At 72.9% G+C, this 52725-nt stretch carries 66 protein-coding genes and 1 pseudogene (1 of these 67 running past the window's edge); 33 read left to right on the top strand and 34 right to left on the bottom strand.

What is annotated here, in order from left to right:
- Positions 1 to 179, top strand: partial view of an SDR family NAD(P)-dependent oxidoreductase gene (locus ABD437_RS01875; protein ID WP_344646947.1) — the end only. Its footprint begins 577 nt before the window's first position; only the last 179 of its 756 coding nucleotides appear in the window; its start codon lies off the left edge, out of view; it ends in the stop codon at positions 177 to 179.
- The gene (locus ABD437_RS01870; RefSeq protein ID WP_344646946.1) at positions 176 to 979 is read left to right on the top strand and encodes an endonuclease/exonuclease/phosphatase family protein; all 804 of its coding nucleotides are present in this window, start codon (positions 176 to 178) and stop codon (positions 977 to 979) included. The genes ABD437_RS01875 and ABD437_RS01870 overlap by 4 nt, the downstream gene beginning before the upstream one ends.
- Here ABD437_RS01870 and ABD437_RS01865 read toward each other — a convergent pair.
- Positions 976 to 1635, bottom strand: coding sequence for a histidine phosphatase family protein (locus ABD437_RS01865; protein ID WP_344646945.1), 660 nt, complete (start codon positions 1633 to 1635; stop codon positions 976 to 978). The two genes, ABD437_RS01870 and ABD437_RS01865, sit on opposite strands and share 4 nt — an antisense overlap.
- A 155-nt stretch (positions 1636 to 1790) precedes the next feature.
- On the opposite strand from ABD437_RS01865, the gene ABD437_RS01860 reads away from it, so the two are divergent.
- The 4 genes from ABD437_RS01860 to ABD437_RS01845 all read left to right on the top strand — a co-directional run bounded on the left by ABD437_RS01860 (position 1791) and on the right by ABD437_RS01845 (position 5285).
- Positions 1791 to 3356, top strand: a complete 1566-nt coding sequence (locus ABD437_RS01860) for a methyl-accepting chemotaxis protein (protein WP_344646944.1) — start codon at positions 1791 to 1793, stop codon at positions 3354 to 3356.
- A 4-nt stretch (positions 3357 to 3360) separates the two neighbouring features.
- Positions 3361 to 3738, top strand: a complete 378-nt coding sequence (locus ABD437_RS01855; protein WP_344646943.1) for a hypothetical protein — start codon at positions 3361 to 3363, stop codon at positions 3736 to 3738.
- A 9-nt stretch (positions 3739 to 3747) separates the two neighbouring features.
- Positions 3748 to 4758: an aldo/keto reductase gene (locus ABD437_RS01850; RefSeq protein ID WP_344646942.1), complete on the top strand. Its 1011-nt coding sequence runs from the start codon at positions 3748 to 3750 to the stop codon at positions 4756 to 4758.
- A 110-nt stretch (positions 4759 to 4868) separates the two neighbouring features.
- Entirely contained in the window at positions 4869 to 5285 is a 417-nt protein-coding gene (locus tag ABD437_RS01845) for a hypothetical protein (RefSeq protein ID WP_344646941.1), read from the top strand.
- Between the two features lie 34 nt (positions 5286 to 5319).
- Here the strand turns inward: ABD437_RS01845 and ABD437_RS01840 are convergent, their stop codons facing one another.
- The 5 genes from ABD437_RS01840 to ABD437_RS01820 form a co-directional block, all read right to left on the bottom strand.
- Positions 5320 to 6225, bottom strand: coding sequence for a LysR family transcriptional regulator (locus ABD437_RS01840; protein ID WP_344646940.1), 906 nt, complete (start codon positions 6223 to 6225; stop codon positions 5320 to 5322).
- Positions 6226 to 6234: 9 nt separating this feature from the next.
- Positions 6235 to 6852 (bottom strand): NAD(P)-dependent oxidoreductase, encoded by a 618-nt coding sequence (locus ABD437_RS01835; protein ID WP_344646939.1) that lies wholly within the window; start codon positions 6850 to 6852, stop codon positions 6235 to 6237.
- Complete coding sequence (locus tag ABD437_RS01830; RefSeq protein ID WP_344646938.1) at positions 6849 to 7622, bottom strand: inositol monophosphatase family protein; 774 nt, start codon at positions 7620 to 7622, stop codon at positions 6849 to 6851. The genes ABD437_RS01835 and ABD437_RS01830 overlap by 4 nt, the downstream gene beginning before the upstream one ends.
- A 560-nt stretch (positions 7623 to 8182) precedes the next feature.
- Entirely contained in the window at positions 8183 to 8386 is a 204-nt protein-coding gene (locus ABD437_RS01825) for a hypothetical protein (RefSeq protein ID WP_344646937.1), read from the bottom strand.
- Positions 8383 to 8823: a class I SAM-dependent methyltransferase gene (locus ABD437_RS01820; protein WP_344646936.1), complete on the bottom strand. Its 441-nt coding sequence runs from the start codon at positions 8821 to 8823 to the stop codon at positions 8383 to 8385. The genes ABD437_RS01825 and ABD437_RS01820 overlap by 4 nt, the downstream gene beginning before the upstream one ends.
- 274 nt (positions 8824 to 9097) lie before the next feature.
- Here ABD437_RS01820 and ABD437_RS01815 point away from each other — a divergent pair, with 274 nt between their 5' ends.
- A complete protein-coding gene (locus ABD437_RS01815) occupies positions 9098 to 9679 on the top strand; it encodes a hypothetical protein (protein ID WP_344646956.1) in 582 nt (193 codons plus the stop codon).
- A gap of 81 nt (positions 9680 to 9760) precedes the next feature.
- Here ABD437_RS01815 and ABD437_RS01810 read toward each other — a convergent pair whose 3' ends face one another.
- On the bottom strand, positions 9761 to 10450 hold the full coding sequence (locus ABD437_RS01810; RefSeq protein WP_344646935.1) for a hypothetical protein: 690 nt from the start codon (positions 10448 to 10450) through the stop codon (positions 9761 to 9763).
- Positions 10451 to 10525: 75 nt separating this feature from the next.
- The gene (locus ABD437_RS01805; RefSeq protein ID WP_344646934.1) at positions 10526 to 11113 is read right to left on the bottom strand and encodes a hypothetical protein; all 588 of its coding nucleotides are present in this window, start codon (positions 11111 to 11113) and stop codon (positions 10526 to 10528) included.
- Between the two features lie 16 nt (positions 11114 to 11129).
- On the opposite strand from ABD437_RS01805, the gene ABD437_RS01800 reads away from it, so the two are divergent.
- Positions 11130 to 11591: a DUF6226 family protein gene (locus ABD437_RS01800; RefSeq protein ID WP_344646933.1), complete on the top strand. Its 462-nt coding sequence runs from the start codon at positions 11130 to 11132 to the stop codon at positions 11589 to 11591.
- A gap of 23 nt (positions 11592 to 11614) precedes the next feature.
- Here ABD437_RS01800 and ABD437_RS01795 read toward each other — a convergent pair whose 3' ends face one another.
- Positions 11615 to 12115: a hypothetical protein gene (locus ABD437_RS01795; RefSeq protein ID WP_344646932.1), complete on the bottom strand. Its 501-nt coding sequence runs from the start codon at positions 12113 to 12115 to the stop codon at positions 11615 to 11617.
- 79 nt (positions 12116 to 12194) lie between these two features.
- On the opposite strand from ABD437_RS01795, the gene ABD437_RS01790 reads away from it, so the two are divergent.
- On the top strand, positions 12195 to 12740 hold the full coding sequence (locus tag ABD437_RS01790) for an RNA polymerase sigma factor (protein ID WP_344646931.1): 546 nt from the start codon (positions 12195 to 12197) through the stop codon (positions 12738 to 12740).
- Positions 12737 to 13765 (top strand): CU044_5270 family protein, encoded by a 1029-nt coding sequence (locus ABD437_RS01785; RefSeq protein ID WP_344646930.1) that lies wholly within the window; start codon positions 12737 to 12739, stop codon positions 13763 to 13765. Before ABD437_RS01790 ends, ABD437_RS01785 begins: the two co-directional genes overlap by 4 nt.
- Before the next feature lie 9 nt (positions 13766 to 13774).
- Here ABD437_RS01785 and ABD437_RS01780 read toward each other — a convergent pair whose 3' ends face one another.
- The 3 genes from ABD437_RS01780 to ABD437_RS01770 all read right to left on the bottom strand — a co-directional run bounded on the left by ABD437_RS01780 (position 13775) and on the right by ABD437_RS01770 (position 15066).
- Positions 13775 to 13900, bottom strand: a complete 126-nt coding sequence (locus ABD437_RS01780) for a hypothetical protein (RefSeq protein WP_344646929.1) — start codon at positions 13898 to 13900, stop codon at positions 13775 to 13777.
- A gap of 162 nt (positions 13901 to 14062) precedes the next feature.
- A complete protein-coding gene (locus tag ABD437_RS01775) occupies positions 14063 to 14191 on the bottom strand; it encodes a hypothetical protein (protein WP_344646928.1) in 129 nt (42 codons plus the stop codon).
- Positions 14192 to 14508: 317 nt separating this feature from the next.
- Positions 14509 to 15066, bottom strand: coding sequence for a Panacea domain-containing protein (locus ABD437_RS01770; protein ID WP_344646927.1), 558 nt, complete (start codon positions 15064 to 15066; stop codon positions 14509 to 14511).
- 349 nt (positions 15067 to 15415) lie between these two features.
- On the opposite strand from ABD437_RS01770, the gene ABD437_RS01765 reads away from it, so the two are divergent.
- The 3 genes from ABD437_RS01765 to ABD437_RS01755 all read left to right on the top strand — a co-directional run bounded on the left by ABD437_RS01765 (position 15416) and on the right by ABD437_RS01755 (position 18286).
- Positions 15416 to 16309 (top strand): helix-turn-helix domain-containing protein, encoded by an 894-nt coding sequence (locus ABD437_RS01765; RefSeq protein ID WP_344646926.1) that lies wholly within the window; start codon positions 15416 to 15418, stop codon positions 16307 to 16309.
- 130 nt (positions 16310 to 16439) lie between these two features.
- Complete coding sequence (locus tag ABD437_RS01760; RefSeq protein WP_344646925.1) at positions 16440 to 17381, top strand: SMP-30/gluconolactonase/LRE family protein; 942 nt, start codon at positions 16440 to 16442, stop codon at positions 17379 to 17381.
- Positions 17382 to 17395: 14 nt separating this feature from the next.
- Positions 17396 to 18286 (top strand): MBL fold metallo-hydrolase, encoded by an 891-nt coding sequence (locus tag ABD437_RS01755; protein WP_344646924.1) that lies wholly within the window; start codon positions 17396 to 17398, stop codon positions 18284 to 18286.
- Positions 18287 to 18338: 52 nt separating this feature from the next.
- Here ABD437_RS01755 and ABD437_RS01750 read toward each other — a convergent pair whose 3' ends face one another.
- On the bottom strand, positions 18339 to 18872 hold the full coding sequence (locus ABD437_RS01750; RefSeq protein ID WP_344646923.1) for a hypothetical protein: 534 nt from the start codon (positions 18870 to 18872) through the stop codon (positions 18339 to 18341).
- Positions 18869 to 19327 (bottom strand): DUF6578 domain-containing protein, encoded by a 459-nt coding sequence (locus tag ABD437_RS01745; protein ID WP_344646922.1) that lies wholly within the window; start codon positions 19325 to 19327, stop codon positions 18869 to 18871. The genes ABD437_RS01750 and ABD437_RS01745 overlap by 4 nt, the downstream gene beginning before the upstream one ends.
- A 106-nt stretch (positions 19328 to 19433) precedes the next feature.
- Between ABD437_RS01745 and ABD437_RS01740 the strand changes: the two genes are divergently transcribed.
- The 3 genes from ABD437_RS01740 to ABD437_RS01730 are packed head-to-tail and all read left to right on the top strand — an operon-like array spanning position 19434 to position 20994.
- A complete protein-coding gene (locus tag ABD437_RS01740) occupies positions 19434 to 19910 on the top strand; it encodes a group II truncated hemoglobin (RefSeq protein ID WP_344646955.1) in 477 nt (158 codons plus the stop codon).
- Between the two features lie 46 nt (positions 19911 to 19956).
- Positions 19957 to 20367 (top strand): pyridoxamine 5'-phosphate oxidase family protein, encoded by a 411-nt coding sequence (locus ABD437_RS01735; protein WP_344646921.1) that lies wholly within the window; start codon positions 19957 to 19959, stop codon positions 20365 to 20367.
- A gap of 27 nt (positions 20368 to 20394) precedes the next feature.
- The gene (locus ABD437_RS01730; RefSeq protein ID WP_344646920.1) at positions 20395 to 20994 is read left to right on the top strand and encodes a hypothetical protein; all 600 of its coding nucleotides are present in this window, start codon (positions 20395 to 20397) and stop codon (positions 20992 to 20994) included.
- Positions 20995 to 21156: 162 nt separating this feature from the next.
- Here the strand turns inward: ABD437_RS01730 and ABD437_RS01725 are convergent, their stop codons facing one another.
- Positions 21157 to 22239, bottom strand: coding sequence for a magnesium transporter CorA family protein (locus ABD437_RS01725; protein ID WP_344646919.1), 1083 nt, complete (start codon positions 22237 to 22239; stop codon positions 21157 to 21159).
- A gap of 98 nt (positions 22240 to 22337) precedes the next feature.
- On the opposite strand from ABD437_RS01725, the gene ABD437_RS01720 reads away from it, so the two are divergent.
- The 4 genes from ABD437_RS01720 (at position 22338) to ABD437_RS01705 (ending at position 25304) form a co-directional block, all read left to right on the top strand.
- Entirely contained in the window at positions 22338 to 23315 is a 978-nt protein-coding gene (locus tag ABD437_RS01720; RefSeq protein WP_344646918.1) for an SDR family oxidoreductase, read from the top strand.
- Between the two features lie 69 nt (positions 23316 to 23384).
- Positions 23385 to 23753, top strand: a complete 369-nt coding sequence (locus tag ABD437_RS01715; RefSeq protein WP_344646917.1) for a GntR family transcriptional regulator — start codon at positions 23385 to 23387, stop codon at positions 23751 to 23753.
- On the top strand, positions 23734 to 24603 hold the full coding sequence (locus ABD437_RS01710; protein WP_344646916.1) for an ATP-binding cassette domain-containing protein: 870 nt from the start codon (positions 23734 to 23736) through the stop codon (positions 24601 to 24603). The genes ABD437_RS01715 and ABD437_RS01710 overlap by 20 nt, the downstream gene beginning before the upstream one ends.
- Positions 24600 to 25304, top strand: coding sequence for a hypothetical protein (locus tag ABD437_RS01705; protein ID WP_344646915.1), 705 nt, complete (start codon positions 24600 to 24602; stop codon positions 25302 to 25304). Before ABD437_RS01710 ends, ABD437_RS01705 begins: the two co-directional genes overlap by 4 nt.
- Here the strand turns inward: ABD437_RS01705 and ABD437_RS01700 are convergent.
- Positions 25301 to 26389, bottom strand: coding sequence for an FAD-dependent monooxygenase (locus ABD437_RS01700; RefSeq protein WP_344646914.1), 1089 nt, complete (start codon positions 26387 to 26389; stop codon positions 25301 to 25303). The two genes, ABD437_RS01705 and ABD437_RS01700, sit on opposite strands and share 4 nt — an antisense overlap.
- A 59-nt stretch (positions 26390 to 26448) precedes the next feature.
- Between ABD437_RS01700 and ABD437_RS01695 the strand changes: the two genes are divergently transcribed.
- Entirely contained in the window at positions 26449 to 26985 is a 537-nt protein-coding gene (locus ABD437_RS01695; protein WP_344646913.1) for a TetR/AcrR family transcriptional regulator, read from the top strand.
- Between the two features lie 35 nt (positions 26986 to 27020).
- Here ABD437_RS01695 and ABD437_RS01690 read toward each other — a convergent pair whose 3' ends face one another.
- The 4 genes from ABD437_RS01690 to ABD437_RS01675 form a co-directional block, all read right to left on the bottom strand.
- Positions 27021 to 27827 (bottom strand): YybH family protein, encoded by an 807-nt coding sequence (locus ABD437_RS01690; protein WP_344646912.1) that lies wholly within the window; start codon positions 27825 to 27827, stop codon positions 27021 to 27023.
- 4 nt (positions 27828 to 27831) lie between these two features.
- Entirely contained in the window at positions 27832 to 28722 is an 891-nt protein-coding gene (locus ABD437_RS01685) for an RNA polymerase subunit sigma-70 (RefSeq protein WP_344646911.1), read from the bottom strand.
- Positions 28719 to 29198 carry a GNAT family N-acetyltransferase gene (locus ABD437_RS01680; protein ID WP_344646910.1) on the bottom strand — a complete coding sequence of 160 codons (480 nt, stop codon included), beginning with the start codon at positions 29196 to 29198 and terminating at the stop codon, positions 28719 to 28721. The genes ABD437_RS01685 and ABD437_RS01680 overlap by 4 nt, the downstream gene beginning before the upstream one ends.
- A gap of 109 nt (positions 29199 to 29307) precedes the next feature.
- Positions 29308 to 30501, bottom strand: a complete 1194-nt coding sequence (locus ABD437_RS01675) for an MFS transporter (RefSeq protein WP_344646909.1) — start codon at positions 30499 to 30501, stop codon at positions 29308 to 29310.
- A gap of 48 nt (positions 30502 to 30549) precedes the next feature.
- Between ABD437_RS01675 and ABD437_RS01670 the strand changes: the two genes are divergently transcribed.
- Together ABD437_RS01670 and ABD437_RS01665 are read left to right on the top strand one after the other, a co-directional pair.
- Entirely contained in the window at positions 30550 to 31656 is a 1107-nt protein-coding gene (locus ABD437_RS01670; RefSeq protein WP_344646908.1) for an ROK family transcriptional regulator, read from the top strand.
- Between the two features lie 75 nt (positions 31657 to 31731).
- Positions 31732 to 32673: a phosphoglycerate dehydrogenase gene (locus ABD437_RS01665; protein WP_344646907.1), complete on the top strand. Its 942-nt coding sequence runs from the start codon at positions 31732 to 31734 to the stop codon at positions 32671 to 32673.
- On the opposite strand, the gene ABD437_RS42935 is transcribed toward ABD437_RS01665, so the two are convergent.
- A complete protein-coding gene (locus ABD437_RS42935) occupies positions 32670 to 32849 on the bottom strand; it encodes a dihydrofolate reductase family protein (RefSeq protein WP_425558066.1) in 180 nt (59 codons plus the stop codon). The two genes, ABD437_RS01665 and ABD437_RS42935, sit on opposite strands and share 4 nt — an antisense overlap.
- Positions 32850 to 33020: 171 nt before the next feature.
- Here ABD437_RS42935 and ABD437_RS01655 point away from each other — a divergent pair, with 171 nt between their 5' ends.
- The gene (locus tag ABD437_RS01655) at positions 33021 to 33629 is read left to right on the top strand and encodes a sigma factor-like helix-turn-helix DNA-binding protein (protein ID WP_425558068.1); all 609 of its coding nucleotides are present in this window, start codon (positions 33021 to 33023) and stop codon (positions 33627 to 33629) included.
- Here the strand turns inward: ABD437_RS01655 and ABD437_RS01650 are convergent.
- Entirely contained in the window at positions 33583 to 36456 is a 2874-nt protein-coding gene (locus tag ABD437_RS01650; protein ID WP_344646906.1) for an ATP-binding protein, read from the bottom strand. The two genes, ABD437_RS01655 and ABD437_RS01650, sit on opposite strands and share 47 nt — an antisense overlap.
- A 104-nt stretch (positions 36457 to 36560) precedes the next feature.
- Between ABD437_RS01650 and ABD437_RS01645 the strand changes: the two genes are divergently transcribed.
- Together ABD437_RS01645 and ABD437_RS01640 are read left to right on the top strand one after the other, a co-directional pair.
- Positions 36561 to 36809 carry an SCO4226 family nickel-binding protein gene (locus ABD437_RS01645; protein WP_344646905.1) on the top strand — a complete coding sequence of 83 codons (249 nt, stop codon included), beginning with the start codon at positions 36561 to 36563 and terminating at the stop codon, positions 36807 to 36809.
- 110 nt (positions 36810 to 36919) lie between these two features.
- Positions 36920 to 37900, top strand: coding sequence for a matrixin family metalloprotease (locus ABD437_RS01640; protein WP_344646904.1), 981 nt, complete (start codon positions 36920 to 36922; stop codon positions 37898 to 37900).
- Between the two features lie 213 nt (positions 37901 to 38113).
- On the opposite strand, the gene ABD437_RS01635 is transcribed toward ABD437_RS01640, so the two are convergent.
- Genes ABD437_RS01635 through ABD437_RS01625 form a run of 3 tightly spaced genes read right to left on the bottom strand, consistent with a single transcriptional unit; the run spans position 38114 to position 40578 of the window.
- Entirely contained in the window at positions 38114 to 38689 is a 576-nt protein-coding gene (locus ABD437_RS01635) for a dihydrofolate reductase family protein (RefSeq protein WP_344646903.1), read from the bottom strand.
- Between the two features lie 28 nt (positions 38690 to 38717).
- A complete protein-coding gene (locus ABD437_RS01630) occupies positions 38718 to 39290 on the bottom strand; it encodes a TetR/AcrR family transcriptional regulator (protein ID WP_344646902.1) in 573 nt (190 codons plus the stop codon).
- A gap of 13 nt (positions 39291 to 39303) precedes the next feature.
- Entirely contained in the window at positions 39304 to 40578 is a 1275-nt protein-coding gene (locus ABD437_RS01625) for a replication-associated recombination protein A (protein ID WP_344646901.1), read from the bottom strand.
- Between the two features lie 29 nt (positions 40579 to 40607).
- On the opposite strand from ABD437_RS01625, the gene ABD437_RS01620 reads away from it, so the two are divergent.
- Together ABD437_RS01620 and ABD437_RS01615 are read left to right on the top strand one after the other, a co-directional pair.
- Positions 40608 to 41312, top strand: coding sequence for a tetratricopeptide repeat protein (locus tag ABD437_RS01620; protein WP_344646900.1), 705 nt, complete (start codon positions 40608 to 40610; stop codon positions 41310 to 41312).
- Positions 41313 to 41321: 9 nt separating this feature from the next.
- A complete protein-coding gene (locus ABD437_RS01615) occupies positions 41322 to 41783 on the top strand; it encodes a YdeI/OmpD-associated family protein (protein WP_344646899.1) in 462 nt (153 codons plus the stop codon).
- Positions 41784 to 41789: 6 nt separating this feature from the next.
- On the opposite strand, the pseudogene ABD437_RS01610 reads toward ABD437_RS01615, so the two are convergent.
- The 5 genes and pseudogenes from ABD437_RS01610 to ABD437_RS01590 all read right to left on the bottom strand — a co-directional run.
- Positions 41790 to 42162: pseudogene (locus ABD437_RS01610) on the bottom strand (response regulator transcription factor); the annotation flags it as partial.
- Positions 42143 to 44182, bottom strand: coding sequence for a histidine kinase (locus ABD437_RS01605; protein WP_344646898.1), 2040 nt, complete (start codon positions 44180 to 44182; stop codon positions 42143 to 42145). The pseudogene ABD437_RS01610 and the gene ABD437_RS01605, both read right to left, overlap by 20 nt.
- Positions 44183 to 44204: 22 nt before the next feature.
- Entirely contained in the window at positions 44205 to 44429 is a 225-nt protein-coding gene (locus tag ABD437_RS01600) for a hypothetical protein (protein ID WP_344646897.1), read from the bottom strand.
- A gap of 151 nt (positions 44430 to 44580) precedes the next feature.
- Positions 44581 to 45084 (bottom strand): MarR family winged helix-turn-helix transcriptional regulator, encoded by a 504-nt coding sequence (locus tag ABD437_RS01595; RefSeq protein WP_344646896.1) that lies wholly within the window; start codon positions 45082 to 45084, stop codon positions 44581 to 44583.
- Positions 45081 to 45647, bottom strand: coding sequence for a DJ-1/PfpI family protein (locus tag ABD437_RS01590; protein ID WP_344646895.1), 567 nt, complete (start codon positions 45645 to 45647; stop codon positions 45081 to 45083). The genes ABD437_RS01595 and ABD437_RS01590 overlap by 4 nt, the downstream gene beginning before the upstream one ends.
- A 169-nt stretch (positions 45648 to 45816) precedes the next feature.
- Here ABD437_RS01590 and ABD437_RS01585 point away from each other — a divergent pair, with 169 nt between their 5' ends.
- Both ABD437_RS01585 and ABD437_RS01580 read left to right on the top strand, forming a co-directional pair.
- Positions 45817 to 47898 carry a transglycosylase domain-containing protein gene (locus ABD437_RS01585; RefSeq protein WP_344646894.1) on the top strand — a complete coding sequence of 694 codons (2082 nt, stop codon included), beginning with the start codon at positions 45817 to 45819 and terminating at the stop codon, positions 47896 to 47898.
- 88 nt (positions 47899 to 47986) lie between these two features.
- A complete protein-coding gene (locus ABD437_RS01580) occupies positions 47987 to 48394 on the top strand; it encodes an acyl-CoA thioesterase (RefSeq protein ID WP_344646893.1) in 408 nt (135 codons plus the stop codon).
- Position 48395: 1 nt separating this feature from the next.
- Here ABD437_RS01580 and ABD437_RS01575 read toward each other — a convergent pair whose 3' ends face one another.
- Entirely contained in the window at positions 48396 to 48635 is a 240-nt protein-coding gene (locus ABD437_RS01575; protein WP_344646892.1) for a hypothetical protein, read from the bottom strand.
- 103 nt (positions 48636 to 48738) lie between these two features.
- Here ABD437_RS01575 and ABD437_RS01570 point away from each other — a divergent pair, with 103 nt between their 5' ends.
- Positions 48739 to 49431 carry an acetoacetate decarboxylase family protein gene (locus ABD437_RS01570; RefSeq protein WP_344646891.1) on the top strand — a complete coding sequence of 231 codons (693 nt, stop codon included), beginning with the start codon at positions 48739 to 48741 and terminating at the stop codon, positions 49429 to 49431.
- Positions 49432 to 49440: 9 nt separating this feature from the next.
- A complete protein-coding gene (locus tag ABD437_RS01565) occupies positions 49441 to 49578 on the top strand; it encodes a hypothetical protein (protein WP_344646890.1) in 138 nt (45 codons plus the stop codon).
- Here ABD437_RS01565 and ABD437_RS01560 read toward each other — a convergent pair.
- Positions 49527 to 50108, bottom strand: coding sequence for a TetR/AcrR family transcriptional regulator (locus ABD437_RS01560; protein WP_425558065.1), 582 nt, complete (start codon positions 50106 to 50108; stop codon positions 49527 to 49529). The two genes, ABD437_RS01565 and ABD437_RS01560, sit on opposite strands and share 52 nt — an antisense overlap.
- 42 nt (positions 50109 to 50150) lie before the next feature.
- Here ABD437_RS01560 and ABD437_RS01555 point away from each other — a divergent pair, with 42 nt between their 5' ends.
- The gene (locus ABD437_RS01555) at positions 50151 to 50969 is read left to right on the top strand and encodes a Vgb family protein (protein ID WP_344646889.1); all 819 of its coding nucleotides are present in this window, start codon (positions 50151 to 50153) and stop codon (positions 50967 to 50969) included.
- A 23-nt stretch (positions 50970 to 50992) separates the two neighbouring features.
- On the opposite strand, the gene ABD437_RS01550 is transcribed toward ABD437_RS01555, so the two are convergent.
- On the bottom strand, positions 50993 to 51595 hold the full coding sequence (locus ABD437_RS01550) for a bifunctional DNA primase/polymerase (RefSeq protein WP_344646888.1): 603 nt from the start codon (positions 51593 to 51595) through the stop codon (positions 50993 to 50995).
- Positions 51596 to 51768: 173 nt separating this feature from the next.
- Positions 51769 to 52410: a class I SAM-dependent methyltransferase gene (locus tag ABD437_RS01545; RefSeq protein WP_344646887.1), complete on the bottom strand. Its 642-nt coding sequence runs from the start codon at positions 52408 to 52410 to the stop codon at positions 51769 to 51771.
- Positions 52411 to 52725 lie beyond the last annotated feature (315 nt).

Raw genomic sequence — 52725 nt, 5'->3', positions numbered from 1 at the left:
CCCCCGACGACCTGCGCCTCGGCGCCGACACCCAGGCCTGGCTCGCGGTCACCGACGACCCGGCGACCGGCGGCTACTTCTACCACCGGGAACCGCACTCCGCGGTGCCGACGACCCCGGAAGCCGAGGACGCGCTGATCGATTACTGCGCCGGCCTCAGCGGTATCCCGTTCCCGTGACCCGGATCCGCGTCCTGACCCTCAACGTCCAGCACGACGCCGGCGACCCCCGCCGCACCGCGCGGATCAACGCCGAGCTGCGGCGGCTCGCGCCGGACGTCGTCGTCCTCCAGGAGGTCCGCTACCCCGACGACACCCGGAACCAGCTCGCCGAACTGGTCGACGGCGTCGGTCTGCGCACCACGCACCAGGCCGGGATCCTCGAGCACCTGCCTCCGGACGCGGACGTGTACGGCGGCACCGCGATCGCGACCCGGTGGCCGCACCGGATCCTGGAGGTCGTCGACGGCCGCACCCCCGACGGCGTCTACTGGTACACGCTGGCCGTCTCGGTCGAGGTCCCCGACGTCGGCCCGGTCCTGCTGCTCACGCCGACGACGTTCTGGAGACTCGGCGCCGAGGCGTGGCGGGAGCGGCAGATGCGCGAACTCGTCGCGCTCGACACGCGCCACCGCACGCGGCGGCCGACGATCGTCGCCGGGGATTTCAACGCGGTGCCGGAGACCGCGAGCATCCGGTTCCTGAGCGGCCTGCAGTCACTCGAGGGCGAGAGCGCCTGCTACCACGACGCTTGGGCGGTCGCCGGCCACGGGCCGGGCGCCACCTGGACGGTCGACAACCCGCTCGCGGCCGCGGAGATCGAGCGGCTGATCGGCCAGCCGAACGTCCGCTACCGGATCGACTACGTGTTCGTCGGCACCGGCCCGGGTGCCCGCGTCCTCGACGCCGCGCTGGTCGGCGAGGACAACCCGCTCAGCGACCACCACGGCGTCGTGGCCGATCTGGAGTATTCCGTCTAATCCTCGTCCAGCGGTTGACCGGTAGGGCCGCTGTCCGCCGGGTCCTCCGGCAGGTCGACGGCCTGGCCCTCCCAGGTCACGACCTTCCAGCCGTCGGCAGGCGAGCCCTCGAGCGTCACGATGCCGGTGTTGCTCAACGCGTGCTCGGCGGCCCACTCGACCTCGACGTTCACCGCGCGGGCCGCCACCCAGGCGCGGATCGCCGCACCGTGGCTGACCACCGCCACCGTGCCCGCTCCGGTCGCGGCGGCCTCGTCGATCACCGCGTCGTAGCGGCCGAGGAACTCGGTGCCGTCCTCGCCGCCGGGCATCCGCAGCGCGGTGCGGCCGGCCGACCAGCCGAACACCGTCGTCAGGTACGTCGTCACCGACTCGTGGTCGCTGAGCATCTCCAGGTCACCGGCGACGACCTCACGCAGACCGTCACGGACGACGGGCTCCAGCCCGCGCGCGGCGGCCAGCGGCGCGGCGGTGAGGTGCGTGCGGACCAGCGTGGAGACGAACAGCACCTCGATGTTCTCGTCGGCCAGCGCCTCGGGCAGCGCGGCCGCCTGTTCGAGGCCGAGCTCGGTCAGACCGGGGCCGGGGCGGCCGGTGTCGAGCAGGTGGGCAACGTTCGAGGGAGTCTGGCCGTGGCGGATCAGGATCAGACGCACGCGTCGATTGTCGCAAACGCTCAACCCGGGCCCGACCCGGCCGATGGGACCGGATAACTGGCGGGCGGCCGGCAACGGTCACGTACACGAGGTCGAGGCAACGCATGGTATCGACGTCCGGCACGGAAAGCGGCGGTAAGCTCTCCGGTCTCGGTGTGGGGCAGAAGATCCTGATGTCGGTGGCGGTCATCGCGGTCGTCGCACTGATCACGGGCGGGCTCGCGTGGCAGCGGCTCGGCACGATCGACGGCAAGATCCAGAACCTCAAGAACGAGAACATCGCCCGGCTGAACGCCCTGGTCGACATCGAGGCGGGCATCGCGAAGCTCTACCGCGGCATCCTGAACATCTACGTCGCGCCGACCGACACCACGAGCCAGCAGCAGATCAAGGACGGTGAGGCGGCCGTCAGCGCGGCGTTCGCCGAGTTCCAGAAGCACCCGAGCGACTCGGCGGAGTGGAAGAAGCAGGTCGCCGACTTCGACGAGGCGTTCACCACGTACACCGCGCTGGCGAACAACATCCTGTTCAAAGAGCCGTTGCCGGCCAGCGTCCCCGCGCCGGCGAACACCGCCGCGATGAACGCCGAGTTCGCCCGCGTCGAGAAGGCGTTCGGCGTGACGCTCACCGCGCTGAACAACCTGGAGGCCGAGGATTCGGCGGCGTACGCGACCGACTCGCACAACGCGGTCGTCGGCGCCCGCACGATGATCGCGATCGTCCTCGTCGTCGGCCTGCTCGCGGCGATGGCCCTCGCGGTGGTCATCAGCCGCGCGATCATCAGCCGGCTCAACCACGTCCAGGAAGTGCTCGACGGCGTCGCCAACGGTGACCTCACCCGGCAGGCCCGCGTCGACTCCGGCGACGAGGTCGGCAAGATGGCCCAGGCCGTCAACCGGGCGATCGACTCGATCCGGCAGACCGTCTCGGCGCTGTCGAGTTCCGCACGCACGCTCGCGGACTCCTCGCAGCAGCTCACCGCCTCCGCCGAGGCGATCTCCGGCACGGCTGCGGACACGTCCGCGCAGACCAGCGTGCTCGCCTCGGCCGCGGAGGACGTCTCGCGCAGCGTCCAGACCGTCTCGGCCGGCACCGAGGAGATGGGCTCGGCGATCCGCGAGATCTCCCAGTCGGCGAACGACGCCGCCGGCGTCGCGTCTCGCGCGGTCGACGCCGCCGCCCAGACCAACGCGACGGTGGCCAAGCTCGGTGAGTCGTCGGTGGAGATCGGCAACGTGGTCAAGGTGATCACGTCGATCGCCGAGCAGACCAACCTGCTGGCGCTCAACGCGACGATCGAGGCGGCCCGGGCCGGTGAGGCGGGTAAGGGCTTCGCGGTGGTCGCGAACGAGGTCAAGGACCTCGCCCAGGAGACGGCGCAGGCGACCGAGAACATCTCGAAGCGGGTCGAGGCGATCCAGGCCGACACGGATTCGGCGGTGGCGGCGATCGAGCAGATCTCGGGGATCATCGCGCAGATCAACGACTACCAGATGACGATCGCGTCGGCGGTGGAGGAGCAGACCGCGACGACGAACGAGATGAGCCGCTCGATCATGGAGGCCTCCACCGGCTCGACGAGCATCGCCGACAACATCGCCAGCGTCGCGGCGGCCGCCCAGACCACCTCGACCACCGTCGGCGAGACACAGCGCTCGGCCGAGGAGCTCTCCCGGATGTCCTCGGAGCTCCAGGCGCTGGTCAGCCGCTTCCGGGTGTGACGTCATGGGCCTCGTCGAAGAGCTGGAAGCCCAGCGCGAAGCGCTGACCGAAGCCTGCGCGGTCGCGGACGCCGAAGACCGCGTCGCCCAGGCCCGGTGCGATCAGCTGCTCACGGAGTTCGCCGGCACCGCCCAGGAGCTCCAGGACCGCGCCGCCGAGTTCGCCGCCGTCACCGAGGCTGGCGGCCCGCCGTCGCAGGTGTCGGCCGCGGCCTCCGCGGTGGACGCCGCCCGCGTCGACGCGATGCGCGCCCAGCTACGTGTCGTCGACGAGTGGGCCGCGATCACCAAGGCCCGGCTGACCCGGGCCCGGCACCTGTCGCAGCAGGTCAGCAGCATTTGTGACGTCACCCTTGACCTGGAGCGCACTCCAGGCCCTTGACTGGAAGCCATGGAATACAGGTATCTCGGACGATCCGGCACGACGGTCAGCGAACTCTGCCTCGGCGCGATGACGTTCGGGCGGGAGGCCGACGAGGCCGACAGCCGCCGCATGCTCGACCTGTTCGCTGACGCCGGCGGCAACTTCATCGACACCGCCGACGTCTACGGCGAGGGGGCGTCGGAGGAGGTCACCGGTCGCTGGCTGAAGGGCCGCGACCGCGACCAGTGGGTGATCGCCACCAAGGTCCGGTTCCCCAGCGGCCCCGGCGTCAACGACGTCGGCCTCGGCCGCAAACACATCGTGGCCTCGATCGACGCCAGCCTGCGCCGCCTGGGCACCGACTACGTCGACCTCTACCAGATCCACGGCTGGGACCGGGCGACGCCGCTCGAGGAGACGCTCTCCACCCTCGACGCGCTCGTCACCGCGGGCAAGGTGCGCTACCTCGGGGCGAGCAACCTCGTCGGCTGGCAACTGCAGAAGATGCTCGACGTCAGCCGCGCCGCCGGGTACGAGCGTTTCCTGACCCTGCAGCCGCAGTACAGCCTGCTGGCCCGGCCGACCGAGTGGGAACTCATCCCGGTCTGCGAGGCCGAGGGACTCGGCGTGCTGCCGTGGTCGCCGCTGCGCGGTGGCTGGCTGTCGGGGCGCTACACCCGCGACATGGGCGGCGCGCCCGACGGCTCCCGGGTGAAGACGGCCGAGGAGCAGGGCTGGAGCGAGACCTGGGCCGCGTACGACAACGAGACCACGTGGTCGATCCTCGACGAGCTGCGCGCGATCGCCGACGCGCGGGGCGCGAGCGTCGCCCAGGTGGCGATCCGCTGGGTGCTGCAACGCCCCGGCGTGACCGCCCCGATCCTCGGCGCGTCGAAGCTCTCGCAGCTGGAGGACAACCTCGGCGTGGTGGGGTGGACGTTGTCGGGCGAGGAGATGGCGCGCTTGACCGCGGTGAGCGAGGTGACCGCCCCGTACCCGTACGACGCGTCGATGCGTGACATCGCCACCAGCCGCTGACGCTGGGTGGTGGTTCCGTCAAGCCCGGAGCGCTCGATGCGCTCCGGGCCCGCCCGGTCCAGGCCGGTTCGCGGCGGGTAGGGATGCGACCCGCCGCTAACGTCGACCGCATGGACCTGGCCGCGGCGGTTGCGCTGGCACACCACCTGCTCTCGGCGCCACTTCCGGGAAGCGGGTACCGAATCGTCGATCTCGAGATGAGCGACGACTTCTACGGCGACGACGATTACTCCGCCGCCGACGCGGCGTGGGCGAAGCTGGACGCCGAACGAGTACGACTGGTCGACGACCTGACCGAGCGCTGGGGTGCACCGGAGCGGCTCGAGCTTCAGGTCGACTGGGAGGACGAGCGCCGCACGCTGATGAACGATCTCGCCGGCTTCGTCACCGAGGTGTGGTCGTGGCGTCGGGACGGGCGGCAGGTGTGCGTCGGCGTCGGCCAGGACGACAAGGAACTGCCGGTCCGGCTCGTACTCGGGGTGGGCGACCCGACCGCCACCGGTGCGGTCGGGCGCGGAACGGGATGAGCGGTCCGTCGACGTCCAGGGACCACCTCACGGATCAGTGCACGTGCTCGGTCGCCCGGAGCGCGGCGCTGACCTCGGCGCGCAGCCACGCGTGGGCACGGTCCCGGTCGAACCGCTGATGCCAGCTGACGACGATCGGCAGCGGCGCCAGCGTCACCGGAAGCGGCCGCACCACCAGTCCGAGCGCGTCGATGAGCGGGCGGCACACGGCCTCGGGCACGGTCAGCAGATGCCGGCCCCGGCTCACCGCGTGCAGCGCGATCGCACTGCTGCCCACCGCGGCGACCACCCGGCGACGCCGACCCGACTCGGCCAGGATCTCGTCGACGGGATCGGCCAGCCGGCCGCGCCGGGACACCAGGATGTGCGTCTGCTCGGCGTACCGCTCGAGGTCGATCTCCCCGTCCGCGCAGGGATGGCCGGAACTCATCACCAGGACGAAACGGTCGTGTCCGATCGTCTCCGAACGGATCTCCGGGTGCTCCGGGCGGTCGGCCCCGATCTCCAGGTCGACGCGACCATGGCGCAGGTCGTCGGTGTCGGTGGCGCCCTCGGTGAGCAGGCGGACCCGCACCTTCGGCGCCCGCGACGCCGCGTCGGTGAGCAGCGTCGGGGCGATCGCGGTGGCGAGTGCGTCGTGACACCGCAGCGTGAACGTGCGGTCGAGCTCGCCCAGGTCGAGCGTGCGGCTGGGCACGAGCACGGCTTCGGCGTCACGCACCAGCTCGTGCACCCGTTCCCGGATCGCCAGCGCGTACGGCGTCGGCGTCATCGTGCGGCCGGTGCGCACCAGGATCTCGTCGCCGGTGAGGCGTCGGAGCCGCCCGAGCGTGCGGCTGACCGCGGGCGAGGACAGACGCAGACGCTCGGCCGCCCCCGCCACGCTGCCTTCCTCCAGCAGCGCGTCGAGGGCGGACAGCAGATTGAGATCCAGCTGCATGGGCCCAATCTAGGTCGCGAGCGGCACCAGCACCCGGCCGCCCGGCCCGGACGGACGCTCGGCCTCGTCGAGCATCGCGGCGGCCACCGTCGCCCGGCTCACCGACGCCGGGAACAGCCGGCGGGGCGCCGCCGACTCCTCGACCGCTCGGCGCCGCGAGCTGACCGGCCCATTGCTCATCGGACCGGCGTGGAACACCGTGCCGCCGGCGTCGAGGATCGCCGTGTCGGCCGCGACCTTGTCGCCCAGCTCCTTGCGCAGGAACGTGCCCAGCAGGGTCCGGGTGAGCGCGCCCGCGGCCCGCGCCGACCGGCCACTGCCGAACGCTCCCAGCCACAGCACCTGCCCGGGCGACGCGGCCAGCACCGCGCGGGCCCCCGCGGTGAGCACGCCGGGCCGGTCGGCCAGCCCGAGCACCGAGATCACGGTCGACGCGTCGCGCAACGCCGTGCCGACGGATTCCGGGTCGAACACGTCGGCGGGCACCCGGGTCAACCGCGGTGAGTCGGGAACGGCACTCCGCTCCGGATGACGCGAGATCGCCACCACGTCGTGGCCGCGCTCGAGCGCCTGGCGGGTGAGCTCCACGCCCACGCCGCCGGACGCCCCGAGGATCGTGAGCCTCACGAGAGCACCTCGAGCACGGCCTGGTAGACACCCGGAGCCGCGACCAGCACGTCGGTGCTGGCCGGGCGCCACGGGTCGCCGGCCAGGTCGGTGGCGACACCCCCGGCTTCGGTGGCCAGCAACGTCCCGGCCGCGGCGCCGGGCAGGTCGGGCTCGTACTGGAAGAACGCGTCGTACTGACCGGACGCCAGCGCCAGCAGCGGGAACGTCGTCGGAATCGTGTTGCGGACGAGCAGCGCGCGGTCGGCTAACGCGGCCCAGCGCGCGCCGAACCGTTCGTGCGTCTCCGGACTGTTCCCGGCCTGGCTGGCCGCGACGATCGCCGCGTCGAGGTCCTGTTTGGCGGAGACACGCAGCCGTTCGCCGTTCACGAACGCACCTTCGCCCCGCACCGCGACGTAGGTGAGGTCCCCGATCGGCTGCCGCGCCACGGCGAGTTGCGGCTCGCCGTCGCGGATCAGCACGATCACGACGCCGAACTCCGGCAACCCGTGCACGAGGTTGACGGCTCCCTCGGCGCCGTCGACGATCCACCACTCGCCCGGCGGCACCGGCCGGTCCGCCTCGTCGTCGAACCATCCCACGGTCGGCGCCACGCCCTCCAGCGCCGATTTCACGACGGCGAGAGACGCGGCCTCGGCCTGCATTCCGACCTCGTACATCGCTTTTCGGTCGGTCGGCCGGGAATTCGGAGAGTAGTACTTCAGTAGCGTGGATCCGGCCTGCTCAGCTGCGGAAACAACGGCCGGGAGAAGATCAGAATAAGACATCGAAACAATCCTTTGGAACGAAGATTGCCGCTCGATCCGGCGACGTGTCCAGTTAAAAGGAGCGCTCCCCGCAAATCAAATGCACAATTCTCAATCGACGATTTACTCAGACGCAATCGACCCGCTCGACGCCCGGCTCACGTCGTGCCCTGCGGCGCCTGAGCGAGGGCGCGGGGTCTGAAACCGGTCGGCCGGACATCGCGGGGGGTCGCGGGTGGCTCTGGGTCAGCAGCGCCGGTCGAGGCACCGGCAACCCACGTGCGCCCACCTTCGTTGCCGGGTGCGCCGATCCTCTGGGCCTTCTCCGGCAAGTCCGTGCTCGGCTGCGGCCGAGCCCAGCCGCCGTGGGGCTCGGCCGCCGTGGGGCTCGGCCGCCGTGGGGCTCGGCCGCCGTGGGGCTCGGCCGCCGCGGGCCTCAGCCGCCGCGGGGCTTAGCTGCAGAGGGGCCGCGTTGCCGATACAAACAGCTGCCCGCGACCTGGCGGCGGCGGGAGATCTCCGCCTTGTCGGGCGACGCCTGAGCCGGTGCCCTGCTGCGAGAGACTTATCCGACAAGCGGCCTAGCCGGGGCTGCGGCCCGATGCGCTGCGGGCCAGCGCGTCGAGCGAGAACGAACCGGTGGGCGAACCGAGCCGACGGAAAAGCTCCGCCCGCACCGCCGCGCGCTGCTCGTCGGAGAGGCTGACACAGTAGGCACCCGCCGGCCCGATCCCGGCGAGATAGCCGTTCCACAGCTCGTCGAACGAGGCGTACGTGGAGCTCACCGAGAGCACGTCTCGGTGAAGCCGGCCGCCGCCAGCCACTCGGCGATCTCCCCCTCGCGTCCGAACCTCAGCGTTCGAGCCTCGTCCGGAGCCGACGGATCGATCGTCAACGCCGCGTCCCAGAACAGCCGGAGCATCGGCATCCCCTCGGCGAAATCCCAGGCGCAGGCCGCGGCGACGCCACCGGGCCGCAGGACACGGCGCAGCTCACGGCCGAACGCGGGTGGATCGGGTACGAAGTGGATGACGAGCTGAGCCAGCGCGCCGTCGAAGCCGGCGTCGTCGAACGGGAGGGCCTTCGCGCACCCCTGACGGACGGTGACGCCCGGCAGCGCCGCCGCGCACTCGGCGACGAACGGCGGTGACGGGTCGGCGGCCGACACCCGCTCCGGCCCGAGCCGGTCGGCCAACACCCGGGTGAGCGCGCCGGGCCACACCCCACGTCGAGCACGGACCAGCCCGGCACGACTCCCGCGGAGTCGGCGAACGGTTCGCCAGCCGACGCGAATAGCGCCCCCTGTACCCGTCGTAGGCCTGCCCGGTCGTGAGGAACGATCCGGCACCGTTCGGCGTGTTCATCGACGACCTCCGTACCTGCTCGGGTGCCTCGATCCTGGCACTCGAGGGCCCGGCCGTCAGCCCTCCGCCGAAGGGTGTGGATAACGTCGGCGGGGCCGTGCGGGATCTGCCACGCTTCTGGTCATGGGCCTGATGGGCAGCCGCGAAGTCGACCACGCCGTGGCCGAAATGGTCGGGGTACTCACCGGGTTCGAGTCCGCCGACTGGCGACGACCGGCCGGCCCGCTCGACTGGAGTTGCTGGACGACCGCCGCGCACGTCGCGCACGACCTCCACGCGTACGCCATGCAGTTGGCCGCGCTACCGGACACGGGGTACCTCCCGGCGGATCTGCTCGTGCGCGACGAGGTGAGCCCCCGCGACCTGCTGCGCGTGGTCACCGGGGCCGGACGCCTGCTGAGCACCGTGTTGGCCGCATCCGCGCCCTCCGTGCGCGCCTGGCACTGGGGACCGACCGATCCGAGCGGCTTCGCCGCGCTCGGCGTCAACGAGACGCTTGTCCACACCCACGACATCACCATCGGGCTCGGCGTTCGGTGGCGCCCGCCGGAGGCGCTGTGCCGGGCCGTGCTGGCCCGGCTCTTTCCGCACGCGCCGCCCGGTGATCCGGCCGAGGTGCTGCTCTGGTGCACCGGCCGCCTCGACCTCCCCGGCCGTCCGCGCCCCACGTCATGGGTAGCAAGAGCCGCCGTCGAACCACCCGACGCGTACTAGCGATTCCCGCGGCGCCGTCGGTTCGGGGCGTGGGGCGCCGTTGGTCGAGGCGTGCGGCGCCGTCGGGCCGGGGGACGATGACTAGGTGAGGGCGGCGGCCATGGCCAGGAGGTGTTCGTCGGGTGCGCCCAGCCGGCGCGGGCTGTGATCACCCACGCAGATGCGCCGACCGTCGTGATCGACCCAGCTCTCGTCACCCCAGAACCGGCCGGACGCCCCCAACAGCTCGTCCGCGACCCGCCCGGCCTGCTCAGGCGCACCACCGACCGCGACGAACGCCGCCGCCACCCGCGCCCCAGCCGTGTCCGGCCGATCGGAGTCACCGAGCGCGGGAAGCATCAGCAGCAGGCGCCGGGCCGCGTCGCTCGTGCCGGCCGCGCTCACCAGCTCCGGCCACGACAAGCCCGGCCCCACGTAGCCCCCTTCGAGCGCGGCCAACGTCCACACCTCGCTGCGTCCGGCCGGCTCGAACAGGTAGTCCCACCCCGAGTCGTCCTCGCAATTACGGAACAGCAGGTGCAGCCGGTGCCCCTGGGCCAACCCCAGCGTGAGATAAGGCCAGTGGTCGGGGTCGTGCAACTCGTCCAGGTACTCCTCGACGTCAGCGGGTTCCACCTCGAACGCGAGCGGTGCGGTCACCGAACCACCCACGCTCCCCAGAAAAGCCGGCCAGAACGGCTCGTCCTCGCACCACGCCGTCGCGTCGACGAGCACCGACGCATCGAGGGGCGGAAGAAACTCACCCAGATACCGCTCCAGACCCACCGTCACGCCGCCATTCTGGAGCGCCCGACCGAGCCCCGACACAGTGGCTCGAGCCCTCTCGGGTGACGAAAGAACAGCCCGTCATCCTGAATCGGCACGGGCCTGACGGATTTCGGCATAGAGCTCGTCATCGACCTCCAGTTGGTGTTGGGCGTCGAGAGAGAAAGCCGACCGTGCGAAGCATTCGTTGAAGACGGCGACCATCTGGTCGATGCTTCGGAATTCCACTTTCGGCGGTCCGAACTCGGGCGTCACCGTGACTACGACCGGCTCGCCGGCTCCCGACCAGGCCGCCACGTAGAGGTCCGAGCTGCCGTCCTCGAGGAGGGGAACCCAGCTCTCGGTGAGAAGAGGGCTGCCCGCATCGCCGTGGTCGGCCTTGATCGCGACGACATCCTCGAGCGCGACCGGCCAGAAACCGGGAATCGCCCAGGAATCGCCGATCGTCTGCCCCGGCATGTACTCGACCCCGGCACACCACTGGAACCATTCGAGCACCGCGGGCGGAGTGGACGCGCCGAGCACCGCTTCGATGTCAGCTGGGTTTGCGCCCGCTTTCAGGGCTGAGGTGACCGGTGCGTCGAGGCGGACGAGCGAATCACGCCATCGCGCGAGTTCGGCGGTGAGCGTCACCAGGGCATTCTGGCGGAACTGGGTGCGCACGGCCACGGAAAATGGGTCGAGTGTGAGCAGTCTGCGGACGGACGTCGCCGAGCGGTACCACACGCTCGGTCTGCGGTCGTGGCCGGTTCCCGACCGGGACGAGCCGCGTCCGGAGGAGTACGAGCGGGTCACCGATCCGGAGCGGTACACGATCGTGTTCGCCCAGGCCCGGTTGTGGCCCGAGCGGCTCGGCGAATTGCCCGGCGTCCAGGTGGAGCCGATCGAGGTCGGTGACTTCGACCGCGGCACCTGGGTCGTCCCGGACCGGTCCGGAACCCAGCCGCTGCTGTTCCTCGAACGGGACGGCAGTCCGCCGGTGCTGCGCATCTGTCTCGCCCGGCCCGACGTCGTCCTGGAAACGCTGCCGGACTGCGGTTGCGACGCCTGCGGCCGCGGCTCGGACGGGCTGCTCGAGAACGTCGTCACCGACGTGGTGACCGGACCGTACGTGGTGCTGCAGGTCAACCAGCCGTGGCCGGCCTGACGGTCGGCTGACATCGCTGGCGGTCAGCGCAGATCGGCCGCGGCCTGGCGTCGCGCTGCCTCGGCCGGCGTGTCGTAGTACCCCGGCGCGGCCAGCAGCACGGAGTTGACGTGGTAACCCGGCCAGTCCTCCGGATCGTCATCGGCGGCGAAGGGCCGCCAGAACGCCAGCACGAGGTCCGGTGCGGTGAAGCACGCCTCGTCGTCGGGTTCGACCCGCACCGTCGTGTGCCGTCGGAGCCGTTCCGCGACGTCCAGGGCGGGCAGCCCGAACACGTCCACATCGCGGTAGCGGACGACGTCGAACTCCTGCTCCGGCGACCCGTGCAGCTCGATCGCGTCGAGCCGCCCGCTCGGTGAGAACCCCGGATTGATGCTCACCCCGCCGCGCCGATGCACCCACAGGCCGGTCGCGAGCGAGCCGCTCACCTCGCCGAACACGGACAGGGCGGCGCGTGTCCCGTCCACGCCCATCCCGAGCCGGAGCGACCCCACACCGTGCGGCGGGTCCAGATCGAACTCCATGCGTGATGATGGCACGCCGCCGGCGGGGCCCGCGGTGAGGATCCGGCCGGTGCCGGACACAGGCTGGTCAGGAGGTGTGATGACCCCCGACGAACAGACCTTCACCGTGTTCTACCGCCGTTACTACGGCGAGGTCGAGCGTTACGTCCGGCGGCGGCTGGCCGGCGACGCGGTCCGCGACACCATCGCCGAGGTCTTCCTGGTGGCGTGGCGCCGGTTCAGCGAGGTTCCGCTCGAGGCGCCCCTGCCGTGGCTGTACACGGTGGCCCGTCACACGGTGGCCAACCAGACGCGCGGTGCCCGGCGCGCCGCTTCGCTGCGAGCACGCATCGAACAACAGCCCGAAGCGCGGGCCGACGATCCGGCGGACCGGGTGGCCGGCCGGCTGGCGCTGGTCGAGGTGTTCGACGCGTTGCCGGAGATCAGCCGGGAGATCGTCCGGCTGGTGGCCTGGGAGGGGCTGACCGTCGCCGAAGCGGCCTCCGTGGCCGGCTGCAGCGTCTCCGCGGCGACGATGCGGCTGCACCGCGCCCGTCAGCAGGCTCACGAAGCCCTGGCCCGCGTGACCGCCCAGCCCGGGGACGCGCCGAGCCGGAACACCCCGACGACGGAGGTCCGCTCGTGAACCCCGGACCGGAAACCGACCTGCGACGCCTCTTCGGCCCGCTGGATCCCGGTGCCGAGAAGATCCCGCCCGCCGACCGGGACGCCGACCTTCGCACGATTCTCCGAGGCGATGCCGTACGGACCCCGACCCCCACGGCGAGCACCAGGCTGACGCGTCGCCGGGCGCTTCTCGGCGGAGCCGCCGCCGCGGCCGTGCTCGCCGGCATCACCCCGATCGTGCTCGACTCCTCGCCGGCCGCCTACGCCGCGACCCCACCGCCCCTGGCCTACCAGCAGAAGCCTTCAACCGCGGCCGCGCCGGCGCTGGAGCGGATCGCCGCGCGCACCGCGGCCCGGCCCGACGACAGCGGCCAGGGGCGGTACCGGCACATCAGCGTCGTCGGCTGGTATCTCGACAGCGCCACCCGGGCCGGCGCCACCCGGTCCGCGATCGTTCCCCGCCGGACCGAGACGTGGCTCGCCGGCGACGGCTCCGGACGATCGGTGACCACCACGCAGCCTCCCGCCTTCGGTTCGGAGGACGACCGGCACTGGTGGTCGCGTCTCGGCGACGACGACGCACGCACGGTCCGCACGTGGACGTCCGGCGAAGACGTCCGCACCTGGACGCAGCCCGCCCCGGCCGATCCCCGCCGGATGGCTCGATTCCTGCAGGTGGGGCACCCGGTCAGCAACGGACCCGCCGGCGTACTCACCGCCGCCGCCGACCTGTGCCGCGAGCAGGTGCTCGCGCCCCGGCAACGCGCGGCGCTCCTGCGTACGCTGGCGACGCTGCCGGGCCTGCGCGCCGCCGGGCCGGTCACCGACCGTAGCGGCCGATACGGCGAAGCCTTCGTGCTGGACTCCTCCTACAGCGGCCTACCGACGCGGTACACGCTGATCGTGGACGCCACCACCGGACGGTTCCTCGGGTGGGAGGAGATGCTCACCGAGGACGCCGGCCGTCTCAACGTGCGCATCCCCGCGGTCACGAGCTACGAGACCCTGGCCCGGAGCGAATACACCCGCACGGCGGGACGATGACCGGTGTCCTCAACCGCACCAGGTTCGGACGTAGAGCATCCGGCGGCCGTCGTGGTCCTCGAACTCGTAGCCCTCGTAGGTCACGTCGCCGACTCCGAAGACCGGACCGTACTGCGCGTCCGACTGCGCCTCCATCGACGCCAGCGCGCTCGTCGGAGGTTCAGGTAGCCCGGGTGCACGGGGTCGGGTCGTCGGCGCAGCGGCTGGCCGTTGCGTGGGGGATTCGGGGCTCGGAACGGCTACCGAATAGGGCGAGGCCCGGGCGCGTCACGCGCTCCGGGCCTCGGCGGGAAAGACTCAGCTGCAGGGGTTGTAGTCCCAGCAGTCGTTGTAGCGCTTCTTGTGGTGGCGGCGACGGCGCGGCTTGCACTCGTTGTAGTCCCACTCGTTGCACTCGTTGTACGAGTAGTCGTAGCAGCCGCTCATGCCGTCCAGCCTCCAAGAAGAAAGTGTGTGTGTTCCTGCTGTGCCACTACTTTCCCGCGAACTCCCGGCCGGCTCGATCAGCCGCACAACGGCGGGAATGTTCGCTTCCGAACACCGGTGACGCGTCTACAGAAATGGTTGGTCGAGTGTGGCGAACAGGTCGCAGCGCACGATCCGATCACCCTCACGCACCCAGTAGCTGCAGGTCGCCGCAGCCCAGCCACGCTCGGTCTGCGTGATTTCCGCGAACCACAGGCGGCCCCAGACGTTCGAGATCGGCTGGGGCTGCGCACCCGAGGTACCACGGTCCGGTGTGGTCAGGCACCCTGGCGCTCCGCGGCCGATCCCGCTGCGCCCTCCTCGATGTCCGTGGGCTTGCCGTAGCGCCGGTCGAAACGCTGCTGGGCGCCGGCCAGCAGCTCGGCGACCGCTGGTGAATCCAGGGGCAGGCGCCCGTCGCCGGCCAGGGGAGCGCCTTCGGTGCGGAAGTGGTCACGCATCCAGGCGTGTTCGATGGCGACGCTGCCACCGGGGCGTCGGTGGGAGTCCGCGACTTTCCAGGGCGCCTCGGCGCGAGCGAGGTTGGCCAGGTCGTTGCCGCTGAGCCCGCTGTACCGGGAGACGACATAGCCGACGATGCCGAGCTCGGATTCGGGCATGTTGTCGGAGCTGCCCACGGGCTGTTCGTCGCGCCAGAGTGCGGGGACGGTCGGTCCGTCGTCCCACGCCGCGATGGTCTCAGGGAACAGCGGGCGGTCGGCGATCGCGAGGTGGTGACCCTGGCAGTAGTAGAGCAGGGGGTGTAGCTTTCTCGTGCCGAGATGCGGGACCCGCTGACTCAGGGCAGCCGCCACATCTCTCGCTGTGGTGGTCATGCCGCGACCGTAGCGGCGCGGACCGACAGAATCCGACTCCTGGCCGGATCGCCCGCGGACCGAGGCGGGACGCCCGGCAGAGCCGCCCGGTCGTCGGATGTGCGGGCCGCCCGGGCCCGGGGTAGCGGCGCGTAGGAGTTGGAGCTGAATCGGCTTGTTCTCGGTCATGAGTGCCCTCGATTCGCCCGGACCGTTCCCACGATGGTCCCGGTTGGACAGTCGCTGCACCGGAGATCACTCAAAGTAGTTGTTCAAGTGCGTATTGTTGTTTCGGGGCGGATCCAGGAGCCGGGTTGCCTACCCGCGGCAGGGTGTGGCTAGGTCGGCGATCGGTGCTGATACTCGTCTCATGGACGGCAGACGACAGCTCGGTGAGTTCCTGCGGACCCGCCGGTCGCAGGTGCGGCCGGACGACCTCGGGCTCGTCGGGCACGGTGAGCGGCGACGCGTGCCGGGGCTCCGCCGGGAGGAGCTGGCGCTGCTGGCCGGGGTCAGCGCGTCCTACTACGCCCGGCTGGAGCAGGGGTACTCGCTCAACGCGTCCGCCGAGGTGTTGGACGCTCTCGCGCGGGCGTTGCGGCTGGGCGAGACCGAGCGTCGTCACCTCCACGACCTGGCCGGCGGGGCTCGTACCCGGCCGGGTGCGCGTCGCCCGGCGCCGGAACGACCGACACCGGCGCTGGCCGAGCTGGTGGACGCCCTGGGTGACGTCCCGGCGCTGGTGCTGGGCCGGTACGGCGACGTACTCGCCTGGAACAGCACGGGTCACGCGCTCTTCGCCGGCCATCTCGACGCGGGGAGTCCGGCGACGACGCGTGACCGGCCGAACATGGCCCGGCTGGTCTTCCTCGACGCGCACACCCGCGCGTTGTACGCGGACTGGCCGGCCAAAGCGCGGGCGGTGGTCGGCACGTTGCGGCTGGCCGCCGGGCAGTACCCGGGCGACGCCGGGCTCGCGGCCCTGGTCGGCGAGCTGACGGTCCGCAGCCCCGAGTTCGGTGACCTCTGGGCCCGGCACCGCGTCAAGGCCGGCGACGACGCCACCTACGAGATGCGTCATCCGACGGTGGGAACGCTGACCGTCACGCAACAGGCCCTGCGCACCGAGCAGGGTGGCACGGTCGTCATCGCGACGACCGAACCGGGCTCGCCGTCGCGTGAGGCGATGGCGCTGCTCGCCCACAACACCGCGTTCGCACCGGGGGCGGCGACGCCCGAGCCCTCCCCGGCGCCGCGCCGCTAGCCCCACCCGAAAACCCCGCCGAAAACCCCGCCGGAATCCCCTCGGATCCGGTGGCGATGCCCCACGCCCACAACGGGCGATGCCCCACACCCACAACAGGCGATGCGCCATGCCCACAGAAGAAGGAATCATGAAACTGCGACGCTCGCTCAGCATGCTCGCGCTGGCCGCCGCCGGTGTCGTCGCCGTGGCCTCCCCGGCCTCGGCCGGTGCCGTACCCCCTCGCGCCGAGGTCCACTTCGACTACGCGAAGGGCCAGCTCCCCGAGAACGTCGTCCTCGAGCCCGACGGCGCCGCGGTCGTCACGTTCGCGGCCGCCCGGCAGGTGGCCAGGGTCCGCCCGGACGGCACGGTCCGGGTCCTCGCGACCCTGCCGTCGCCGTCCGACGGCGGGGTGCACACCCCCGTCCTCGGCTTCGCCCTGACCACCGGGATCACCCGCGCCCACGACGGCACGCTGTACTTCCTGTACGCGAGCGGCACCGCGGACCTCACCGGCGTGTGGCGCCTGCGTCCGGGCGGAACGCCGCAGCGGATCACGGCGCTACCCGCCGGTGGCCTCCCGAACGGCCTGGTGCTCGACGAGCGCGGCGGCCGCCTGTACCTGACCGACTCGGTGCTCGGCACGATCGTCACCGTCCCGGTCGGTGGGGGAGCGGCCCGGACCTGGTCGTCGGCCCCCGAGCTGGCCCGGGTCGGCTTCCTCGGCGCCAACGGTCTCAAGCTGCACGACGGTGCGCTCTGGGCCACCAACCTCGACAAAGGCACCCTGCTCCGGCTCCCGCTGCGGTCCCCCGGCACCGCCGAGGTGAAGGCCACCGGCCTGGCCGGAATCGACGATTTCGAGTTCACCGGCGCCGGCGACGAGGTCATCGCGGCCCTCGACGCTCCCAACACCGTCGTGCGGGTGCGCCCGGGCCACGCCCCGACCACGGTGCTGACCGGGGCCGACGGCCTCCAGAACCCGACGTCCGTCGCGCTGCGCGGCACCACTCTCTACGTGCTCAGCGCCGCCTACACCACCGCGAAAGACCCGAACCTCCTGCTCACCCGCGCCCCGCGCCGCTCCTGAACGAGGAACAGACCATGAACGAGATCAAGCTCGGTGACGTCCTGGTGACCCGGGTCGAGGAAATGCACGGCCCGATCCTGCCCACCGAGGCGTTCTTCCCGACCATTCCCGGCGACGCCTGGCAACGGCACGAGTCGTCGCTGACCCCGGATCATCTCGGCGACGGAATGGTGCACGTCGCCATGCAGACCTGGGTGCTGCGCAGCGAGGGCCGCACGATCCTCGTCGACACCGGGGTGGGCAACGACAAGTCCCGCCCCGCCGTCGAGGCCTGGGACCACCTGGACCTGGACTTCCTCGGCAACCTCGCGAAGGCCGGTATCCAGCCGGAGGACGTCGACCTGGTGATCAACACGCACCTGCACGTCGATCACGTCGGGTGGAACACCCGCCTGGTCGACGGTGAGTGGGTGCCGACGTTCCCCAACGCCACGTACCTGATGCCGCAGGCGGACTTCCTGTTCTGGGACCCCGCGAACCACCCCGGTCTCGTGGGTGGCGTCAACGAGAACGTGTTCGACGACAGCGTCGCGCCCGTGTACGCCGCCGGTCAGGTGCAGCTGTGGGAGGGCACGCACGACATCGACGCCAACCTGCGTCTGGAGGCCGCACCCGGACACACGCCCGGGTCGAGCGTGCTGACGCTGAGCTCGGGCACGGACCGGGCGCTGTTCGCCGGCGACCTGATCCACACGCCACTGCAGGTGATGGAGTTCGGGCACAACAGTTGCTTCTGCGAGGACCCGGCCGCCGCGGTCGCGACCCGCCGCGCGCTGCTCGCCCGGGCGGCGGACCACAACGCGCTGGTCCTGCCCGCGCACCTGAGCGGTTCCGGCGCACTCGAGGTCGCGCACCGGGGCGACGGGTTCGCGATCACCCGGTGGGCCCCGTTCGACCGGCTCTGACGCCCCGGCGGCCCGATCCTGACCGGCACGTCGGCCGGTCAGGATCGGTCTCCTACTGGTAGGTGTCCCAGCCGGGCCAGCGCTTGCGGAGCAGCGGCTCGCGGGCGGTCGCGGTCGGCCAGAGCTGGAGCCGGTACGAGTCGCTGCCGTCGCGTCCGGCGAGACGGACCGCGGCGAAGCCCTTGCCCGAGACGCGCATCCGGTAGCTCCCGGCCGGGACCTCGGTCTCGGTCGTGGGGCCGCCGCCGGAGGCCTCCAGCCAGAGCCTCCCGTCGGGGACGGTGAGGTCGACGTCCACCTCGTGGTCCCAGTCCGCGGTGTCGCCGGCCGGCTCGGACGCCCAGACCTCGAGGCGCATCGGCGTCGTCCAGTTCCACTGGCCCGGCGTCAGGAGATCGACCAGGCCGGTCGTCACACCGACGAAGCGGTCGGACTCCGTCGCGTCGGTCAGCGCGTCCAGGAAGGGATTGCTGTCGTCGAACGGGAGGCCCCCGTCCGGCAGGTCGGCGGAGTAGATGTAGATCTGGCTGTGGTCGGCGGCGACGGTCAGGTCGCGTCGCAGGACCAGGACAGGTTCAGCGCTCACCCGCGCCAGTGTCGAGCACCGCCGCGCTTCTTCGCCTTGCGCTCCCGCCCCCGTCGGCGCCGCAGTTCGGTGGCCTCGACGGTGCGGCAGTCCTCCAGGGTGACGACGTAGCCGAGGAACATCCGGTCGTCGTTCCCGGTGTCCTGGACGTCGGCCGCGGTGACGGCCGACCGGGTACCGGTCCCCGGCACGGGTTCGCGAGGGCTGCCCGCGGAGAGCCGGCAGTGCACCGCCTCGATCGCGGCGACCACGCCGAGCGTGATCGGCGTCTCCTGGTGGACACCGTCGTGGTGCTCCTCCGCGCCGTCCACCGGGACGTGCCCGCGGTCGCCCAGCAGGCCGCGCAACCACTCGCCGTCGAACGCGCGGAGCGTCCACTCGACGGCGGACCCGACCGCGAAGGGTGCGCCGCAGCACTGCTGCTGCCACCCGTCGACCCAGATCGTCTGCCGCATACCGGCAATCTGCCACGGTCGTTCCGCGCGCGCCGACGGCGGAACGCCGTGTCGGCGGGCGAACCTCGGCGTTGGGCACCCCGGTGGCCGCACTGTGATTACAGTGTTGCAAATGACCGAGACTCCCACGCTCTACGACTGGGCGGGTGGATCAGCGGCCTTCGAGCGGCTGATCAACGCCTTCTACAACCGCGTCGAGGGTGACGAACTGCTGACCCCGCTCTTCCCCGGCGGGGTCTCCGCCGAGCACCGCGCCCACGTCACCGCCTGGTGGATCGAGGTGTTCGGCGGACCCGCGGCCTACACCGGCGAACACGGCGGCTATCACCGGATGGTGAACAAGCACGTCAACCTCGGCATCACGGCCGAGCAGCGGTTCCGGTTCGCGTCGTTGATGAGCCTCGCGGCCGACGACGCCGGCCTCCCCGACGACCCCGAGTTCCGGGCGGCCTTCGTCGGCTACCTCGAGTGGGGCACGCGCATCGCGTTCACCAACTCCCAGCCCGGCGCCGACGTCGTCCAGCAGGCCCCGGTTCCCCGCTGGGGCTGGGGTGTCGCGCCCCCGTACGTGCCCGGAAGTTAGCGCGCGAACCGGGAGTCACCGCGGGCGTGCGAGCGTTGAACCGCACATGCTGACTGCTGAAGACCTCGAGTTCCTCGCCCGTCCGCTGCTCGGCTTCTTCACGGTGGCCGCGGGGGCGACGCCTCCGCAGCCCCGCCCGGTCTGGTTCGAAGCGACCGCCGACGGCACGGTGCAGCTGTTCACCGGGCCGGGCTCGGTCAAGGTCAAGCGCCTGAGCCGGGACCCGCGCGCCTCGATCGTCGTGGCGGCTCCGGTCGAGGAGCGTGAGCGCTGGGTGTCGGTCGCCGGCCGGGTGACGGTGGAGACCGACGGAGCGCTCGAGCTGGCCGAACGTCTCGCCGCGAAGTACTGGGACCTCGACGACCCGGCGCGCGCCGCCGACCTGAAGGGCCTGCTCGCGGAGGAGCAGGTGCGCCTGGTGATCCACCCCGAAACCGTGAACCGCTTCGCTTATTAACCACCTATTTGCCCGATAATAGGAACCATGGTTCCGACGGAGAAGCTCGCGATCGCCGCGACCGCAGTGGTCGCGGTGATCGCGCTGGTGATCGGGATGGTCGCGCTGGACCGGGCGGGTGACGCCCAGCGGAGCGCCCGGGCGGTCGCCGGGCGCACGCCGCCCGTCCCCACCCTCGTCGCGCAGCAGTCGGTCGCGCCGGAGCCGTCGGTCGCGAGCCTCCCGCCGGCCGCGGGCGCGCGCACCCCGGACCGGTACCCGGTCGCCTACGAGAACCAGCACCTGCGCCTGCAGAACGCCTGCGTCGGCAGCGGCCAGGCCGTGGACCTCGACGAGCCGCGCGTCGCGCCGCCGGACGGCGCCGAGCTGACGTTCTTCGCCTGCACGGACACCCGCTTCGCGTTCGAGGGGCCGACGACCTTCGCCGAGGTGACCGATCCGCAGGCGAACGCCACCGCCTGTCTCGACGCGCTGCGCACGAACCCGGGCGTGGAGAGCCTGCGGGTGGCCCGCGGCCAGACCGTCTGCGTCCTGACGAGCGGCAACGCACCGAAGATCGTCCGGCTGCAGACGGACGCGGTCACCGACCGGGTCGCACTGTCGCTCACCGCCTGGACGCTGGTCTAGGGCCTGTTTCAAAGGCCAGCAGCCCGCCGTGGCCGTGGCCCAGACGACGACCGGCCGCGTTGTCGGCCTTTCCGGATACAACAGCGGTATCCGGAAAGACCTCCGCCTTGCCGCTCGCCGCCTGGACCACGCCCACGGCGGCCTGAACCTTTGAAACAGGCCCTAGAGCCAGTTCCGCCGGCGGAGCAGGAACCACAACCCCACCGAGAGCACGACGATCACCGCGGTGCTGACGATCCAGCCCGAGTGGTGCTCGAAGCCCGGATACGGGACGTTCTGGCCGTAGTAACCGGTCACCGCGGTCGGCACCGCGATGATCGCGGCCCACGCGGCGAGCTTCTTCGTCACCTCGTTGAGCTGCTGGCCCTGGATGTTCTGCTCGCTCTCCAGGATGCTCGCGATCCGGTCGCGTGCGTTCTCGGTGCTCTCGGCCGCCCGGATCGCGTGGTCGTGGACGTCCTCGTAGTACGGATGCATGAGGTCGTTCGCGAGGTGGTGCTCACCGGCGTTGCGCAGGATGCGCTCCACGACCTCGCGCATCGGCGTGACGATGCGACGCAGCCGCAGCACGGCCCGCCGCAGCTCGAACGCGCGCCGCCGGATGTCCAGGTCGGAGCCGTCGCGCGGTTCGAAGACCTGGTCTTCGAGCGCGTCGAGGCAGTCGTCGACCTGCTCGGTGGCGTCGTAGTGACCGTCGACGACGGCGTCCAGGAGGCCGTGGACGAGGAACCCGACACCGGCCGACGCCAGGTCGGGGTTGCCGTCCCACCGCGCCTGCAGCGCGTCCACGTCGAACTCGCTCTTGCGTACCGTGATCAGCGCGTTCGGGGTGATGAACGCGCTGATCTCGCTCATCGTCAGCTCCGCGGTGGCGGGGTCGAACGCCACCGCGTACGTGTTCGCGAACAGGTGCGTGCGGTACCGGTCGAGCTTGGGACGCTGCTCGGCCTGGAGCGCGTCCTCGACCGCGAGCGGGTGCAGCCCGAACTCCTGCACGACGATGCCCAGGTCCGACTCGTCCGGCGCGTGCAGGTCCAGCCAGATCACCGCGTCGGGGGCGGACGCGAGCCGGTCGCTGATCTCCTCGGCCGGGAAGCCCTCGGCGACGAGTTCGCCGTCGCGGTAGAGACGGGTGCGTGTCGCGCACCGCGGCGGGGTGGCCGTGGTGACGCTGTGGTCGGCCGGGCCGGGGGTCTGCGGGTCGCCGGGAGCGGGGCGGGGCTCCGGAGCCGAATCCTCGTTCACGGTTGCCCAGCCTGCCACCCGCGTCGGCACAACCGACGCACGGGCGCGTACCAGGGGTGACGCCGGGTAGCTCGGGGGCTCGACGAGAGGAGAAATCCATGCCCAAGCCGATCTCCGACCAGGTCGTCGTCATCACCGGAGCGTCCACCGGGATCGGGCGCGCCACGGCCCTGACCCTCGCCGGTCGCGGCGCGACGGTGGTGGCGGCCGCCCGCAACGAGGGGGCCCTGGAATCGCTGGTGGCCGACGCGCGCGGCGAGGTGCTCGCGGTGCCCACCGACGTGTCCGACGGCGCGGCGGTGCGTGCGCTCGCCGACGCCGCCGAGAACGCGTACGGCCGGATCGACACCTGGGTGAACAACGCCGCGGTGGCGATGTGGGGCCGGATCGAGGACATCTCCGGCGACGAGTTCGACCGGGTGATGCGGGTGAACTTCCTCGGCCAGGTGCACGGTGTGCACGCCGCGCTTCCCGCGCTGCGCCGGGCCGGTGGCGGCGGCATCATCGGCGTCGCGTCGGTGGAGAGCATCCGCGCGGTGCCGCTGCAGGCGCCCTACAGCGCCAGCAAGTTCGCGCTCCAGGCGTTCTACGAGTGCCTGCGGATCGAGCTGGCCCAGGAGGGCGCGCCGATCTCGGTCAGCACGGTGCTGCCCGCCGCGATCGACACGCCGCTCTACGACCACGGCCGGAGCAAGCTCGGCGCGCTGCCCAAGCCGCCGCCCCCGGTCTACGCGGCGGAGCTGGTCGCCGAGGCGATCGCCGGCGCGGCCGTGCGTCCGCGCCGGGAGATCCCGGTCGGTGACTCGGCGCTCGGGTTCTACCTCGGGCAGCGGCTGAGCCCGGCGCTCGCCGACGGTTTCATGGCGATCCGCCGGCTCGCGAAGACCTCGCAGATGTACGACCGGTCCGACAACGGCGTGGACAACGTCGACAAGGCCCTGGACGAACCGGGGAGCGTGCAGGGCAGCTACCCCGGCCGGGTGCTGCGTACCAGCCTGCTGACGCAGCTCGCCGCGCGGGTGCCGCGGCCGGGGGAGCTGCTCACGTCGGCGGTCAACCGGTTGCACGCGCGCTGATCCCCCTTGCCCGGGTGGCGGCTCTGTGGTTCATTAGTGGAGTAATGAACCACAGAGCCGGAGGGTCCCGTGTTCGACGACCGCAGCCCGATCTACCGGCAGATCGCCGAGCAGGTCAAAGCGGACGTCCTGCGCGGGGTCCTGCGCGCCGGCGACCAGGTGATGTCGACGAACCAGTACGCCGCGCACCACCGGATCAATCCGGCCACCGCGGCCAAGGCGTTCCAGCAGCTCGTCGACGAGGGGGTCGTCTACAAGCGCCGGGGGATCGGCATGTTCGTCAGCCCCGACGCCGCCGAGAAGCTGCGCGCCGAGCGGCGCGAACGGTTCTTCGTCGACGTCGTCGAACCGATGGTGGACGAGGCTCGCCTGATCGACATCTCCCTCGCCGAGATCCGACGCCACCTGGAGGGCCTCGATGACCGTCGTCGTTCGTGATCTCATCTGCCGCTACGGGGAGGTGGAAGCGCTGCGGGGCCTGACCTTCTCGTTACCCGCCGGCACGATCTACGGCCTCCTCGGCCGGAACGGCTCCGGCAAGACCACGCTGCTGTCCACGCTGGCCGGGTTCCGCCGTCCGTCCGCCGGAACCGTCCAGCTCGACGGTGAGCCGGTGTTCGAGAACCCCCGCGCCGCCCGGCGGCTCTGCCTGATCCAGGAGAGCGGCAACGTCGGCGACAAGAGCGACACGCTGCGCGACATCCTCGACCTGGCGGGCCGGCTGCGCCCCGGGTGGGACGCCGGCTACGCCGCGACGCTCGCCGAGCTGTTCGAGCTGCCGCTCCGGAGCAAGCTCGGCACGCTGTCGCGGGGCCAGCGGTCGGCGTTCAGCGTGCTGGTCGGCCTGGCGTCCCGCGCCGCCGTGACGATGTTCGACGAGGCCCACCTGGGCATGGACGCGCCCACCCGGCAGGCCTTCGCCGACGAGCTCCTGCGCGACTACCTCGAGCGGCCGCGCACGATCATCGTCTCCACCCACCTGATCGAGGAGCAGAGCCCGCTGTTCGAGCGGGTGCTCGTGCTGCACGAGGGGCGCCTCCTGCTCGACGAGGACCTCGACGACCTGCGTGCCCGCGGCGTGGCGGTGACCGGTCCGGCCCCGCTCGTCGACGACTTCACCACCGGGCTCACGGTGCTCGGTGAGCAGACGCTCGGCCCTACCAAGTCGGCCATGATCTACGGCGACGTCGACGACGAGCGCCGGCGCGCCGCCCGCGCGGCCGGCCTGGACCTGGGTCCGGTGGCCGTGCAGGACCTCTTCATCCACCTGACCGGAGGCACCCGATGAGCGCGCGCTGGCCGATCCTGCGGTACCTCGTCACCGCCCACCTGCTGTTCCTCCTGTTCTGCCTGGGCGTGTTCGTGGCGATCACCGGGGTGATCCTCGCCGGGGTCGCGATCGTCGGCACCGTGAGCGTCAGCGCGCTCGACGTCGGCGTCGGCCAGTTCTTCCGGTGGATGGCCCTGGGGTACGGGGGCCACCTCTTCTACACGTTCCTGCCGCACTGCCTGGTGCACGGGCGCACCCGGGGCGAGTTCGTGCGCCAGGTGCCGATCTACCAGGTCGTCGCGGCCGCGGTGCTCGCGTTCGCCATCGCGGTGCTCTACGCCGGCGAGACGCTGCTCTACCGGGCCGCCGGCTGGTCGCAGGGCTTCCGGCCCGGCCACCTCTACGAATCGGGCACCGATGTCGGCGCGATCTTCGTGAGCTACTGGGCCGCGTTGCTGGTGTGGACGGTCGTCGGCGCGATGATCGGTGCGGCCTGGTACCGCTTCCCCGGCGTCGGCCTGCTGCTCGTGCCGGTGGCCGCCGCGATCCTGTTCGTCAACGGCCTGAGCCTCAACATCGGGGAGTGGGAGCCGCTCTCCGGCGGGCTGGCCGGGGGAGCGTGGGACCTGCTGGCGATCGCCGCCGTGAGCACCGCGCTGGCGGTGGCGGTGACCTGGAGCATCGCCCGCGACGTCCCGATCCAGGCGCCGGCCGGCTAGCCGGCCGGGAGTTCGATCGCGGTGGCGGCGCGGTGTAGCGGCTGCATCACCTTTCCGAGCATCCACTCCTTGAACGGCAGCCGGTCCATCACCGCGAGCATCCGCATCGAGGCGCGCACCTGGGCCGGGCTGTGCAGCACCATCCGCTTGATGTTCGCCGGGCCGAGCGCCTGGTTGCGCTCGACGAACGGGCGCATGCGCGCCTCGTAGTCGTCGAGCCCGTCGCCGGCCGCCAGCACGTAGGCGCCGACCAGCGCGAGGCTCGTGCCCTGCCCGGACGCCGGCGACGCGCACCAGGCCGCGTCACCGACGAGCACGACCGGCCCGCGGTGCCAACGGTCCATTTTCACCTGGCACAGCGAGTCGGTGTAGAGGTCGTCGGCGGTGTCGACCTCGTCGAGCAGGCGCGGAACCTCCCAGCCCTGGTCGCCGAAGGCGGTGCGGAGATCCGGCTCGTCCCCCTCGTACAGGAACATCGCCTTGGCGGTGGCGTCACCCGCGGTGCTGTACACCAGCGTGGTGCGGCCGGGGCCGACGTAGGTGACCTCCTCCCGGTCGAGGCCGAGGTGGTTGGGCACGGTGGCGATCGCGATGCGGTACCCGAGGTCGTGGACGTAGTCCGCCTCGGGGCCGAAGGCCAGGGCGCGGGTGGCCGAGTGCAGCCCGTCGGCGCCGACGACCAGGTCGTACCCGTCGGGCAGCGCGGTGAGCGCCTCGCCGAAGCGGTACTCGACGTCGTCGGCGGTGTGCCGGTAGAGCAGGCGGGTCAGGTCGCCGCGGAGCAGCTCGGCGTCGCCGTGGGTGCGCCCGCCGAACGTGTCACCGTCCATGCTGGCCACCCGGCGGCCGGTGGCGTCGACCACCGTGCCCGACCGGACGTCGGTGCGTAACGCCCGGATCTCGTCCAGCAGGCCCATCCGGGTGACGACCTCGAGCGCGGCGCCGCGGATGTCCACCTTGTAGCCGCCGTCACGCAGGGCCGGTGCGCGCTCCACGACCGTGACCGCGTAGCCCGCGCGGTGCAGCCAGTAGGCGGAGGAGATGCCGGCGATGCTCGCGCCGACGACCAGAGCGGTTCGTGTCATGGCTAGATAGTACGGTCGTGTTAGACGTTTGTGCAAGACGGATGTGTAAGACTGTGGGCATGGGAAATCGCGAAGACCTGCTGACCGCGGCGAAGCACTGCCTGGAGGCCAAGGGGTACACGCGCACGACCGCGCGTGACGTGGCGAACGCGGCCGGGGTCAGCCTCGCCGCGATCGGCTACCACTACGGCACCAAGGACGCCCTCCTCCAGGCCGCGCTGGTGCAGGCGCTGGAGGAGTGGGGGCAGGAACTGGGGCGGACGCTGGGAGCGTCACCGGCCGGGGGCTTCGCCGCGCAGTGGGACCGGGTGATCGAGTCGTTCGCGGCCAACCGGGCGCTGTGGGCGGTGCAGTTCGAGCTGCTCGCGCAGCGGGACCTGCCGCCCGAGGTGCGGAAGCTGTTCGCCGGCGCGCACCGGCAGGCGCGGCTCGGGCTGGTGGAGCTGTTCGGGGGAGCGCCCACCGGCGCCGAGGCCCAGGTCGGCGCGCTCTACCAGGCGCTGCTCGGCGGCCTGGCGGCGATCTGGCTCGCCGACCCGGACGGAACCCCCACCGGGGAGGACCTGCTGGCCGCGATGCGGGCGATCGTCCGCTGAGGCCGGTCCGGCGGGGCGCGCCGGACCGGCCGGGGTCAGCGCGTCGCGTCCGGAGTGAGGTCGGAGCGGGCTTCGCCGGTGGCGGCGTCGGTGGGCCAGGACACGTGCTGGTGCACCATCCGCCACTCACCGGCGGCGCGCCGGAACACCCGGGTGCCGCGCGACCAGTTCTCCGCGACGGTGCCGTCCGGCTGCTCGGCGGTCATCCGGTTCAGCCCCCAGGCCACCGCCAGATCGTCGCGGACCAGGATCTTCAGGTCGGGCACGTCCCAGGTCACGGTGCCGGTCGACGAGTCCAGCCCGGTCGCGCAGACCTCGCGCACCGCGTCGACGCCGACGTAGCGCAACGGCGCCTCGTGCTCGTAGGACACGACGTCGTCGGCGATGCCGGCCATCATCGCGTCCAGGTCCTTGGCCGCGGTGGCCTCGAACCAGCGCCGGTGCAGCGCCTCGACACCATCCGCGGAGTCCGACACGGTGAACGAGTGGTGCTCGTGCGCCACCACCCACCGGCCGTTCTCCCGGCGCAGGCCGAGCGTCAGCCGCAGCCGGCGCTCGGCGACGTCCTCCGGTTCGCCGCAGCGCAGCAACGCGGCCGCGAACGCCACGTCCTCGCCCGCGGTGACCTCCAGCGACACCAGCTCGAACACCGCTCCCGCGCGCAGCCACGCGAAGAACGGCGGCCAGGTCTCCCGGTACGCGTCGAGTCCGCGCACGCCGTTCTCCGGCGGCGGCACGTCGAACATCACGATGTCCTCGGCGTGGTCGGCGACCACGGCGTCCAGATCGGCGGCCCCGACGGCCAGCACCCAGCGTTCGATGAGTTCGGTGATCTCGTCCATACCCTTACAACCCGGCGGAGGGCCCCAACTCATCGGGCAGGCCGAAATTCGTCAGATCGGCGGTGAGGAACGAGACCACCTCGCTGACCCGGCCGTCGCGCACGGTCAGTACGTCCAGGCCGCCCGGCCGGTGGACGTCGCCGTCGCGCAGGTACGTGCCGAACGCGAGCTGGCCGTTGGCCACCGTGGCCCGGAACCGCCACCCGACGGTCAGCGGACCGGCGAGCAGGAAACCCCGGATCGCGTCGGTGCCCGCGTACCAGGCCGGCTCCGGCGGCATCGAGTAGCGGGCGTCGTCGGCGAGCAACGCGAGGATCGTGTCGAGGTCGCCGGCCTCCCAGGCCGCCGCGTAGTGCCGGGCCAGCTCGCGGACGCCCGGGTCGTCCGGACCGGCCGACGGGGTGGTGACCGGCAGCGACGCGCGGGCCCGCTGCAACGCGCTGTTGACCGCCGGGACCGTGGTGCCGAGCTGGTCCGCGACCTCCGCGGCCGAGAAACCCTGCGCTTCGCGCAGCAACAGCACCGCCCGCTGCAGTGGCGGCAGGTGCTGCAGCGCGGCCACGAACGCCAGCTCCAGGCGCTCCCGCGCCAGCGCGGTCCCCTCCGGCTGGGCGTACGGCTCGATCCAGTGCGGGTCCGACGCCACGCCGACGTCGGTCGGCAGCTCGCGGCGGGCGCGGTTCGCCAGCAGCGTGAGGCACCGGTTGGTCGCGATGCGGAACAGCCAGGGGCGGACGCCGGCGCCCCGGTCGGTGAACGTGTCCAGCGCCGACCAGGCCCGCACCAGCGTCTCCTGCACCGCGTCGTCGGCGTCGTGCGGTGAGGCGAGCAGCTGGTAGCAGTGCGCGTGCAGCTCTCCCCGCAGCGGCTCGACGAGCTCCTCGAACGTGCTCACCGTGCGCGTCTCATCCGGACCCGGGTGAGGGTCTGGCCGTCGAGGTGCACGGTCTCGACCTCCTCGCGCACGTAGCCGTGGCGTTCGAAGACCGGTGCCGCCCGCCAGGACGCGTGGGTGACGGTCGCGACGTCGTCGACGGCGGCCAGCAGCGCGCGGGCCACGCCCCGTCCGCCGAAGGCCGGGTCGACGAAGAGCTGGTCGACCTCGCCGCGCTCGAGCGTGCCCCAGGGCTCGTCGGCGACACTGACGAAGCCCGCCGGGGCGCCGTCGCACACCGCGACGAGCGTGCGGGTGTGCTCGATCAGCGCGCGGTGCCGGGCCGGCGAGCGGGTCGCGGCCCAGGCCTCGAGCTCGGCCGGGGTGTAGTGCCCGGACGCCGAACCCCGGATCGCCCGCAGGCTCAGCGCGTGGATCGCCTCGGCGTCGTCGGGCTCGGCGGGGCGGACGGTGACCGGCGGGGTGGAGTGCGACACCCGGCGACCCTACGCCCCGCGCCGGTTGCCCGGGACGGGCGCGAGCGCCCGATCACGTCGTTCGCCGTCGCGGACCTCCCCGCGGGCGGTGGTTCGCCGGGCGGCGTGATCAGGAAGCAGTAACGGGTTCGCGGGTCTCGGCGGGCAGCCGCGCGGGGAACGCGGTGCGGGAGGCGCGGACGATCACCCAGGCGCCGACCGCCAGCAGCGCGGCGAACAGCGGCAGCCAGCCGAGCCGGCCGGCGCTGACGAAGCGTTCGCCCAGCAGCGAGCCGCCGCCGATCCCGATCTGGAACGCGACGACGTAGACGGCGGATGCGGCGTCGCCGGCCTCGGGCGCGACCCGCAGCACGGCGGCCTGCAGGATGATCGGCGTCGCGGTCATCGCGGCGCCCCAGGCCAGCACCGCGACCACGGTGGGCGCGACGCCGAGCACCGGCGTGAGCGTCGCGAGCGCGAGCACCATCACCGCGATCAGCGTGGTGAGCAGCGGGCCCGGGCTGCGGTCGACCCAGCGGCCGATGATCCAGTTGCCGACGAGACCGGCGGCCCCGAAGCCGAGCAGCAGCGCGCTGAGCGCGGTGCCCTCCAGGCCGGCGTCGCGGCGGACCAGCGGCGCGAGGTAGGTGTACGCGGCGAACAGGCCGATCATCAGCACCGCGGTGGTGGCGCAGATCGCGAACAGCGACCGGTTGCGCAGCACCAGGACGGAGTCGCGGAGGCGCTGCCCGATCGGGGTCGGCGCGTCACCGGCCAGCGCGGGCAGGGAGAGCGTCAGCGCGGCGACGCAGGCGGCTCCGGTGAGCGCGAGCACGCCGAGCACCACCCGCCAGCCGAGCCACTGTCCGAGCGCGGTGCCGAGCGGCACGCCCAGCACGATCGCCAGCGAGTTGCCGAGGAACACCAGCGCGATCGCGCGGCCACCCCGGCCGGGCGGCACCAGGCGCGCGGCGATCGGCGCGATCGTGGCCCAGAAGACGCCGTGCGCCAGCGCGCAGAGCAGACGGGCGACCACCACCAGCAGGAACGTCGGAGCGAACGCGGCCGCGAGCTGCGAGATCGCGAACGCGGCGACCGTGCCGGCGATCAGGGCCCGCCGCGGGAGGCGCATGGTGACGGCGGTCAGCGGGATCGACGTGAGGCCGGCGACCACCGCGTAACTGGTCACCAGCAGACCGATGGAGGCCTCGGACACGTTCAGGTCGCGGGCCATCTCCGGGAGGAGCCCGATCGGGATCGTCTCGGCGGTGACATACACGAACGTGGAGGCGCCGAGGGCGGCCAAGGCGGCACGATGGTTCACCGTGCCAGAATAAGCTCGCTCTCGGAGTAAAAAGAAGGAGCCCGGATTGTGACGACGCGCTCAGCTCAGTTGCTGCGGATCGTGCACGCGCGTCCGGGGGTGACCCGGGCGGAGGCGGCGCGGCTCATGGGGGTCGGCACCGGGGCCGCGACCGAGCTGGTGGGGCGGCTGGGCGCGGCCGGGCTGGTGCGTGAGCGGCCGGCGGCACCGAGCGGGGCGCGCGGGCGGCCGACCGCGGCGCTCGGGCCGCACCCGGAGGGCCCGCTGGTGGCGGCGGTGTCGATCACGCACGAGGCGTGGCAGGTCAGCGCGGTGGAGCTGGGCGGGCGGGTGGTCTCGTCGGCGGTCGGCGCGCACCGGGGCGGGGATCCGTCGGTGGTGCTGGCCGCCGTCCGGGGCGCGATCGGGGCGCTGGGGCCGCGGGTGCGTGGGGTCGGCGTCGCGGTGACCGGGCCGGTCTCGCGCGACCAGCGGGTCGAGGCGTTCCCGCTCGGCTGGCACGCGCTGGACCTGTCGCCGCTGCGGAGCGGCGCCGGGGTGTTCGTCGTGGGCAACGACGCGATGCTGGCCGGGGCGGCGGAGTCGAGCCGGGGCGCCGCGGCCGGGGCGTCGGTGGCGCTGCACGTGCGGGTGGCGGCCGGGATCGGGGGCGCGATCGTGGCCGACGGCCGGGTGGTGACGGGGGCGATCGGCGCGGCCGGGGAGTTCGGGCACCTGCCGTTCGGGGCGCCGGGGCGGGAGTGCTCGTGCGGGGCGTCCGGGTGCTGGGGCAACGAGGTGGACGGGTCGGCGCTGGCGCGCCTGCTCGGTGCCGCGCCGCCGCCCGATCCGATCGCGTACGCCCGCCGGGTGATCGCGGCGGCGATCGCGGATCCGACCGCGGACCGGACCGCGGTGCGGACCGTGGCGGGGGCGTTGGGGCGGGGCGTCGCGGGGCTGGTGAACGGGTTGGACCCGGACCTGGTCACGGTCGGCGGACTCGGGGTCGAGCTCCTCGCCGCCGCGCCGGACGCCGTCCACGACGCCTACCTGGCCGGCCTCATGCGCTTCCGCCGTACCGCGGCCCCACCGGTCGTGGCGGCGACGTTCGGCGACGACGGCCCGATCATCGGCGCGGCCGAAGAGGCCTGGAACGCGGTCCTCGACCAGCTCTGAGCGTTGCCCGGAGGGCAAGGTGGCCTTTCCCGCCGCGGGGTTATCCGCCCTCCGGCGGCTCGGTACGGTCCGCCCATGGCCCGCATCCTCGTCACCGCCGACTACCTGCACCCCGGCGACGCGGTGGACGCCTACCTGCGTGCCCGCGGCCACGAGACGACGCACGCGCCGATGACCGGCCGGCGCACCGAGGACGAGCTGGCCGCGCTGCTCACCGGGGTGGAGGGGGCGCTGATCGCGAACGAGCCGATGACCGCGGCCGTGCTCGCGCGGGCCACGGCTCTGCGCGCGGTCGTGCGGACCGGCGTCGGCTACGACTCGGTCGACGTCGCGGCCGCGAGACGCCGGGGCATCAGCGTCAGCAACCTCCCCGGCGTCAACGCGAACGCGGTGGCCGAGTTCACGATCGGCCTGATCCTCGACGCGTCCCGGCACCTGGTCGGCCTGGCCACCGGCGTCGCGGCGGGCCGCTGGCCGCGCACCGACGGCCACGAGCTGCGTGGCTCGACGCTCGGGCTGGTGGGCTTCGGCGCGACCGCCCGCGCCGTCGTGCCGCTCGCGCGCGCGTTCGGGATGACCGTGCTGTGCTCCACGCCGCGGGTCGCCGAGGCGGTTCCCGGCGTGGAGTTCGTGGACCTCCCGACCCTGCTCGCCCGGTCCGACGTGGTGTCGCTGCACGCCGCGCTGACCGGGACCACCCGCGGCCTGATCGACGCCCGCGCCCTCGCCGCGATGAAACCGACCGCGTTGCTGGTGAACACCGCCCGCGGCCCGCTGGTCGACGAGGTCGCGCTCGCCGACGCGGTGCGCACGGGCCGGATCGCCGGGGCCGCGCTCGACGTCACCACGGTCGAACCGCTCCCGGCCGACAGCGTGCTGCGCGGCGTCGCGGGCATCACCGTGTACCCGCACATGGCCGGGCAGACCGCCGAGGCCCGCGCGGCCGCGGGCCACGCGGGCGCGACCGAACTCGTCGCCGCGCTCGCCGGCACGCCCGCGTTCCGCGTGAACCCCTAGCCCGCGTCCGGGCCCGTCCGGCGGAGGACGGTCAGCGAGGTCACCCCGGTCCGCTCCACCGACGTGAACCGGAAGTCGGCCGGCACCGCGAACAAGCGGTCACCGGCCCCGGCGACGATCGGGAACGTGATCAGCCGGTACTCGTCGACGAGGTCGGCCGCGGCCAGCGCGTGCACCAGGCTCAGGCTGCCGATGACGACGACGTCCCGCGCCTCGCGCTGTCCGCCGCCCGTACAGCTGCACCCCCCGCTCCATGCGCTCGCCGAGCGCGAACTTGTCCCCGCTGACCGGTCCCTCCCCGTGCCGGAACGCCCAGCCGCCGTGGCGGGAACCGGGACGTCCCCTGGCTGCAGCCGTTCCCGTCCGACCCGGCCGACTCCGCGCAGCAGCGCGCCGGGCTGCGGCTGGCACTGGTCGCAGCGCTGCAGTTGCTCCCGGCGCGGCAGCGGGCGGCGCTCGTGCTGCGCGAGGTGCTCCAGCTCTCCGCGGCCGAGGTCGCCGCGATGCTCGACACCAGCGTCGCGTCGGTGAACAGCAGCCTGCAGCGTGCGCGCGCCACCGTACGGGCCGCCGGGGTCACGCTCGAGACCCTGCGCGAGCCCGCCGATCCGCGCGAGCGCGCGGTGGTCGAGCGGTACGTGGCCGCGTTCGAGGCCGCCGACGTGCCCGCGCTGACCGCGCTGCTGGCCGACGATGTCGCGCTGGAGATGCCGCCGGTGGCGTCGTGGCTGGCCGGCCGGGCGCACTACCGGGAGTTCCTGGAGCGCGTGTTCACGATGCGGGGCACCGGCTGGCGCGCGGTTCCGGTCGAGGCCAACGGGGGACCGGCGTTCGCCGCCTACGCGCCGGACGGGCGGGGGCACTCCGTGCAGCTGTTCGAGGTGCGCGGCGGGCTGGTCACCCGGTGCGTCACGTTCGTCGATCCGGTGGTGTTCGGTCGCTTCGCGCCCCGGTGACGTGCACCCAGGACGCGATCTGGGTGCGCCGCGTCGCCTGGAGCTTGGTCAGGATGTGCTCGACGTGCGCGGCGACGGTCTTCGGGGAGATCGTGAGCGCGGTCGCGATCTCGCGGTTCGTCGCCCCGGCGGCGATGTGCCGCGCCACCTCGGTCTCCCGTGGCGTCAGGCCGGGAGCTCCGGACGGTTCCCGGCGGCCGATCTCGGCCAGCAGGTCGTCCGCGGCCTCGCTCAGCACGACCGCTCCGACCGGGCGGGCCCGGTCGCGAGCCGCCTCCGCGAGCGCGACGGCGTCGGCCGGGCGCCGGGAGCGGTGCGCGCAGCGGGCCCGGTCGAGCAGCGCCTGCGTCCCCTCCCAGAACTGCCGGCGCCGGTCCCACTCCGCGCTCGCGCGGTCGAGCGCGGCGCGCGCCTTGCCGGTCTGGCCCTCGTGCAGGTGCAGCAGCCCGTCGGCGTGGTCGAGGGCGGGCAGCGTGCCGGGGATGTTCCGCTTCTCGAGCAACGTGGCGCACCGGGCCAGGAACGACCGGGCCCCGGTCGGGTCGTCGCCGGCCAGGTACGCCCGCACCCCGGTGAGCACGAACGGGGCCAGGTAGGCCGCGTCACCGACCTCGTCGGAGGCCGCGAGCCCCTCCTCGCACCGGGCCGCCGCGCCGCCGCTGTCGCCGGAGCGCAGCGCGAGCTCCGCCAGCCCCCAGATCGTCGGCGAGTGCCGTTGCACCTCACGCAGTTCGGTGCCGACGCCGTACGCGGCTTCGAGGTGCTCGCGGGCGGCGTCCCGATCGCCGCGTCCGATCGCGAGGTACCCCAGCACCTGCTGCGTGGTGATCCGGGCCAGCACCCGGCCGCCCACGTCGGCGAGCACCTGCTCGGCGTCGGCCCGGGCGGCGGACCACGCGCCCGTCGCCCACCGCACGCGGGCACGCATCACGACCATGTAGTTGCGGTCGGCGAAGTGCTCGGTGCGGCCGGCGTAGGTGATGCCCTCGTCGAGGTAACGCTCGGCGGCGTCGTACTCGGCGAGCACGGCCGCGGAGCTGCCCACCATCTGGTAGGTGCGGCTGACCTCGGCCTCGGCGCCGGCCGCGCGGGTCTCCGCGATCGTCGTGTCGGCCAGCCGCCAGCCCTCGTCCATCCGTCCGCCGAAGAGCAGCACCGGGATGAGCACGGCATCCACCGACCAGCGGGTACGGTCGTCGCCCAGCGTTACGGCCAGTGCCCTGGCGTCGGTGCCGTGGGCGAGTGACTCGTCGAGGCGCCGGTCGAACATGTACGCGGCCGACAGGGACGCGAGCAGCCGCGCGCGGACGTGCTCGGCGCCGGGCCGCTCGGCGATCAGGTCCAGACCGGTGCGCAGCAGACCGGTGCGGTGGTCGAGCGCGGCGCCGAGCCGGTGCCGCACGGTCGCCAGCGCCGGGACCAGCTTCGCCGCCTGGACCGGGTCGTCGAGCGCCAGCCAGTGGGCGTAGGCCTCGTTGAGCGTGCCCTCGGCGCCGGGGACGTCGTCGATCGCGATCAGCTCGACCGACAGCGCGGTCAGCAGCTCGGCGCGCACGCGGCCCGGCGCGTCCGGCGGCAGCGTGCGCTGGGCCCTCCGGTAGAGCGCGGTGGCCTCCACGTGGGCGGACATCGCGGTGGCGTGCCGGGCGGCGGCCAGCGCGTGGGTGCACGCCGGGCGGGGCTGGTGGGCGCGTTCGTACTGGTCGCTGAGGAACGCGTCGCCGAACCCGGCGTCGCGGGCGGCGTCGGCGACGCGGGCGTGCAGGTGACGCCGCCGGTGCGGCGGAAGGGCACCGTAGAGCGCGTCGCGGATCAGCGCGTGCCGGAAGTCGTAACCGGTGCCGTCCGCGCCCGGCGTGACGAAGAACTGGTCGCTGAGTTCCTGGAGCGCCGCGTCGACGGCGTCGGGCGACGTCGCGGTCACCGCGGTGAGCAGGTCGACGTCGAACCGGCGACCGATCGTGGCCGCGGCGGCGGCCACCGCGAGCGAGCCCTCGGACAACTCGCGCGAGCGGCCCAGCACGGCGTCGGCGAGCGTGTCGGGCAACCGGACGGTGGACGCGGTCGTCCGGCACGGACCGGCGCCCTCGGCGCCGGCCGCGGCGAGCAGCTCCTCGACGTGCAGCGGGATCCCGTCGCTGCGCTCGAACAACGCGGCGCTGGCCGGGCCACCCGGGGTGGCACCGAGGATCGCGCCGATCATCCGCGCGGTCGCGTCCCGGTCCAGGCGGGGCAGCCGCAGCTCCTCGGCGGCGCGGCCGGTCAGCAGCCGGGCGCGCCGGTCGCGGAGCACCGACCGGGGGAAGAGCTCGTCGCTGCGGTAGGTCGCCACCACCAGGACGGGCGCGGTGCGCAGGCGCGGCGCCGCCCGCTCCAGCGCGTCGAGCGACAGCTCGTCGGCCCAGTGCAGGTCCTCGAGCGCGATCAGCAGCGGCTCGTCCGCGGCGACGAGCGCGTCGGCCGCGTCGCGGACCAGTAACCGCCGCCGCGTGTGCCCGTCGGCGCTGCCGCCGGTGGCGACCCCGCGGAGCCGTTCGGCCAGCGGACCGAGCGTCTCCAGGCTCGACGTCAGGCCGAGCAGCAGGCCACCGGCCACCTCGGCGTCGCGCGGGAAGGCGCCGGCGCGCGCGATCCGCACCCCCCGGGCGGCCGCGCGCTCGACGATCTCGGCCAGCAGCCGCGTCTTGCCGATGCCGGCCTCCCCGGCCAGGAACAGCAGGCCCCCGGCGCCCGCGAGCATCTCGTCGGTTCGCCGGCCGGCGTGGTCGACCAGGTCGCTCCGGCCGATCAGCGTCGGGCAGAGGCAGGCCTCCGACCGCATCCCCATGGTCGACGAATGTAGGCCGAACCGGAGCCTCCCTAGGTGGTCTGACCGATGTCGGACAGGCCCGCGGCCGCGACGCTGGACCCACCAACGAAAGGACAACAGCAATGGCGACGTTCATCGACGTGCACAGCGGCTTCGTCGGAGTCACCGCGGAGCAGCTGAAGGAGGCCCACGAGGCCGACCTCGCGATCGAGGCCGAAGAGGGCGTGCACTTCGAGCGCGCCTGGCTCGACCCCGAGAGCGGCAAGGTCTTCTGCCTCGCGCACGGTCCGAGCAAGGAGGCGATCATGCGCGTGCACGAGCGGGCGGGTCACCCGACCGCGGAGGTCTACGAGGTGCCGATCGAGGTGTGAGGCCCGCGGTGGCCGGCCCGCGCCCGGGCCGGCCACCGGCGTCGTGACGGCTCCCGAGCGGAAACTTTTCCGCACCGGCTCCCGCACTGGGAGCTTCCGACCTAGGTGGCATGCGTAACCTGCTGCCTCTCCGGTCCGCCCTCGCCCCGACCACCACGGTCGCCGCGCTCGCGGCCGTCGCCGCCACCGTGGCGGTCGGCGCAGGCATCGCCACCGCCCCCGCGGCCGTCTCCGCCGCCCCGGCGCGGGTCGCGCTGGTCGCGGCCGACGCCGAGACCGACGTGGCCGCGGTCGCCACCGACGGCACCAACGTCCGCTACCAGGGCCTGACGGTCCGCATCCCCGCCGCCGGCGAGGGTGTCCAGGCCGCCGCGCAGAGCACCTCAGGGGACCTCTCGATCACCGTCAGCCGCTCCGCCGACGGGTCGGTCGTCGTCAAGACCGACAAGCACGAGCACTCCGTCGCGCAGGCCGCCAACGCGATCACTACCCGCACCGACGCCGCGAAGACCTGCACCGACACCGCGTACGCGCTGGCCGGCTGGAAGCTGCCCAGCTTCACCTGGTACTACAACCCGGCCGGTACCCCGTCCGCGCTGTCCGGCACCGCCGCCGCCGCGATCACCTCCGGCACGACCGCGCTGAACTCCGCCTGCGGCCAGCGCAGCATCGGCCTGGCGGCGAACTACGGCGGCCAGACCTCCGCCGCCGTGCAGGTCGGCGCGGCCGGCAACTGCATCGGCAACGACGGCCGCAACGTCATCGGCTGGGTCGCCGGCAGCGGCAAGTGGCTCGGGATGACCTGCACCTACTACAAGACGGTCAACGGTGCCAAGACGGTGACCGGCACCGACACCGCGCTCAACACCCAGTACAAGTTCTTCACCGCGACCGCGAACTGCAGCAACGCCTACGACCTGCAGTCGGTCGTCCTGCACGAGCGGGGCCACTCGCTGGGCCTCAACCACGTCGACCAGACGGCGCACGCCAGCGCGGTGATGACCCCGGCGCTCTCGGCCTGCTCGGTCGGCAAGCGCACGCTCGGGCTCGGCGACTACAAGGGCCTCGCCGCGATGTACGGCACCCGCTGAGTCCCCACTGACCCGCGACACCCCCGGTCGCGCCCCCACGGCGGTCCGCCGGCGCCCCTCGCGCCGACGGGCCGCCGTTGTGGTTCGGCGGGCAGGGTCGAGTGGACCGACGGGCCCTCGCCCGCCGGTGCGGCTTTCGCGTCGACGGCGAGCTGATCGCGGTCGTCCGCGACCGCGGCACGACGCCCGGCGCGTACCGGCGGCCGCGCCAGGTCACGCCCGGGTGTAGTGGGTGACCAGGGCGCCGGAGGCGAACGACTCGCGGTCGCGCGGCGTGAACGCGGTCGGGCCGAACGCGCCCGAGAACGCGGAGATGCCGTCGCCGACGACGATCGGGTAGCTCTTGACGATCAGCTCGTCGATCTCCGGGAGGACGGCCCCGGCCAGCACGCCCCCACCGGCCAGCCAGACGTCGAACGCGGAGTCCTCGGCCTTCAGGGAACGCACCAGCGCCACCGGGTCACCGGCGACCACCTCGACCGCCGGATCCCCGCTCGCGCCCAGCGTGGTCGAGACGACGTACTGGCGCAGGTGCCGGTACGGGCTCGGAATGCCGGCGTCGAGCGCCGGCCGGTAGGTGCCCAGCCCCATCACCACCGTGTCGAACCGCTGGTTGGCGGCGCTCTCGACCCCGAAGTGCGCGCGTGCGTGCGTCGGCAGCGTCTCGGGTACGTGCGCGCCGATCCACCCGGCCAGGTCGTCGCCGAGCGGGAAGAAGTCGAACGATCCGTCGGGCCCGGCGAGGTACCCGTCGACGCTGACGCCGACGTAGTAGACGAGTTTTCGCATGACGTCCTAACCACTGCACTTGGAGTGGTTACGAATCTAGCACGTGCTCCACGAGCTCCCGGATGAGCGCGTCGGTGTCGTAGCCCTCGACGATCGCCGGCATCGTCAGCGCGTCCACGACCAGGCCGAACATCGCGAAGTACAGCAGCGCGACGCCGGTGCGGCCGCCGGGGAGCCCGGCCGCGAGGTGGTACTCGACGAGCTCCCGGTGTTCGGCCGCGAGGAAACCGCTGAGCTCGGCGTAGAGATCGGGGCGGCGGGTGGCCTCCAGCCGCAGCTCGAGCATCGCGAGGTTGCTCGACCGGTCGGCGCGCTGACGCGTCAGCAGCTGGCGCATCAGCTCACCGACCAGCGCGTGCGACGGCGTTCCGGCCATGGTGGCCGCGAGCGCCTCCGGATCGGGGGTGAGACGCTCCCGCGTGCGCCGCATCACCTGCGCGAGCAGCTCGTCGCGGTTGGCGAAGTAGTTCGTCGCGGTGCCGGTGGGGACACCGGCCTCCTTGTCGATGGCGCGCAGCGTCAGCCCGCGTGACCCGTCCCGGGCCAGGACCTCGATCGCCGCGTCGAGCAGCGCGGTGCGCCGAGCCGGGTTCTGCCGCATGCCTGCAGTACTACTACACGTCCTCGCGGAGCGCGGACCAGCGCGCGAGCCGTTCGCTGACGCCGGCCTCGTTGCCGTCGGTGGTGGGCCGGTAGAACGTCTCCCGCACCATGCCGTCGGGGAAGTAGTTCGCGCCCGAGAACCCGTCGGGGGTGTCCGGGTCGTACTGGTAGTCCTCGCCGTAGCCGAGGTCACGCAGCAGCCCGGTGGGGGCGTTGAGGATGTGCGCCGGCGGCATCAGCGAGCCGGTGCGGCGCGCGGCGGCGCGGGCCTCGTCGAAACCGCGGTACACGCTGATCGACTTCGGTGCGGTGGCCAGGTACACCGCGGCCTGGGCGATGGCCAGCTCGCCCTCGGGCGAACCGAGCCGCTCGTAGACGTCCCACGCGGCGAGCGTCTGCCCCACCGCCTGCGGATCGGCCATGCCGACGTCCTCGGTGGCGAAACGCACCAGCCGGCGGGCGACGTAGAGCGGGTCCTCGCCGCCCTCGAGCATGCGCGCGAGCCAGTACAGCGTCGCGTCGGGATCGGAGCCGCGCATCGACTTGTGCAGCGCGGAGATGAGGTTGTAGTGCCCCTCCTGCTTCTTGTCGTAGAGCGGCGCCCGCTTCTGCACCAGCTCGGCGAGCCGGCCGACGTCGAGCGGCGCCCCGCCCCGGGGCAGCTGCTCGATCATGTTCAGCAGGTAGCGGCCGTCGCCGTCGGCCATCGCGACCAGGGCCTGACGGGCGTCGGCGGTGAGCGGCACCGGACCGGCGCGCCCGATCAACGTCTCCAGAGCGTCGTCGTCGAGGCGTTTGAGGACGAACACCTGGCAGCGGGAGAGCAACGCGCCGTTCAGCTCGAAGCTCGGGTTCTCGGTGGTGGCGCCGACCAGCACGACCGTGCCGTCCTCGACGTAGGGCAGGAAACTGTCCTGCTGGGCGCGGTTGAACCGGTGGATCTCGTCGACGAAGAGCAGCGTGCCCCGGCCGATCTCACGGCGCTTCGTGGCGGCCTGGAAGACCCTCCGCAGGTCGGCGACGCCGGAGAACGTGGCCGAGAGCGGCTCGAAGACGAGCTCGCCGCGCTCGGCCAGCAGCCGCGCGATCGTCGTCTTGCCGCACCCCGGTGGGCCCCACAGGATCATCGAGACCAGGCGCTTCTCCGCGACCATCCGCCCCAGCGGCGCGTCCGGCGCCAGCAGGTGGCCCTGGCCGACGACCTCCCCGAGCGTCGACGGACGCAGCCGGTCGGCCAGCGGCCGCGCCGGCCCCGCACCCTCGAACAACGGCAACGCTTCGTCCATACCGTGACCGTACGGCTAGGGTCCGACAGATGGGGTTCGCGGAGGAGGTACGGGCGGCGTTCCGGCGGGGCGACACCGCCACCGTGACGCTGCTGGCGCGGTCCGAAGTGGAGCGGGCCCGCGAGACCGGGGACCCGGCGGGCGAGGTCGAGGCGCTCTACGCGCTCTCCCGCGTCGCGCTGCGCGAGGAGGACCTGCCCCGGGCCGGACAGCTGGCCGAGGCCGCGCTGGTCACCGCGGTGGCCGCCGGCGACCGGGCGCTGGAGGAACGGCCGCGGCACGTGCTCGCCGCCGTGGCCCGGCTCTCCGGCGACCTCGTCACCGCGCGGGAGCGCTACCGGGCGAGCATCGCGCTGAACGAGGAGCTCGGCCGGCCCGGGACCGTCACCTCCGAGACGTACAACCTGGCGTTCACCGAGCTGCACCTGGGCGACCTCGCGCGGGCCCGCGACCTGTTCGCGGCGGTGCGGCGCCGGGCCACCGACCCGACCATGCGCGCGTACCTGGGCATCGGCGCGGCCGCGCTGTCCGGCGCCGAAGGCGACCACGAGCGGGCCGCGTTCCTGCTGGGGAGCACCGACGCGGCGTTCGCGGCGCTCGGCCAGGTGCCGGACCCGGACGACGCCGGCGAGCTGGCCCGGGTTCGCGCCGCCGCCGTCGCGGCGCTGGGCGAGGACGGTTTCCGCGGGCAGCACGCGCGCGGGTACTCCCAGTATCCCGGTGAGGTGGGTTAACGTCGGCGGATGGGACAGACGGTGCAGCTGAGCGCGGTCCTCGAACCGCGCGGTCCGGCCGGTGCGTTCGTGCTCACCGACGAGCAGGCCGCGGCACTCGGGGACGGGAAGAAGGCGTTCCCGGTGACGGTCACGGTCAACGGCGTCACGCTCGCGCTGCGGCTGGCCCGGATGGGCGGCGAGAACATGATCGGCCTGGCCAAGGCCGCCCGCGCGCAGGCCGGCGTGGAGCTCGGGGAGACCTACGACGTCACGATCTCGGCCGACGCGGGGGAGCGCACCGTCGAGGTGCCGGCCGACCTGGCCGCCGCGCTGGCCGCCGACCCGGCCGCCGGGGCCGCGTTCACCGGCCTGGCGTACTCGCACCGCAAGGAGTTCGTCCGGTGGGTCACCGAGGCCAAGCGCGAGGCCACCAGGGCCGACCGGGTCGGCAAGACCGTGGAGATGGTGCGGGAGGGGAGAACCCGCTGATGACGGGCGCCCGAGGCCCGCGTCGCGGGCGCGGGCGATCGCCTCGGCCCGACCGGCGACCTGCAGTTTGACGAAGATGTTCGAGACGTGGTTGCGCACGGTCTTCGGCGACAGGCCCAGCGTCGTCCTCGAGCATGGTGAGCACGACGATCCCGATGTGCGGGCTGGTCGCGACGATCCGCCGGGTGGCTTCGATCCCGTCGAGGCCGGGCATGTGCAGGTCCATCAGCACGACGTCGGGCTGCAGGCGGGTGGCCAGCGCGACCGCGCTCTCCCCGTCGGCGGCCTCGCCGACCAGGTCGATGTCCTCGACCGAGGCCAGCAACGCACGCAGCCCCGACCGGAACGGCGCGTGGTCGTCAGCGATCAGCACGTCCATGGCGGCCTCCCAGCGGAATTGTGGCGGTCACGACCGTTCCCCCGCCAGGGCCGTCGGTGATCAGGCACTCCCCGCCGAGCTCACGGGCCCGCTCACGCATGGTCTCGGTGCCCACTCCGGGCACCACGACGTCGGGCCGGCCGCGTCCGTCGTCGATGACCTCGAGCCGGAGGACCGCGCCGGTCACCGCCGCCCGGATCGTGGCCGACCGCGCCGCGGCGTGCCGCCCGACGTTCGTCAGCGCCTCCCGGGCGATCGCGTACGCGGCGACCTCCACCGCGGCCGGGAGCGGTGGTAGCGGGTCGATGTCGACGGACACCAGGAGCCGGTCGTCGGGCCGGGCGGCGGCCTGCCGGATCGCCTCGGCCAGGCCGAGCTCGTCGAGGGCCGGCGGGCGGAGCGCCCGGCTGACCCGACGGACCTCGGCGACCGCCTCGGCGCAGTCGGCCAGCACCTCGTCGAGCAGCGCGGTGGCCGCCTCCGGGCGCGCGCCGACCAGGTTCCGCGCGGCCTCGATCCGCATCGCCTGCGCCGCCAGCGTCGGGCCGAGCCCGTCGTGCAGTTCCCGGCGCAACTGCCGCCGCTCCTCTTCGCGCGCGGTCACCAGCCGCTCCCGGGAGGCCTGCAGCTCGTCCGCGAGGCGCACCGCGCGGGTCTGCAGGCGGACGGCGAGCAGCGCGGTGGCGGCCTGCCGGGCCAGGTCGTCGACGAGCCGTTCGTCGCGGGAGTCGAACTCCTCGCCGGGTCCGCGCGCCGCCAGCACCAGCGCGCCGAGCACCTCGCCGTGCTGGTGCAGCGGCCGCCGCCGCAGCGGCTCGTCGGGCCGGTCGCCGGAGGCCGCCAGCAGGCCACCGCCCGCGTCCTCCACCGCCGCGTACCGTGTGCGCACCGCCTCGCGGATCGACCGGACCAGCGTCGGCAGCACCGCGTCGGTGTCCTGCAGCCGCCGGGTGAGCGCGCGCACCGCGGCGTGCGGCTCGTCCCGGTCGCCGTACGTGAGCCGGTTCGCCAGGCGCTGCAGCGGACGGCGCAGCGGCTCGACGAGCACCGCGACGGCACCGGCCGCCGCGAACGACGCGAGCGGCGGAGCGTCGACGGCCACCGCGCGGCTCACCACCGTGACCACCACCGCGTACACCGTGCCCAACGCCAGCGTGAGCCCGCCCAGCACCAGGGCCCGGTTGAGGATCGGGTCGATGTCCCAGAGCCGGTAGCGCAGCACCGCCCGCGCGATGGCCGCCGGCACCAGCGCGAACACCCCGCCGAAGACCGCCAGCTCGAACCCGGCCAGCACCACCGCGCCGACCGGCGAGCGCGGGACGTACGTGTTCGCGAACGCCACCAGCGTGAAACCCACCGCCGCGGTGACCATCGCCGCCGCGACCCACTTGGTCTGCTGCCGCTGCACCGGCGTGGAGACGCGCCGGTACCGGCGCAGCTGCGACCACGCCCCGACCCCGAACCAGCCGACCACGACCACCAGGTCGAGCACCCCGGGCAGCCGGACACCGGCGGCCAGCAGCGTGTCGGCCCCCACGACGTACACCGCGACCACCGCGAACACCGGACCGGTCCAGCGCGGCACGAACCGTCCGTCGGGGAAGCAGTACGGCAGACCGAGGAAGCCGACGAAACCCAGGTGCTGGATGACGACGAAGGTCACCGTGACCGCAGCCGGCCACCCCGGAACCGGCACCGTGTCCGGCCAGACCACCCCGAACACCACCAGCACACCGGCGGTGAGCACCGCGGCCCGATCGTGCGGCCGCCGCGCCAGCACGAGCACGCCGACGCCGAAGAACGCGGCCGCCACCAGCACGAGCACGGTCACCGTCACGCCGGCGAACACCGTGCGGGAGACGCCGAGCTCGTCGAGACCGGCCCGGACCGCCTCCGGGCGCGCGACCAGCGCGGGATCCAGGTCGGCCAGGCGGCGGAACGCCGGACCGACGCCGGCCACGAACCCGGCCGCGCCGATCACGGCGAGCGCCGCGACCACGATCCGCAGGAGCCTCCACATCAGAGCAGGATCCCGTGGCGCCCTAGGCTCCGGCCAGCGTCGTGTCGGCCGCTGATCGGCCGACCGCCAGCCACGCCCCGCAGACACCGAACGCCAGCAGCAGCACGGTGATGCTCGCGTTCTCGGCGAACGGCACGAAGATCAGGATCGGCGCCAGCGTGATCACCCAGCCCAGCGCCCGCGGGTACACGCGGGCGCGGATCGTCGCGATGCCCGCGATCAGGATGCCGACGTTCAGCGCGAACAACCCGGCGACGACGTAGACGAGGAAACCGGTGCTGATCTCGTCCAGGGCACCGCGTTCGGCGAGCGCGGCGTTGCCCGGCCGGGCCCTACCTGTCGATCATGGTTCTCCCCTGTCCGCTCGTGCTTCGACGAGGGGAAATGCTGACCGGGAACTATCCCGGGCCGGATGGTGCGGCGGTCCCGACCGGCCGGGAGAGTTGTCCCGCCCGGTAGGCGCGCGAGGCCTCGGCGATGCGTCGCGCGGTGTCGACGAAGGACCGGAGTTCCTCCGCGCCCACCTCCGCGCCCACCGCGTCGGCCCAGGCGTGCTGGGTGTCGCGCAGGAGCAGCAGCGTGGCGCGCCCGGCGTCGGTGGGGGAGAGCAGTTTGGCCCGGCGGTGGTGCGGGTTCGTGCCGTAGGCCGCCCAGCCCTTCGCGACCAGCAGATCGGCGGTGCGTTGCACGCTCTGCCGGGCGAGCCCCAGCCCGACGCGCCGCGCGATGTCCGAGACGGTCAGCGGTTCGTCGAGCGTGGCGCCGAGCACCTGCCACCAGGCCGGGGTGAGGCCGGCCGGTTCGCTGATGTCCCGCGCGGCGGCCAGCAGCTCACCGTTGAGCTCGAACACCGGCAGCACCGCGTCGGTGAGCGCGTTCCCGGCGGCCGACCGCTCGGTCACGCGCCCACCAGCTGGTCGAAGTAGCGGCGCTCGCCGGTGGTGTAGAGCCCGTACCAGGCCTCGACGACCGCGGCGGGGAAGAGCTCGAGGTCCTCGAACAGCGCGCGGGCGAAGTCGATCGGCGCGGTGGCGGGTGCGGTGATCAGGTGCCGGTCGGTGACGACCTTCGCGTCCCGGTAGAGGTGCGCGCCGCCGTAGGCCGGCAGGTAGTCGGGTGCGTTGCTGGTGTGCGCCCGCTCGTCGAGCAGCCCGGCGCGGGCCAGGCCGAACGTCGCGCCGCAGATGCCCGCCACGGTGACGCCGCGCTCCAGCGAGCGCCGGGCCAGGTCGAGCACCTCGTCGTGGCCGGACTCCCAGGTGTCGGCGCCGGGCAGGACGAGCGCGTCGACGGTGTCGGGCACCGGATCGACGAGCAGCCGCAGCCCGCCCATCGTGCGTACCTCGGTGACGCCGGGTGCGCCGAACACACGCAGCTCGCCGCCGGCCATGGCCAGCCCGGCCACCAGGTAGCCGTACTCCCAGTCGGCCATCGTGTCGGTCGCGTACAGCGCAACGGTGGTCATGAGGCCAGGCTAATTGACAGCATCCTGTCAATCAAGTTCCGCAGCGTGACAATTGCCACTACGGACGGTCGTCATAGCACAACATCGCTACCCCGGAGCGGACATCCAATTCTTAAGTTCGCCGACTTACTGTCTCTGGCACGAACCGGGCGGGCGAGGGGGCGACGGCATGGCGAAGAAGATCCGACGGAGCCGGCACCTGATCGCGTCGCTCGTGCTGTGCGGCCTGCTCGCCGGCGTCGTGCTCGCGGCCGCGGCGTTCCCGGCCGCCGGGTTCACCGGGCTGACCGCCAAGTCGGCGTCCGACTCGTTCAGCGACCTGCCGGCCGACCTCGAACTCCCACCGGCCCCGCAGGCCTCGACGCTCTACGCCAGCGACGGGCGCACCGAGATCGCCGAGTTCTACGACGAGAACCGGCGCAACGTCTCGCTCGACCAGATCGCGCCGGTGATGCGCCAGGCCATGATCGCGGCCGAGGACAACCGGTTCTACGAGCACCGCGGCGTCGACCTCAAAGGCATCGTCCGGGCCTTCGTGAACAACCAGAAACAGGGCAGTTCGACGCAGGGCGCGTCCACGCTCACCCAGCAGTACGTGCGCGCGAGCCTGCGCTACGGCGCGAAGACGCCCGCGGAGGAGCGACTGGCCACCGAGGACACGGCCGGGCGCAAACTGCGTGAGATCCGCTACGCGATCGCGCTGGAACACGAACTCGACAAGGACCAGATCCTCACCAACTACCTGAACATCACGTACTTCGGCAACGGCGGCTACGGCATCTACGCCGCCTCGCAGGCGTACTTCAGCAAACCCCCGTCCGAGCTGACGCTGGCCGAGGCGGCGATGATCGCCGGGCTGGCGCAGAACCCCACGCAGTACAACCCGGTCGAGAACGACCACAAGTTCGCGATCGACCGGCGCGACTACGTGCTCAACCAGATGGTGAAGCTCAAGTACGTCACCCGCGCCCAGGCCGACGCCGTGAGCCTGAGCGACCTCGGGCTGAAACCGAAGTCCAGCGCCCAGTCGTGCGAGAACGGCGACACCGCCTACGGGTTCTTCTGCGGCTGGTTCCTCGACTGGTGGAAGTCGAACCCGGCGTTCGGCGCCACCACCGCCGAGCGCGTGGACAACCTGCGCAAGGGCGGCTACTCGATCGTCTCGTCGCTCGACGTCGGCATGCAGAAAGCGGCGCAGCAGCAGGTCGACGCGGCGCTGGGCACCGCCGACCGCCGGTTCGCGACCGGGGTCGTGCTCGTCGAACCGGGCACCGGCCGGGTGAAGGCGATGGCGGTGAACCGGGCGTACGGAATCGGTACCGGCCAGACCGTGGTTCCGCTGCTGAGCGGGTCGTCGATGTCGCCGGGCTACCAGGCCGGCTCGACGTTCAAGATGTTCACCGCGATCGCCGCGCTGCAGAAGGGCATCCCGCTCAGCCACGAGCTGTACGCGCCGGACCGGTACGTCTCCCGGTACCCCGGCGAGTGCGCGGTGGGCGGTGACCGGTACTGCCCGAAGAACGCCTCGCCGAAGATGACCGGCGACCAGACGATGTCGAGCGCGTTCGGCGAGTCCGCGAACACGTACTTCATCCAGCTCGAGGAAGAGGTGACGGTGAAGTCGGCGATCGCCGCGGCGGAGTCGGCCGGCGTCGTGCTGCGCGGCAGCCGGGACGTGCAGCTCGCGGAGGCGGCGCAGAGGACTGCCACCGCCTGGGGCTCGTTCACGCTGGGCACCGCGCAGGTCTCGCCGCTGGACATGGCGAACGCGTACGCCACCGTCGCGGCCCGGGGCACCTACTGCGAACCGCTGCCGCTGACGTCGATCAGCGACCAGGTCGGCAAACAGGTCGCGACGCTCGCCGACCCGACCTGCCGCCAGGCGTTCAGCCCGTCGGTGGCCGACGCCGCGGCCGACATGGCCCGGTGCCCGGTGGGGCAGCAGTCGATGGTCGGGCTCGCCTGCTCGCACCCCGGCGGCAACCCCACCGCGGCCAGCGTCGGCGCGGCCGTCGACCGGCCGGTGGCGGGCAAGACCGGCACGACCGACGACAACAACGCCGCCTGGTTCATCGGCTTCACCCCGAACCTGGTCGCCGCGTCGTTCCTGGCCAACCCGGACAAGTACGACGACGAGGTGCCCGACACCAAGACCCCGATCAACGTCACCCGCGAGACGCTCGTCGCCGTGCTCCCCGGCCTGCCCGCCGAGTCCTTCACCGCCCCGACGAACGCGCTGGCCTACGGCTGATCGGGCCGACTGCTCCTCGGTCGCGCCTGACGTGGTGACAACTCACCGCACCGGGACGACACCGGATATCGCGTGGTACTGCTGGTGGATGTTCGAATGGTCGACCACGGTGCGGTACATGGAAGTCGACGCGCAGGGCGTCGTGTTCAACGGGTGGTATCTGACGTATCTCGACGAGGCGTTCACGGCGTTCCTGGCCGACCGTGGCCTCTCGCACGCCGAGCTGACCGGCTCGGGGCACGACGCCGCCGTCGTGCGGACCGAACTGGATTGGCGGGCCGGCCTGCACTACGGCGACGTGCCGACCGTCGTCGTGTCGACCGCGCGGGTGGGCCGCACCAGCTTCGCGCTCGACTTCGAGGTGCGCCGCGACGGCGAGGTGACGTGCTCGGCCCGCACCGTCTACGTCGTGATCGCCACCGACGGCTCGGGGAAACGCGAGATCCCGCCGCGGCTGGTCGAGGTGCTGGGGAGCCCGGCGCCGCTGCGGAACTGACTCAGGACGCCTCGGGCCAGTCGAGCGTGATCCGGCCGTCGGGCGTGCGGGAGATCCGGCCGGCACCGTCGGGCACGCGCACGTCGGGCGTCGCGCGCAGCTGGAAACCGGCCGCGGAGGGCACCAGCACCGCGACGACCCGCGTCGGTGGCGTCGGTTCCTCGGCGTCGGTGTCGGCGGTGGCCCTGGTCAACCCCAGCGCGGTGGCCAGCCGCCGCAGGGGCAGCCTGGTGCGGGTCATGGTTGTGCTCCCGGGACGGAACTCACGTGTCAATCGCGTCGGACGATGACAGCCGCCTCTACACGTCTTCTACACACGGCCGATCTAGGGTAGAACGTGTTCTATGACGAGCTATGACATCGCCGGTCAGACCGTCACGATGCCCGTTCAGGTGCGCGACGCGTCGGCCGCGACGATCCTGTACGAAGTGGACGCCGCCGCGGCGCAGGCGCTGGTGCCCGGCGACGCGTTCCGGGTCGTGGAGAACGAACCGGGCCGCGCGCACTTCGCGCTCGTCCTGGTCGACTACCGCGACAACGACCTCGGCGCGTACCACGAGGTCGGGTTCACGTTCTTCGTCCGCCCGGCGGCCGGCGGCGAGGACGGCACGTTCATCACCCGCCTGCCGGTGAACCAGGCGTTCACCTGCGAGGCCGGGCGCACGATCTGGGGTTTCCCGAAGACCGTGGAGCGGATCGACGTCGAGAACACCCCGGCGTCGAGCACCTGGTCGCTGATCGTCGACGGGCAGCACGCGTTCACCGTGCGCACGCCACGCGGCGGCACCGACGAGACCCCGGCCACCCCGATGGCGGCCTACTCGCTGATCGGCGGCGAACCGCACCGCACCACGTTCACCCAGGGCGGGCACGGCTCCCAGGTGGTGTTCGGCGGCGAGGGCGTCGAGCTGACGCCGGGCGACGGGCCGCTCGCGAAGGAACTCGCCGACCTGGGGCTGCCGGGTGCGCCGGTCGTGCTCACCACCTGGACCGAGCGGATGCGAGCGACGTTCGAGGTCCCGCGTCCGCTGACGTAGCCCGCCCGGATGGTGCCGGTGCACCACGCCGGGCGGCTCCCGGCCACGACCCGGTGGCTGCGCGACGGCGACGGTCACGTCTCGGTGCTCGACGCCTACGGTGACGCGCTGGACCGGCTCACCGAGGCGGCGGCCAGCCGGGCGTAACGCTCGGCGAGGTCGTCGGTGGCCGGGCCACGCAGGAGCACCAGTTCGTAGAAGACCGGCGCGCACGACGCGACGAGCACCGGGCGGGCCGGGACGCCGGGTGCGACCCGCTCCACCACCACCGCGGCCGCGGCGTACCGGTCCTCCCAGAACGAGCGCAGGGCCTCGGCGGCGACGGGGGAGCGGAACGACGCCGCGATCAGCGCCGCCGTGATCGACGGCACCTCGGTGAGCGCGGCGACGATCTGCCGGTTGATCGCGGTGAGGTCGCCGACCAGCGACCCGGTGTCCGGCGGCGTCCACGGCACGTCGCGCGCCGCGTCGAGCGCGTCGGCGAGCAGGCCGCCGGTGTCGCGCCAGCGTCGGTACACGGTCGTGCGGTGCACCCCGGAGCGGGCGGCGACCGTGTCGATCGTCAGCCCGTCGTACCCGGTCTCCAGGAGGAGCGCGGCGACCGCGTCCAGCACCGACCGGCGGTTCCGGGCGGTGCGGCCACCCGGTCGGCTACTCGCTTGCGGAGAAGGGCTCACGTCGTTAATGCTACAGGCATCGCATTAAGAGGGGAGCCAAGGATGTCCGAAGTGGTGCTGACCGGTGCGCCCTACGCGGTGACCGGCGACGCCGACGGCACGGTCTGGGCGACGATCCTGACCCGGCCCGGCCTCGCGCGGGTGCGTCACGGCGAGGTCATCTACGAGACACTGCCGGACCGCCCGATGCTGCTGACCCTCGCCCCCGACGGGGCGCTCTGGTACACCGCCGGCGACCGCCTGGGCCGGCGCGACCCCGCCGGCGAACACACGGTCACCGCGCTGCCCGCGGGGTCGGCCCCGTACGGCATCGCGGCCGCGCCGGACGGCACGATCTGGTTCACCGCGCCCGGACGCAACCAGCTCGGGTGCCTCGGCGACGACCTGGTCCTCCTCGACCTCCCGGTACCCGACGCCCGCGCGGCGATGCTCACGGTCGCGCCGGACGGCACGGTGTGGGCCGCGCTCAACGGCGCCGGTGCGCTCGCCCGGGTGCGGGACGGGTCGGTGGAGGTCGTCGAGCTCCCGGACGGCTCGGCGCCGGTCGGCGTCGCCGCGTCCGCGTCGGGGGTGTGGTTCGCCGACATCGCCGGTGGCCGCGTCGGCCGGGTGGACCCGTCCGGCCACCGGCACGAGACCCGGTTCGACGCCACGAGCCGGCCGCACGCCGTCGCCGCGGACGGTTCGGGCGGGTGCTGGGTGACGCTCTGGGGCTCCGGGGAGCTGGCCCGGATCGCGGCGGACGGGGCCGTGACGATCCGGGCGTTGCCGGGCACGGAGCCCCACGGCCTGTGGGTCTCACCCACCACGGTGTGGGTCGCGATGGAGAGCGGCTCCCTGGTCGCGATCCCCACCGATTAGGCCCTGGGGCCGAGTGCGCGGGGTCAGGCGGCCGCGCGGCCGGGGTCGAGGACCGCGCGCAGCGCGGCGCGTACGACGGTGGCGGGCGGGAGCCGCCACCCGATCGTCTCGGGGGCCCGCTCCCACCGCAGCTTGCCCGCGCTGACGATCGACGGCGGCAACGTCACCCACCCGCCGTCACCGTGCAACGTGGCCCCGCCCACCGCGGTGGCCAGCCACAACTCGTCGTCGACCGGGATCGGCGCGCTGAACAGCTGACGTTCGCCGGTCGGCAGCGCCAGCACCGGCGCCGGTGGGCACCCGGCGTCGGCCAGCCGGGCCTCGAGCGCGGCGACGAACCGCGCCGGCCCCTCCACCACCGTGGCCGCCGCCCCGCCGGTCGGCATGATCAGGTTGAACCCCCGGTCGTTCCACCAGCGATCGACCTCGTCGGCCGGAATCGACGGCGGCGTGATCCGCGGGGCGCACCGGCCGGGCACCCCGCGGTCCACCGGGTGCGGGCTGCCGTTGTCGCACCCCGGCCGGCCGCACCGGTAGGTGCACGTCTGCGGCGACCAGTAGGCGCCGGGCAACACCGGCCACCCGGCCCCGAGATACTCGTGCGCCGCCGTCGCGAGCGACGCCAACGTCCGCCTCTGGTTCGCTCCTCGAGGCCGACGTTCACCCGGTACCCCGCTGGCGATGCCCACGATGCCTCCGCAACGCAACATTGAACAGTTGGTTGCCGGCCCGGCACCAATGGTGACAGGAGTTCACGCGTCAGAGTGGGAATTCGCCCAGATTGGACCTCGTCGGGGATTTACGCGGGCTTCCGGGCCGCGAAGCGCTCGACGACCCCGGCCTTGAACCGCTCGTGCCGCTCGATCGGGAGCCCGAGCGCTTCCACGTGCCGGATCGGGCGGCGGCGCCAGTGTTCCCCGGCGCTGGGCACGGTGACGATCTCGAGCGTCCGCTGCAGCAGCCGCCCGTACCAGGGCGCGGCCTCGACGTGGTCGGCCAGCAGCAGCAGACCGCCGGGGCGCAGCACGCGGACCATCTCGTCGACGGCACGCCGTTCGTCGGGGATCGCGCAGAGCGAGAACGTGCAGACGACCGTGTCGAACTCGTCGTCGGCGAAGCGCAGGGCCTGGGCGTCGCCGATCGTGAGGTCGATCTTCCGGCCGAGGCGGACGGCACGCCGCCGCGCCTGTTCGAGCATCTGCGGGCTCCACTCGACGCCGGTCAGCCGGGCGTCGGCGGGGTAGTGGGGCAGGTTCAGGCCGGTGCCGATCGCGACCTCGAGGGTGGCGCCGGAGGCCTGCGCGCAGATCCACGGCCGGGTGTCGGCGAAGAAGCGCCGGTCCCAGAAGTCCATCTGCCGGTCGTAGGAGCCGGCCTGCTTGTCCCAGAACGTCCGCCAGCGTTCGTCACGGTTCACGCGCACCCCCACGCTCCGGATCATCGCGCCTCTCCGGGTCCGACTCGGGGTGAACCCCAATTGTTGGCCGACTTGGCACCTGCAAATCTTTATTTGCAGGTTCACGGCGACACGGGGAGCGCGGGCGGATGCTGGAGCAGGTTCTGGAACTGGTCGGGTCGCCGTGGGTGTACGCGATCCTCGCGGCGGTGGTGCTGGCCGACGGCGTGTTCACCGCGCTGCCGTCGGACTCGCTGCTGATCTGTCTGAGCGCGCTCTCGGTCTCCGGCGAACCGAGCCTGATCGGGCTGGCGGTCAGCGCCGCCGCCGGTGCGGTCGCCGGCGACGCGGTCGCCGGCG

The sequence above is a fragment of the Cryptosporangium japonicum genome, assembly GCF_039524755.1.
Classification (GTDB): Bacteria; Actinomycetota; Actinomycetes; order Mycobacteriales; family Cryptosporangiaceae; genus Cryptosporangium; species Cryptosporangium japonicum.
This window is presented reverse-complemented; position numbering and strand designations above follow the sequence as displayed.

What these genes read in the sequence shown, in the direction of transcription:
- ABD437_RS01545 (WP_344646887.1), bottom strand. Translation starts at nt 52,410, where the DNA reads ATGATCCGGAGCGTGGGGGTGCGCGTGAACCGTGACGAACGCTGGCGG.
- ABD437_RS01705 (WP_344646915.1), top strand. Translation starts at nt 24,600, where the DNA reads ATGAGCGCGCGCTGGCCGATCCTGCGGTACCTCGTCACCGCCCACCTG.
- ABD437_RS01855 (WP_344646943.1), top strand. Translation starts at nt 3,361, where the DNA reads ATGGGCCTCGTCGAAGAGCTGGAAGCCCAGCGCGAAGCGCTGACCGAA.
- ABD437_RS01605 (WP_344646898.1), bottom strand. Translation starts at nt 44,182, where the DNA reads ATGTGGAGGCTCCTGCGGATCGTGGTCGCGGCGCTCGCCGTGATCGGC.
- ABD437_RS01745 (WP_344646922.1), bottom strand. Translation starts at nt 19,327, where the DNA reads ATGCGGCAGACGATCTGGGTCGACGGGTGGCAGCAGCAGTGCTGCGGC.
- ABD437_RS01815 (WP_344646956.1), top strand. Translation starts at nt 9,098, where the DNA reads ATGGGCAGCCGCGAAGTCGACCACGCCGTGGCCGAAATGGTCGGGGTA.
- ABD437_RS01625 (WP_344646901.1), bottom strand. Translation starts at nt 40,578, where the DNA reads ATGGACGAAGCGTTGCCGTTGTTCGAGGGTGCGGGGCCGGCGCGGCCG.
- ABD437_RS01775 (WP_344646928.1), bottom strand. Translation starts at nt 14,191, where the DNA reads ATGAGCGGCTGCTACGACTACTCGTACAACGAGTGCAACGAGTGGGAC.
- ABD437_RS01615 (WP_344646899.1), top strand. Translation starts at nt 41,322, where the DNA reads ATGGGACAGACGGTGCAGCTGAGCGCGGTCCTCGAACCGCGCGGTCCG.
- ABD437_RS01570 (WP_344646891.1), top strand. Translation starts at nt 48,739, where the DNA reads ATGACGAGCTATGACATCGCCGGTCAGACCGTCACGATGCCCGTTCAG.
- ABD437_RS01650 (WP_344646906.1), bottom strand. Translation starts at nt 36,456, where the DNA reads ATGGGGATGCGGTCGGAGGCCTGCCTCTGCCCGACGCTGATCGGCCGG.
- ABD437_RS01770 (WP_344646927.1), bottom strand. Translation starts at nt 15,066, where the DNA reads ATGACCACCACAGCGAGAGATGTGGCGGCTGCCCTGAGTCAGCGGGTC.
- ABD437_RS01590 (WP_344646895.1), bottom strand. Translation starts at nt 45,647, where the DNA reads ATGACCACCGTTGCGCTGTACGCGACCGACACGATGGCCGACTGGGAG.
- ABD437_RS01620 (WP_344646900.1), top strand. Translation starts at nt 40,608, where the DNA reads ATGGGGTTCGCGGAGGAGGTACGGGCGGCGTTCCGGCGGGGCGACACC.
- ABD437_RS01760 (WP_344646925.1), top strand. Translation starts at nt 16,440, where the DNA reads ATGAAACTGCGACGCTCGCTCAGCATGCTCGCGCTGGCCGCCGCCGGT.
- ABD437_RS01695 (WP_344646913.1), top strand. Translation starts at nt 26,449, where the DNA reads ATGGGAAATCGCGAAGACCTGCTGACCGCGGCGAAGCACTGCCTGGAG.
- ABD437_RS01585 (WP_344646894.1), top strand. Translation starts at nt 45,817, where the DNA reads ATGGCGAAGAAGATCCGACGGAGCCGGCACCTGATCGCGTCGCTCGTG.
- ABD437_RS01845 (WP_344646941.1), top strand. Translation starts at nt 4,869, where the DNA reads ATGGACCTGGCCGCGGCGGTTGCGCTGGCACACCACCTGCTCTCGGCG.
- ABD437_RS01640 (WP_344646904.1), top strand. Translation starts at nt 36,920, where the DNA reads ATGCGTAACCTGCTGCCTCTCCGGTCCGCCCTCGCCCCGACCACCACG.
- ABD437_RS01795 (WP_344646932.1), bottom strand. Translation starts at nt 12,115, where the DNA reads ATGGAGTTCGATCTGGACCCGCCGCACGGTGTGGGGTCGCTCCGGCTC.
- ABD437_RS01575 (WP_344646892.1), bottom strand. Translation starts at nt 48,635, where the DNA reads ATGACCCGCACCAGGCTGCCCCTGCGGCGGCTGGCCACCGCGCTGGGG.
- ABD437_RS01720 (WP_344646918.1), top strand. Translation starts at nt 22,338, where the DNA reads ATGCCCAAGCCGATCTCCGACCAGGTCGTCGTCATCACCGGAGCGTCC.
- ABD437_RS01700 (WP_344646914.1), bottom strand. Translation starts at nt 26,389, where the DNA reads ATGACACGAACCGCTCTGGTCGTCGGCGCGAGCATCGCCGGCATCTCC.
- ABD437_RS01710 (WP_344646916.1), top strand. Translation starts at nt 23,734, where the DNA reads ATGACCGTCGTCGTTCGTGATCTCATCTGCCGCTACGGGGAGGTGGAA.
- ABD437_RS01735 (WP_344646921.1), top strand. Translation starts at nt 19,957, where the DNA reads ATGCTGACTGCTGAAGACCTCGAGTTCCTCGCCCGTCCGCTGCTCGGC.
- ABD437_RS01580 (WP_344646893.1), top strand. Translation starts at nt 47,987, where the DNA reads ATGTTCGAATGGTCGACCACGGTGCGGTACATGGAAGTCGACGCGCAG.
- ABD437_RS01730 (WP_344646920.1), top strand. Translation starts at nt 20,395, where the DNA reads ATGGTTCCGACGGAGAAGCTCGCGATCGCCGCGACCGCAGTGGTCGCG.
- ABD437_RS01755 (WP_344646924.1), top strand. Translation starts at nt 17,396, where the DNA reads ATGAACGAGATCAAGCTCGGTGACGTCCTGGTGACCCGGGTCGAGGAA.
- ABD437_RS01840 (WP_344646940.1), bottom strand. Translation starts at nt 6,225, where the DNA reads ATGCAGCTGGATCTCAATCTGCTGTCCGCCCTCGACGCGCTGCTGGAG.
- ABD437_RS01645 (WP_344646905.1), top strand. Translation starts at nt 36,561, where the DNA reads ATGGCGACGTTCATCGACGTGCACAGCGGCTTCGTCGGAGTCACCGCG.
- ABD437_RS01555 (WP_344646889.1), top strand. Translation starts at nt 50,151, where the DNA reads ATGTCCGAAGTGGTGCTGACCGGTGCGCCCTACGCGGTGACCGGCGAC.
- ABD437_RS01850 (WP_344646942.1), top strand. Translation starts at nt 3,748, where the DNA reads ATGGAATACAGGTATCTCGGACGATCCGGCACGACGGTCAGCGAACTC.
- ABD437_RS01790 (WP_344646931.1), top strand. Translation starts at nt 12,195, where the DNA reads ATGACCCCCGACGAACAGACCTTCACCGTGTTCTACCGCCGTTACTAC.
- ABD437_RS01630 (WP_344646902.1), bottom strand. Translation starts at nt 39,290, where the DNA reads ATGCGGCAGAACCCGGCTCGGCGCACCGCGCTGCTCGACGCGGCGATC.
- ABD437_RS01665 (WP_344646907.1), top strand. Translation starts at nt 31,732, where the DNA reads ATGGCCCGCATCCTCGTCACCGCCGACTACCTGCACCCCGGCGACGCG.
- ABD437_RS01635 (WP_344646903.1), bottom strand. Translation starts at nt 38,689, where the DNA reads ATGCGAAAACTCGTCTACTACGTCGGCGTCAGCGTCGACGGGTACCTC.
- ABD437_RS01565 (WP_344646890.1), top strand. Translation starts at nt 49,441, where the DNA reads ATGGTGCCGGTGCACCACGCCGGGCGGCTCCCGGCCACGACCCGGTGG.
- ABD437_RS01765 (WP_344646926.1), top strand. Translation starts at nt 15,416, where the DNA reads ATGGACGGCAGACGACAGCTCGGTGAGTTCCTGCGGACCCGCCGGTCG.
- ABD437_RS01690 (WP_344646912.1), bottom strand. Translation starts at nt 27,827, where the DNA reads ATGGACGAGATCACCGAACTCATCGAACGCTGGGTGCTGGCCGTCGGG.
- ABD437_RS01780 (WP_344646929.1), bottom strand. Translation starts at nt 13,900, where the DNA reads ATGGAGGCGCAGTCGGACGCGCAGTACGGTCCGGTCTTCGGAGTCGGC.
- ABD437_RS01830 (WP_344646938.1), bottom strand. Translation starts at nt 7,622, where the DNA reads ATGTCTTATTCTGATCTTCTCCCGGCCGTTGTTTCCGCAGCTGAGCAG.